General features: G+C 27.4%; 60 protein-coding genes and 2 other RNA genes (1 of these 62 running past the window's edge). 5 read left to right on the top strand and 57 right to left on the bottom strand.

Features of this window, described 5'->3' with window-relative positions:
- Positions 1-122, bottom strand: partial view of a cysteine desulfurase family protein gene (locus FYJ26_RS00310; protein ID WP_154538747.1) — the start only. 997 nt of this gene lie to the left of the window's left edge; the window shows 122 of its 1,119 coding nt (coding positions 1-122); it begins with the start codon at positions 120-122; the stop codon falls past the left edge of the window.
- Positions 123-194: 72 nt separating this feature from the next.
- Here FYJ26_RS00310 and FYJ26_RS00305 point away from each other — a divergent pair, with 72 nt between their 5' ends.
- Complete coding sequence (locus FYJ26_RS00305; protein ID WP_154538746.1) at positions 195-1,112, top strand: ribonuclease H-like domain-containing protein; 918 nt, start codon at positions 195-197, stop codon at positions 1,110-1,112.
- Here FYJ26_RS00305 and FYJ26_RS00300 read toward each other — a convergent pair.
- The 47 genes from FYJ26_RS00300 to FYJ26_RS00070 all read right to left on the bottom strand — a co-directional run bounded on the left by FYJ26_RS00300 (position 1,107) and on the right by FYJ26_RS00070 (position 41,618).
- Positions 1,107-1,790, bottom strand: a complete 684-nt coding sequence (locus tag FYJ26_RS00300) for a uracil-DNA glycosylase (protein ID WP_154538965.1) — start codon at positions 1,788-1,790, stop codon at positions 1,107-1,109. The two genes, FYJ26_RS00305 and FYJ26_RS00300, sit on opposite strands and share 6 nt — an antisense overlap.
- A complete protein-coding gene (gene lspA, locus FYJ26_RS00295; RefSeq protein ID WP_154538745.1) occupies positions 1,768-2,235 on the bottom strand; it encodes a signal peptidase II in 468 nt (155 codons plus the stop codon). Before lspA ends, FYJ26_RS00300 begins: the two co-directional genes overlap by 23 nt.
- Entirely contained in the window at positions 2,232-2,999 is a 768-nt protein-coding gene (locus tag FYJ26_RS00290) for a YlmH/Sll1252 family protein (RefSeq protein WP_154538744.1), read from the bottom strand. Before FYJ26_RS00290 ends, lspA begins: the two co-directional genes overlap by 4 nt.
- Before the next feature lie 30 nt (positions 3,000-3,029).
- On the bottom strand, positions 3,030-3,599 hold the full coding sequence (locus FYJ26_RS00285; protein ID WP_154538743.1) for a cell division protein SepF: 570 nt from the start codon (positions 3,597-3,599) through the stop codon (positions 3,030-3,032).
- Positions 3,592-4,263, bottom strand: coding sequence for a YggS family pyridoxal phosphate-dependent enzyme (locus FYJ26_RS00280; protein WP_154538742.1), 672 nt, complete (start codon positions 4,261-4,263; stop codon positions 3,592-3,594). The genes FYJ26_RS00285 and FYJ26_RS00280 overlap by 8 nt, the downstream gene beginning before the upstream one ends.
- An 8-nt stretch (positions 4,264-4,271) precedes the next feature.
- Positions 4,272-5,252, bottom strand: a complete 981-nt coding sequence (locus FYJ26_RS00275; RefSeq protein WP_154538741.1) for an NAD(P)H-dependent glycerol-3-phosphate dehydrogenase — start codon at positions 5,250-5,252, stop codon at positions 4,272-4,274.
- An 8-nt stretch (positions 5,253-5,260) separates the two neighbouring features.
- Positions 5,261-5,839 carry a glycerol-3-phosphate 1-O-acyltransferase PlsY gene (plsY, locus tag FYJ26_RS00270; protein ID WP_154538740.1) on the bottom strand — a complete coding sequence of 193 codons (579 nt, stop codon included), beginning with the start codon at positions 5,837-5,839 and terminating at the stop codon, positions 5,261-5,263.
- Positions 5,836-7,152 carry a ribosome biogenesis GTPase Der gene (gene der, locus FYJ26_RS00265; protein ID WP_154538739.1) on the bottom strand — a complete coding sequence of 439 codons (1,317 nt, stop codon included), beginning with the start codon at positions 7,150-7,152 and terminating at the stop codon, positions 5,836-5,838. The genes plsY and der overlap by 4 nt, the downstream gene beginning before the upstream one ends.
- 22 nt (positions 7,153-7,174) lie before the next feature.
- Positions 7,175-7,588: a SoxR reducing system RseC family protein gene (locus FYJ26_RS00260; protein ID WP_154538738.1), complete on the bottom strand. Its 414-nt coding sequence runs from the start codon at positions 7,586-7,588 to the stop codon at positions 7,175-7,177.
- A 10-nt stretch (positions 7,589-7,598) separates the two neighbouring features.
- Complete coding sequence (gene aspS, locus FYJ26_RS00255; RefSeq protein WP_154538737.1) at positions 7,599-9,356, bottom strand: aspartate--tRNA ligase; 1,758 nt, start codon at positions 9,354-9,356, stop codon at positions 7,599-7,601.
- 8 nt (positions 9,357-9,364) lie between these two features.
- Positions 9,365-9,970, bottom strand: a complete 606-nt coding sequence (locus tag FYJ26_RS00250) for an MBL fold metallo-hydrolase (RefSeq protein WP_154538736.1) — start codon at positions 9,968-9,970, stop codon at positions 9,365-9,367.
- A gap of 13 nt (positions 9,971-9,983) precedes the next feature.
- Entirely contained in the window at positions 9,984-10,433 is a 450-nt protein-coding gene (gene dtd, locus FYJ26_RS00245) for a D-aminoacyl-tRNA deacylase (protein ID WP_154538735.1), read from the bottom strand.
- Positions 10,433-12,610 carry a RelA/SpoT family protein gene (locus tag FYJ26_RS00240; RefSeq protein ID WP_154538734.1) on the bottom strand — a complete coding sequence of 726 codons (2,178 nt, stop codon included), beginning with the start codon at positions 12,608-12,610 and terminating at the stop codon, positions 10,433-10,435. Before FYJ26_RS00240 ends, dtd begins: the two co-directional genes overlap by 1 nt.
- 6 nt (positions 12,611-12,616) lie before the next feature.
- Positions 12,617-14,347 (bottom strand): single-stranded-DNA-specific exonuclease RecJ, encoded by a 1,731-nt coding sequence (gene recJ, locus FYJ26_RS00235; protein ID WP_154538733.1) that lies wholly within the window; start codon positions 14,345-14,347, stop codon positions 12,617-12,619.
- 59 nt (positions 14,348-14,406) lie between these two features.
- A complete protein-coding gene (yajC, locus tag FYJ26_RS00230; RefSeq protein ID WP_154538732.1) occupies positions 14,407-14,676 on the bottom strand; it encodes a preprotein translocase subunit YajC in 270 nt (89 codons plus the stop codon).
- Positions 14,666-15,790: a tRNA guanosine(34) transglycosylase Tgt gene (gene tgt / locus FYJ26_RS00225; RefSeq protein ID WP_154538731.1), complete on the bottom strand. Its 1,125-nt coding sequence runs from the start codon at positions 15,788-15,790 to the stop codon at positions 14,666-14,668. Before tgt ends, yajC begins: the two co-directional genes overlap by 11 nt.
- A gap of 8 nt (positions 15,791-15,798) precedes the next feature.
- A complete protein-coding gene (queA, locus tag FYJ26_RS00220; protein WP_154538730.1) occupies positions 15,799-16,821 on the bottom strand; it encodes a tRNA preQ1(34) S-adenosylmethionine ribosyltransferase-isomerase QueA in 1,023 nt (340 codons plus the stop codon).
- Positions 16,808-17,830, bottom strand: a complete 1,023-nt coding sequence (gene ruvB / locus FYJ26_RS00215; RefSeq protein WP_154538729.1) for a Holliday junction branch migration DNA helicase RuvB — start codon at positions 17,828-17,830, stop codon at positions 16,808-16,810. The genes queA and ruvB overlap by 14 nt, the downstream gene beginning before the upstream one ends.
- A 9-nt stretch (positions 17,831-17,839) precedes the next feature.
- Positions 17,840-18,430, bottom strand: a complete 591-nt coding sequence (ruvA, locus tag FYJ26_RS00210; RefSeq protein WP_154538728.1) for a Holliday junction branch migration protein RuvA — start codon at positions 18,428-18,430, stop codon at positions 17,840-17,842.
- Complete coding sequence (ruvC, locus tag FYJ26_RS00205; RefSeq protein WP_154538727.1) at positions 18,430-18,924, bottom strand: crossover junction endodeoxyribonuclease RuvC; 495 nt, start codon at positions 18,922-18,924, stop codon at positions 18,430-18,432. Before ruvC ends, ruvA begins: the two co-directional genes overlap by 1 nt.
- 39 nt (positions 18,925-18,963) lie before the next feature.
- Positions 18,964-19,713 (bottom strand): hypothetical protein, encoded by a 750-nt coding sequence (locus FYJ26_RS00200; RefSeq protein WP_229771181.1) that lies wholly within the window; start codon positions 19,711-19,713, stop codon positions 18,964-18,966.
- Between the two features lie 156 nt (positions 19,714-19,869).
- Positions 19,870-20,613 (bottom strand): HAD family hydrolase, encoded by a 744-nt coding sequence (locus FYJ26_RS00195; RefSeq protein ID WP_154538725.1) that lies wholly within the window; start codon positions 20,611-20,613, stop codon positions 19,870-19,872.
- 9 nt (positions 20,614-20,622) lie between these two features.
- Positions 20,623-20,949, bottom strand: coding sequence for a hypothetical protein (locus tag FYJ26_RS00190; protein ID WP_154538724.1), 327 nt, complete (start codon positions 20,947-20,949; stop codon positions 20,623-20,625).
- An 11-nt stretch (positions 20,950-20,960) separates the two neighbouring features.
- Positions 20,961-21,437, bottom strand: a complete 477-nt coding sequence (locus tag FYJ26_RS00185; protein ID WP_154538723.1) for a YfcE family phosphodiesterase — start codon at positions 21,435-21,437, stop codon at positions 20,961-20,963.
- A complete protein-coding gene (rdgB, locus tag FYJ26_RS00180; protein WP_154538722.1) occupies positions 21,418-22,011 on the bottom strand; it encodes an RdgB/HAM1 family non-canonical purine NTP pyrophosphatase in 594 nt (197 codons plus the stop codon). The genes FYJ26_RS00185 and rdgB overlap by 20 nt, the downstream gene beginning before the upstream one ends.
- Before the next feature lie 56 nt (positions 22,012-22,067).
- Positions 22,068-23,540 (bottom strand): hypothetical protein, encoded by a 1,473-nt coding sequence (locus FYJ26_RS00175; protein WP_154538721.1) that lies wholly within the window; start codon positions 23,538-23,540, stop codon positions 22,068-22,070.
- Between the two features lies 1 nt (position 23,541).
- Positions 23,542-24,990, bottom strand: coding sequence for a sensor histidine kinase (locus FYJ26_RS00170; RefSeq protein ID WP_154538720.1), 1,449 nt, complete (start codon positions 24,988-24,990; stop codon positions 23,542-23,544).
- On the bottom strand, positions 24,981-25,676 hold the full coding sequence (locus tag FYJ26_RS00165) for a response regulator (protein WP_154538719.1): 696 nt from the start codon (positions 25,674-25,676) through the stop codon (positions 24,981-24,983). Before FYJ26_RS00165 ends, FYJ26_RS00170 begins: the two co-directional genes overlap by 10 nt.
- Positions 25,669-26,568 (bottom strand): ROK family protein, encoded by a 900-nt coding sequence (locus FYJ26_RS00160; protein WP_154538718.1) that lies wholly within the window; start codon positions 26,566-26,568, stop codon positions 25,669-25,671. The genes FYJ26_RS00165 and FYJ26_RS00160 overlap by 8 nt, the downstream gene beginning before the upstream one ends.
- Positions 26,561-28,183, bottom strand: coding sequence for a nucleoside kinase (locus FYJ26_RS00155; RefSeq protein ID WP_154538717.1), 1,623 nt, complete (start codon positions 28,181-28,183; stop codon positions 26,561-26,563). Before FYJ26_RS00155 ends, FYJ26_RS00160 begins: the two co-directional genes overlap by 8 nt.
- Positions 28,164-29,144: an RluA family pseudouridine synthase gene (locus FYJ26_RS00150; protein WP_154538964.1), complete on the bottom strand. Its 981-nt coding sequence runs from the start codon at positions 29,142-29,144 to the stop codon at positions 28,164-28,166. Before FYJ26_RS00150 ends, FYJ26_RS00155 begins: the two co-directional genes overlap by 20 nt.
- A complete protein-coding gene (locus tag FYJ26_RS00145; protein WP_229771180.1) occupies positions 29,125-29,667 on the bottom strand; it encodes a DUF6648 family protein in 543 nt (180 codons plus the stop codon). The genes FYJ26_RS00150 and FYJ26_RS00145 overlap by 20 nt, the downstream gene beginning before the upstream one ends.
- 40 nt (positions 29,668-29,707) lie before the next feature.
- Complete coding sequence (locus FYJ26_RS00140) at positions 29,708-30,136, bottom strand: hypothetical protein (protein WP_154538715.1); 429 nt, start codon at positions 30,134-30,136, stop codon at positions 29,708-29,710.
- A gap of 2 nt (positions 30,137-30,138) precedes the next feature.
- On the bottom strand, positions 30,139-31,089 hold the full coding sequence (locus FYJ26_RS00135) for a TIGR01212 family radical SAM protein (protein WP_154538714.1): 951 nt from the start codon (positions 31,087-31,089) through the stop codon (positions 30,139-30,141).
- Positions 31,082-31,438, bottom strand: coding sequence for a DUF1292 domain-containing protein (locus tag FYJ26_RS00130; protein ID WP_154538713.1), 357 nt, complete (start codon positions 31,436-31,438; stop codon positions 31,082-31,084). Before FYJ26_RS00130 ends, FYJ26_RS00135 begins: the two co-directional genes overlap by 8 nt.
- A 2-nt stretch (positions 31,439-31,440) precedes the next feature.
- Positions 31,441-32,841 (bottom strand): zinc-binding metallopeptidase family protein, encoded by a 1,401-nt coding sequence (locus FYJ26_RS00125; RefSeq protein WP_154538712.1) that lies wholly within the window; start codon positions 32,839-32,841, stop codon positions 31,441-31,443.
- Between the two features lie 11 nt (positions 32,842-32,852).
- Positions 32,853-33,596 (bottom strand): peptidylprolyl isomerase, encoded by a 744-nt coding sequence (locus tag FYJ26_RS00120; protein WP_154538711.1) that lies wholly within the window; start codon positions 33,594-33,596, stop codon positions 32,853-32,855.
- A gap of 1 nt (position 33,597) precedes the next feature.
- A complete protein-coding gene (locus FYJ26_RS00115) occupies positions 33,598-34,449 on the bottom strand; it encodes a S1 RNA-binding domain-containing protein (protein ID WP_326831218.1) in 852 nt (283 codons plus the stop codon).
- Positions 34,418-35,206, bottom strand: coding sequence for a YitT family protein (locus FYJ26_RS00110; RefSeq protein WP_229771195.1), 789 nt, complete (start codon positions 35,204-35,206; stop codon positions 34,418-34,420). The genes FYJ26_RS00115 and FYJ26_RS00110 overlap by 32 nt, the downstream gene beginning before the upstream one ends.
- A gap of 179 nt (positions 35,207-35,385) precedes the next feature.
- Positions 35,386-36,288: a kanamycin kinase gene (locus FYJ26_RS00105; RefSeq protein ID WP_154538709.1), complete on the bottom strand. Its 903-nt coding sequence runs from the start codon at positions 36,286-36,288 to the stop codon at positions 35,386-35,388.
- 10 nt (positions 36,289-36,298) lie between these two features.
- A complete protein-coding gene (ptsP, locus tag FYJ26_RS00100; protein WP_154538708.1) occupies positions 36,299-38,008 on the bottom strand; it encodes a phosphoenolpyruvate--protein phosphotransferase in 1,710 nt (569 codons plus the stop codon).
- A 63-nt stretch (positions 38,009-38,071) separates the two neighbouring features.
- The gene (locus FYJ26_RS00095) at positions 38,072-38,332 is read right to left on the bottom strand and encodes an HPr family phosphocarrier protein (RefSeq protein WP_154538707.1); all 261 of its coding nucleotides are present in this window, start codon (positions 38,330-38,332) and stop codon (positions 38,072-38,074) included.
- A 56-nt stretch (positions 38,333-38,388) separates the two neighbouring features.
- A complete protein-coding gene (locus FYJ26_RS00090; RefSeq protein WP_154538706.1) occupies positions 38,389-39,396 on the bottom strand; it encodes a LacI family DNA-binding transcriptional regulator in 1,008 nt (335 codons plus the stop codon).
- A gap of 48 nt (positions 39,397-39,444) precedes the next feature.
- Positions 39,445-39,888, bottom strand: a complete 444-nt coding sequence (locus FYJ26_RS00085) for a hypothetical protein (RefSeq protein ID WP_154538705.1) — start codon at positions 39,886-39,888, stop codon at positions 39,445-39,447.
- Between the two features lie 10 nt (positions 39,889-39,898).
- Complete coding sequence (locus FYJ26_RS00080) at positions 39,899-40,477, bottom strand: YtxH domain-containing protein (protein ID WP_154538704.1); 579 nt, start codon at positions 40,475-40,477, stop codon at positions 39,899-39,901.
- Between the two features lie 75 nt (positions 40,478-40,552).
- Positions 40,553-40,721: non-coding RNA, 6S RNA (ssrS, locus tag FYJ26_RS00075), on the bottom strand.
- Between the two features lie 48 nt (positions 40,722-40,769).
- Positions 40,770-41,618 carry an RluA family pseudouridine synthase gene (locus FYJ26_RS00070; RefSeq protein ID WP_176269337.1) on the bottom strand — a complete coding sequence of 283 codons (849 nt, stop codon included), beginning with the start codon at positions 41,616-41,618 and terminating at the stop codon, positions 40,770-40,772.
- A gap of 57 nt (positions 41,619-41,675) precedes the next feature.
- Between FYJ26_RS00070 and FYJ26_RS00065 the strand changes: the two genes are divergently transcribed.
- A complete protein-coding gene (locus tag FYJ26_RS00065) occupies positions 41,676-42,461 on the top strand; it encodes an NAD(+)/NADH kinase (RefSeq protein WP_154538702.1) in 786 nt (261 codons plus the stop codon).
- Here FYJ26_RS00065 and FYJ26_RS00060 read toward each other — a convergent pair whose 3' ends face one another.
- The 9 genes from FYJ26_RS00060 to FYJ26_RS00020 form a co-directional block, all read right to left on the bottom strand.
- Positions 42,462-43,985: a peptidoglycan D,D-transpeptidase FtsI family protein gene (locus FYJ26_RS00060; protein WP_229771178.1), complete on the bottom strand. Its 1,524-nt coding sequence runs from the start codon at positions 43,983-43,985 to the stop codon at positions 42,462-42,464.
- Positions 43,948-45,240 carry an FtsW/RodA/SpoVE family cell cycle protein gene (locus FYJ26_RS00055; protein WP_154538700.1) on the bottom strand — a complete coding sequence of 431 codons (1,293 nt, stop codon included), beginning with the start codon at positions 45,238-45,240 and terminating at the stop codon, positions 43,948-43,950. Before FYJ26_RS00055 ends, FYJ26_RS00060 begins: the two co-directional genes overlap by 38 nt.
- On the bottom strand, positions 45,227-45,730 hold the full coding sequence (locus FYJ26_RS00050; RefSeq protein ID WP_154538699.1) for an FHA domain-containing protein: 504 nt from the start codon (positions 45,728-45,730) through the stop codon (positions 45,227-45,229). The genes FYJ26_RS00055 and FYJ26_RS00050 overlap by 14 nt, the downstream gene beginning before the upstream one ends.
- Positions 45,731-45,841: 111 nt before the next feature.
- Entirely contained in the window at positions 45,842-47,533 is a 1,692-nt protein-coding gene (locus FYJ26_RS00045) for a phospho-sugar mutase (protein ID WP_154538698.1), read from the bottom strand.
- Positions 47,523-49,406, bottom strand: coding sequence for a type I pullulanase (gene pulA / locus FYJ26_RS00040; protein WP_154538697.1), 1,884 nt, complete (start codon positions 49,404-49,406; stop codon positions 47,523-47,525). The genes FYJ26_RS00045 and pulA overlap by 11 nt, the downstream gene beginning before the upstream one ends.
- Before the next feature lie 20 nt (positions 49,407-49,426).
- Entirely contained in the window at positions 49,427-51,634 is a 2,208-nt protein-coding gene (locus FYJ26_RS00035) for a glycogen/starch/alpha-glucan phosphorylase (RefSeq protein WP_154538696.1), read from the bottom strand.
- A 1-nt stretch (position 51,635) separates the two neighbouring features.
- Entirely contained in the window at positions 51,636-53,066 is a 1,431-nt protein-coding gene (gene glgA, locus FYJ26_RS00030) for a glycogen synthase GlgA (RefSeq protein WP_154538695.1), read from the bottom strand.
- 10 nt (positions 53,067-53,076) lie between these two features.
- On the bottom strand, positions 53,077-54,189 hold the full coding sequence (glgD, locus tag FYJ26_RS00025; RefSeq protein WP_154538694.1) for a glucose-1-phosphate adenylyltransferase subunit GlgD: 1,113 nt from the start codon (positions 54,187-54,189) through the stop codon (positions 53,077-53,079).
- Position 54,190: 1 nt separating this feature from the next.
- Complete coding sequence (locus FYJ26_RS00020; RefSeq protein WP_154538693.1) at positions 54,191-55,324, bottom strand: glucose-1-phosphate adenylyltransferase; 1,134 nt, start codon at positions 55,322-55,324, stop codon at positions 54,191-54,193.
- A gap of 152 nt (positions 55,325-55,476) precedes the next feature.
- Between FYJ26_RS00020 and ssrA the strand changes: the two genes are divergently transcribed.
- From ssrA to FYJ26_RS00005, 3 genes are all read left to right on the top strand, one after another.
- Positions 55,477-55,833: a transfer-messenger RNA gene (ssrA, locus tag FYJ26_RS00015) on the top strand.
- A gap of 354 nt (positions 55,834-56,187) precedes the next feature.
- Positions 56,188-56,778 carry a helix-turn-helix domain-containing protein gene (locus FYJ26_RS00010; RefSeq protein WP_154538692.1) on the top strand — a complete coding sequence of 197 codons (591 nt, stop codon included), beginning with the start codon at positions 56,188-56,190 and terminating at the stop codon, positions 56,776-56,778.
- The gene (locus FYJ26_RS00005) at positions 56,742-57,554 is read left to right on the top strand and encodes an IS3 family transposase (protein ID WP_326831224.1); all 813 of its coding nucleotides are present in this window, start codon (positions 56,742-56,744) and stop codon (positions 57,552-57,554) included. Before FYJ26_RS00010 ends, FYJ26_RS00005 begins: the two co-directional genes overlap by 37 nt.
- Positions 57,555-57,671 lie beyond the last annotated feature (117 nt).

Below are 57,671 nucleotides of genomic sequence, written 5' to 3'. Positions count from 1 at the left end.
ACTTCCATTCCAAAACTATGTAAAGCAGATGGATTAGCAAAATAATTTCTTTCAAATTCTTTTTCAATATCTATTACTTCATCATACATTCTTGTTGTTGCTGCATTATCTAAATAAATCATATTATCACTCCTTTTAACTAGTTTATTATATAATTACAAGCATATAAAATCAAATATTGGTATAATGATTTTATGCTTAATGTTAGATATAGATATAAAAAGAAGAATATAGATAAAGATGAATTGATTTTAGATATAGAAACTACTGGACTTAATGCCCAATTCGAAAATTTGGTTGTCTTAGGTCTTATATATTTTGATAATAAAAGAAATGATTTTTATATAGATCAATATTTTGCAAAAACAGATAAGGAAGAGATTAAATTATTAAAAATTTATCTTAAAAAAGTAAAAAATAAAAAAGTGATAACTTATAATGGTGATATATTTGATATTCCCTTTCTAAATATAAGGCTTGAATACCATAATTTAAATCCTATATGGCCTAATTGCTTAGATCTATATAAACTAATTAAATCAAAACGTAAATTTCTTTCCTTGGATTCAATGAAGCTTATGGATATGGAAAAAAGAATTGGAATTTTTAGAAATGATCCATCTAGGTATAAGGTTATAAGTAAATTAAATAATGATCTAAAATCAAGGAATAAACCTTGGCCTATTTTAATCCATAATAAGAATGATCTGATCGCTACAGAATCTCTAGCTAATATTGGTGAGATAATAAATAAAAAACTTTCAATTAATATAAATGATTATATTATATATATAGATAATGCTAATATTGACAATAATGTGGCTAAAATCATTTTGAGATCTAATAAAACTTTTCTCAATTCCTATTTTTCATCAAGTAATTATATTTTAAAAACCAATTATAAAAAAATAGAATTAGATTTATTGGTTTTATATGGAAATATTTCAAAAAATGCACAAGGCTTTGTAACTATAAATAATTTTAATATAGAAAATAAAAATAGCTATAAAATAGATAAAAATCTTATTACTATAATGGAAGATGGTGTATATAACATAGCTAATATCTTAAATATAGTTAAATCGCTAATTATAGAGAACCTAGAATTATAATTCTAGGTTCTCTATTTGCCAATCAATTGGTTTTAAATTGTTTTCTTCTAAAAATTTATTTGTTCTTGAAAATGGTTTTGAACCAAAAAATCCTCTGTGTGCTGAAAAAGGTGATGGGTGAGGACTTTTTATTATTAAATGCATTGGATTTGTTAAATATACTTCTTTTGATTGAGCAAATTTACCCCATAAGATAAAAACCAATGGTTCATTTTTTTCATTTAATTTTTTTATTATATTATCAGTTAGTATAGACCATCCCAAATCCTTATGTGAATTAGCAAAACCAGCCCTAACAGTTAATACTGAATTTAATAATAAAACTCCTTGATCAGCCCACTTCTCTAAGTTTCCATGATTTGGTATATAAAGAGAAAGATCATCTGCTAACTCTTTATATATATTTAAAAGAGATGGTGGTATAGCTATACCTTTCCTAACAGAAAAAGAAAAACCATGAGCTTGACCTTTTCCATGATATGGGTCTTGACCTATTATAACAACTTTGCTATCCTCATATGATACCTTTTTTAAGGCATTAAATATATCATACATATTGGGATAAATGGTATAATTTTTGTATTCTTTTATAAGATTTTTTCTCAAATTTAAATAGTAATCCTTAGTCCATTCATCTTTCAATATTTCATCCCAATCATTTCCTAATACTACTGACATTTTTTTCACCATCCATTTCTCCAAAAATAATAAATACAATTAAAAGAAATGATCCCATTGTAACTAAAATATCAGCGATGTTAAATATTGGAAAATTAATAAATGAAAATTCAATAAAATCTACTACATATGAGTGTATCAATCTATCATAAAAATTTCCTATAGCTCCTGATATTATAAGTGATAAGGCAATATTTAATAATTTTGGATTTGTTTTTACATTTTTAATAAAATAATAAAGTAGATAAGTAACTACAACTAAGGTAAGAATTATAAAAAACATCCTCTTGTTTTGTAAAATACCAAAGGCAGCACCCTTATTTTCTAAATATATTAAATTTATAAGCTTAGTATAGACAGGATTTTCTATAAAAATATTTTTAGCATATACTTTAGTAATTCTGTCTAATAAAATTCCTAGTATTATAATTATTGTGTAAATCATTTGTACTTCCTATACTTTATTCGATAATTTCCCTTTTTACTTAATCCTTTAATTTCATCAAAGATAAATCTTCCATAAGACCTAATAGATATAAGACTACCCTCTTGAACTTCCTTTGATGGATTATCTATAGTTTGATAATCAATTTTAACTAACCTTCTGCTAATTATATTCTTAGCTTTAGCTCTTGAAAGATTAATTAGTTCGGAGATTATATTATCAAGTCTAAGCGAAGAAACAAATCCCATAAATTCATTATATTCAATATCTAAGTTTTGCATAGTATTATCTTCTTTAAATTTAAGATTTATACTTTCATCTTTTATTTTACTAAGATTAAATTTAACAAAATTTTTCTCTTTATTTAAAATTACAAATTCACAAATACCATATTCTATGAATATATCTCCTATATCATTTCTTTCAAGACCTAAATTCATAAGTGATCCTAAAACATCTGGATGTCTTATATCTTTGTGAGTAAATTCTAAGACACTGAAATAGTCCTTACTATTAAGATTTGAAGAGTAAGGATTTGCTATAAATATCTTTCTTTCACTTTTTATATTAGGAGAAAGAAATACTATATCAATACTATTTAATCGTGCTATATCTTTAATAATCTTAATTTCAAATGGATTCAAAAAAAAGCTAGAAACTTCTTTGTGTGTATAGAAAGATTTTTCTAAAACTGATATAGCTTTTTTTAAATTAGATTTAATATACTTATCTTCAACAAAATCTATATTATATTTTAATTTCATAATAAAAATTAAAGACCGACTTTAGCCGATCTATAATTGATTATAATTTCCTGTAGAAATTTGATCTTCAACATAATTATCTATATCAATCCCCTTAGGACATATTACAAATATACCTTTTGATACTTTTTCTACTTTACCATCTAGTGCATATACAGCCCCAGATACAAAGTCTAATATTTGTCTTTTTTTATCAACTTCTAGCATTTCTAAGTTAAGTACTACTACTTTTTTATCTAGTATATCATCAACTATTTTAGGACCATCTTCATCATAAGAAATTGGTTCTTGAATTGAAATTCTAAACCTAGAAGATGAACTTTGACTAAAGTTTTTATTAGAATCGTTCATACTAAGTATGTTATCTCCTCCCCTAGTTTTTCTTTGTTGATTATTTGAAGAGTAATTATTTGAATAAGAAGAATATACACTACTAGTATCACTTAGATTAGTACTTGTCTTATAGTCATATGTAGAACTAGGTGTATAAGTATTATCTATATTTTCTTCTTTTTTTTCTTCTTCTCTCATTTCATTATCATCTTCATAGTCATCGTATTCTTCATTAATACCTATAAAATCCTTAAATTTTTCAAACATTATTGTACATCCTTTTACCAAAAATTTTTGACCCTATTCTTACGATATTTGAACCTTCTTCAAGGGCTATCTTATAATCGTTAGTCATTCCCATTGAAAGATATATCATATCAATATTATTATAACTTAAATTGGATAATTTATCGAATGTTTTTTTAAGCTGTCTAAAACAGCTTCTAATTAGCTCTTTATTTTCTGTATCTGGAGCAATTGTCATTAAACCTTTTATATGAATAAAATCTAAATTTTTAGCCTCATTTATAAAGTTTTCAATTTCTTCTATATAAATACCAAACTTTGTCGCTTCTCTTGAAACATTTACTTGTATAAGGCAATCTTGGACTATGCCAAGATTTTTTGCTCTAGAATTAACCTTATCTAAAATTTTTAGTGAATCTATTGAGTGAATTAATTTAACCTTACCTACGATTTTATTTACTTTATTTGATTGTAGGTGACCGATTAAATGCCAATTTATATCCTTATTTAAAAGCTCTATTTTTCCAATAAGCTCTTGGACTTTATTTTCACCAAAATCTCTTAGACCACAGTCATAAGCTTCTTTGATTTTCTCTATGCCATGAGTTTTACTAACTGCTAAAAGCATAGCATCGTAATTTTTCAAATCATTTTCTATTGATTTTATATTATCCTTAATTGTCATAATACCACCTAATATTCACTTTTTTTATCCCTATTCATCAGATTTTTTACTGATATGCTAGGATCTTGACCTTCGTACAAAACTCTATAAATCTCAGTAGTTATTGGTAGATCCAAACCTTCCTTGTTTGATAGTTCATAAAGTGCCCTGGTAGTAGGTATTCCTTCTACAACCGTCTTTACTTCATTCATCGCTTCATCTAAGCTATAGCCTTTTCCGACTAAAATTCCACACCTATTATTTCTTGAATGATTACTTGTAGCAGTTACAATTAAATCACCAATACCACATAATCCATTAATAGTCTTACTAGAAGCTCCATGACTTATAGCGAATTTATTCATCTCAAAAATTCCTCTAGTCATTATAGCAGCCTTTGTATTATCGCCAAATTTTAATCCTGTTGCCATACCTATTCCAAAGGCTAAAACATTCTTAATAGCTCCACCAATTTCTACTCCTATCACATCATCCGAAGTATATACTCTTAAATAATCACAGGTAAATAAATCTTGTACATTTAAAGCGATTTTTTGATTTTTTGATGCACAAACCAAAGCTGTTGGCATTTTATCAATAACCTCTTCTGCATGAGATGGTCCACTTAATACCGCATACTGACACTTGCTATTTAATTCTTCAATAATTTCAGAAATTCTCTTATATGTTTTAATCTCTATCCCTTTAGAAAGATTTATTAATATTTTATTGCTTAGCTTTTCTTTAACCCCTTCTAAAACCTCTCTGATTGCTTGAGTTGGAATAGCATTAATTAAAATTTTATTTCTAAAAAGATCTTCAATATTATCAGTTGCCCTAATATTTTTGTTTAATAGTTTATTAGGAAAATATTTTTTATTAATATGCTTATTGTTTATATTGTTAACATCTTTTTCATTTCTAGCATACATTAAAACTTTGTTATTTTCAGCTAAAACACAAGCTATGGCACTAGCCCATGATCCTGCTCCTATTATTGAAATTTCCATATTTTTCCTCAAAACATTTTCTTTTCTTCATTATTTTTAATTCTTATTATATTACTCCTATGTTCTACTATTACAAATACTGCGACTATAAATATAACTATAGTAAAAGCGTGCATAGAATAGAAATAATAAGCTATAAAAGGTGCCAAAAATGCAGCTGTAAGAGATGCTTTTGATACTGTTCTTGTTATAAGAAAAACTACTACAAAAGCAAATAAAAGTATAAAAAATACTCTTAAATCATAAGCAAACAAAGCTCCTGCAGATGTTGCAACACCTTTTCCACCCTTAAATTTTAAAAATATTGAAAAAATATGACCAATTATAACAAATACTAGAGCAAGTAAAGCAAAACTATTCCCATAAAAGAACAAAGGAATGTACACAGCAACCAATCCCTTTGCTATATCTAAAAATAAGGTAAAGCATCCAGCCAAAGGACCAAAATTTCTAAATACATTTGTTGTTCCAGGATTTCCACTACCTAAGCTTCTTATATCTTTTTTAAAAAATATTTTTCCAATTATATATGAAAAAGGAATAGAGCCTATAAGATATGAAATTATAGCTATCAATATATATATCATTTTTCTTTCCTTTCTCTTACATCAAATATAAATGAAACTCCTTTTAGGCTATAATTTTGTCTAATTTGATTTTCCATATACCTAAGGTAAGAAAAATGCATAAGTTGCCTATCGTTAACATAAAGTAAGAATTTTGGTGGTGCCGTTTGAACTTGAGAGATGTAAAATATTTTCAACCTTTTTCCCTTATCTTGTGGTGTAGGATTCATCATAATTGCATCTTGTAATATTGTATTAAGTATTCCTGTTTTTATTCTTGTATGATAGTTATTGTCAACAATTTCAATCAAATTTAAAAGATCAGTGATCCTTTGTCCCTTTAATACCGATATAAATATTATAGGTGCATATAAAGCAAAAGATAATTTATTTCTTATATCCATTTCCATATTTTTCATGGTGTTAGTATCTTTTTTAACTATATCCCATTTATTTACAGCTATAATAATTGCCTTATTCCTATTGTGAGCATATCCCGCTATTTTAGCATCTTGTTCTGTAACACCTACTGTAGCATCTATCAAAAATAAACAAATTTCAGAACTATCAACAGCATCAAATGTTCTTTGGTTAGCATAATACTCTATATTATCGATTACCTTATTTTTCCTTCTAAGACCTGCGGTATCTATAAGGACATAATTTTTATTATTATATTGCCAATATGAATCAATAGCATCCCTAGTAGTTCCTGCAATATTTGTTACAATCATCCTGTCTTCATTAAGCAAATAGTTTACTAAAGATGATTTACCAGCATTAGGTTTACCTATAATAGCAATTCTTGTTGCGTCAAGATCTGTATCAAACTTTGAAAAATCTATAAAAGAAATTATCTTATCTAAAAGATCCCCTAAGTTTTTAGAACCTTCTGCAGAAATAGCTATAAGATCATCAAATCCAAATTTATAAAAATCATATAAGTGATCTGGAATTTTACCGCGATCTATTTTATTCGCAACAATTATTACCTTTTTATTATATTTTCTAATTTCATTTGCTATATCTGAATCATGAGGATTAATTCCTTCTCTTCCATCAACAACAAAAAGAATCAAATCTGATTCGAACAGAGCTTTTTCAACTTGTGATTTAACTTCTTGATTCATAATATCTTTATTTGATATATCAAGCCCACCTGTATCTGCAAGTATAAATTCATGACCAGTCCATTCTACTTTATCGTAGACCCTATCTCTTGTTACTCCGTTTACATCTTCAGTAATGGCCTTCCTTTTTCCAACTAATTTATTAAAAAGGGTAGATTTACCAACATTTGTTCTACCCACTAAGGTTACTATTGGTGCATTCATATTATCTCCATTTTATATCTAATTATATTTTTCTAATTTTAATTAAATTCTTATTCTTGTATCTTTTATCATAAACTCTTAAAATAATTAATGAAATTAGTAAGAATCCAACTATAAATAACAATGTTAGTAGATTTTCATCAAATCCTTTATTAGAAAATACAGTATTGGCTAAAATAGCTCCTATAGTCATCATTGAAACTGGAAACAAGTAAGTTAAATAACTTACTTTGTTTACAGTTTTTACATCACTATCAAGAAATACAAAATCTCCAGGATTTAGGTCATCATTAGTAAAAGTTGTGTAGTATGAAGGTTTAACTTCACAACCTCCACATGTCGAGCATGATCCACATCCTGAATCTCTTTGAATCATAACTTTAACATTACCATTATTATTTTCAACAACTATTCCTTTTTTACTAATAATTTCCATATAACCTCTTTCATTTTTTTATTTCTATATTTAATTCATTTAAGCTTTTATCATCTACAATACTTGGAGCATGTGTTAAAGGACATGTAGCAGACTGAGTTTTTGGAAATGCTATTATATCTTTAATATTATCTGTTTTTGCAAATAACATAACCATTCTATCAAGCCCATAAGCAAGTCCTGCATGTGGAGGTGTGCCATATTGTAGAGCTTCTATAAAAAATCCAAATTTTTCTTTAATGTCTTCATCTGACAACTTTAAAGCCTTAAATACTTTTTCTTGTAATTCTTGATTATTGATTCTAACAGAACCTCCACCCATTTCATCTCCATTAATTACTATATCATAAGCTTGGGTTCTTACTCTTTCAGGTTCTGTTAATAATAAATCTATATCTTCTTCATTAGGCATTGTAAAAGGATGATGTTGAGAAACATACCTATCTTCCTCTTCACTATATTCAAACATAGGAAAGTTTACTACCCAACAAAATGCATACTCTTTTTCGTATAAATTATTATCCTTTGCAACTTTTCTTCTTAAAGCACCGAGACCTTCAAGTACGTTTTTGTCTTTATCTGCAGCTATTAAAATTAAATCTCCATCTTTTATATCTAATTTCTCCTTCAGCTTTTTAACTATATCATTCGTTAAAAATTTCTTTATAGATGAATTAATATTATCGTCACTATTAAATTTAATATAACTTAATCCTTTTAGACCATAGTCTTTTACAAAGTCTGTTAGTTTATCTAGTTGTTTTCTAGAATAAGAATCAGATAAAGATGTAAAATTGATAGCTCTAACTGAATATCCTTCTTTTATATTATCTTTAAATACATTAAAATCGCTATCTTTAAATACTTCTGAAATATCATTAATTTTATAACCATATCTTAAATCAGGTTTATCTGAGCCATAAGAGTTCATCGCTTCACTATAATCCATTCTAGGAATAGGTAGCTGTAAGTTATAATCAGTAAATTGATCAAATAGTTTTTTGAGCAAGCCTTCATTTACACTTATTACATCATCTTGTGATGCAAAACTCATCTCTAAATCTAATTGTGTAAACTCTGGTTGCCTATTTGCTCTTAAATCTTCATCTCTAAAACATTTAACTATTTGGAAATATTTATCTAAAGAACCAATCATGAGCAATTGTTTCATTAATTGTGGAGATTGAGGCAGTGCATAAAATTTACCTTGATTAACTCTTGATGGTACTAAATAATCTCTTGCACCTTCTGGAGTAGGTTTAGTTAAAAATGGAGTTTCTACTTCTGTAAATCCCATATCATACATATATTCCCTCATACTTCTTACAATATCAGATCTTAGCTTAAGATTTCTTTGTACTGAAGGCTTTCTCATATCAAGATATCTATATTTTAATTTAAGATTCTCTGAAACATCATCATCATCTTTAATATAAATTGGAGGTGTTTTAGCCTTATCTAATATGTTTATTTTTTCTGCTACAATTTCTATATTTCCTGTTGGAATATCTGGATTTTTAGATTCTCTTTCACGAACTTTACCCTTAACTTCAAGGACATATTCTTGTGAAACATCTTTTAGAATTTGGTAATTATACTTATCTTCATCTCTAGTAACTATTTGTGTAATACCTGTCTTATCTCTAAGATCTATAAATACTAAAGAGCCAAGATTTCTTTTTTTGGCTACCCAACCCATTAAAACAACTTTTTCTCCAACATTTTCTATTCTTAATTGACCACACATATGGCTTCTTTTAAATTCCATATTACCTCCTAATTTAAAAATGGATTATTTCTTTTTTCATATCCGATTTTACTTTCTTCACCATGACCAGGATATATAATAACATCGTCATCATATATAAATAATTTATTAATAATAGATGAAATAAGATTATTGTAAGATCCACCTGGAAAATCACTTCTTCCTATTGATTGTTTAAAAAGAGTGTCTCCAGTGAAAATATTATTACCTAATTTATAAGACATGGAATCCAAGCTATGACCGGGTGTTTTTATTGCTCTAATATTATACTTTGAAAAAATCTCTCCGTCTTTAAGAAATCTATTTATTTCTATATCTAGGTCTCTAAATCCTCTTGACAGATTATAATCAGGGTCTTTAGCTATATCTTTACTATCCTCACTGGCATATACATCAACATTATACTTATTTTTGAAATATTTAAGACCTAATAAATGATCAAAATGAGTATGGGTTAATAAAATAAAGTCTATTTTTATATTATTAACTTCTATAAATTTTTCGATTTTACCTTTAGGGTATACTGGATCTATTAAAAAACCATTCTTCGACTCATCATATACAATATAGCAATTAGCCATCATTGGACCATCTTCAATTTTTTTGATATACATAAAATACCTTTCGCTAATATATTTTTTCACTATCTAATTGTATAGTTACGGGACCATCATTTATCAATGATACTTCCATATGTGATTGAAATCTACCAGTTTCAACCTTAAATCCGTCTATTTTTAATTCTTCTATTAGTATTTCATAATATTCTTTTGCCTTATCAGCACTAGACGAATTTATGAAAGAAGGTCTATTACCCTTACGAACATCTCCATATAATGTAAATTGACTAACTATTAAAATATCACCACCTACATCTTTAACAGATAGATTCATCTTACCTTCTTCATCTTCAAAAATCCTAAGTTTTTCTATTTTCTTTTTTATATAGTCTATGTCTTCTTTATTATCTCTATCAGTAACCGCAACAAAAACTAAAAAACCCTTGCTGATTTTTCCTACAAGTTCACCCGCTACTTCAACTTTTGCTTTTTTTACTTTCTGTACTATCGCTCTCATTAACTTTTCAACCTATAAATACTTTCTATTGTTTTAATTGTTTTAAGTTTCATAATCAATTCATTTAGTTTATCAGTGTTTGGAACTAAAACTGTTAGGTCAATTATTCCTTCATGTTTTTCATTACTTCTTACATTCATAGCTTCTATACTAACATTTTCAGTAGATATTAATTTTGTAATTTCAAAAATTATTCCAGTACCATCAATAGTAGTTATTTGGATCTTAACAGGAAATTCATCATCCTTTTTATTTTGCCAGTATACATCAATCAATCTCTCTGGAGTCTTAATATTTGTAATATTAGGACAAGTTCTTACATGCACACTTATGCCATTTCCTTTTGTTATAAAGCCAACTATCTTATCTCCTGGAACCGGATTGCAACATTTAGCAAACTTCACCTCAACTTCTTCATCTAAATCACTAACCCTAACTTCATTTGAAAAAGATTTTTTTGAAGAAGTCCTCTTAATATCTATTTTTGACTCGGTTTTAGGTATTTCATCTTTATGCTTTTTAATAAGTTTTTGTATTACTTGTTCAGTATTTGTCCTACCAAAGCCAATTGATGCATACATTTCGTCAGGAGTTGGAAAGCCTAAATCATTCGCAACTTCTTCAAGCCAAAAATCTTTGATATCTCTTTTGTAAATTTCGTTATTTTTTCTAAGCTCTCTAAATAAATTATCTTTACCTATTTCAATATTTTCTTCTTTACGATGTCTTTTAAAAAACTGTTTTATCTTACTTTTTGCTTGATTAGATTGGACTATGTTTAACCAGTCTCTAGAAGGTCCTTGAGAATTCTTACTAGTTAAAATCTCAACAACATCTCCAGTATTTAGTTTATGCGAAAAAGGAACAATTTTTCCATTAACTTTGGCTCCCACACACATATTTCCAACTTCTGTATGGATTCTATAAGCAAAATCAATAGCACAAGAGTTGACTGGTAATGAATAAATTTCTCCTTTTGGAGAGTAAATGTAGATTTCTTTCGAAAAAAAATCTCCCTTTAATGTATCTAAAAACTCCTTACTATCAACATCTTTACCACCTTCTTTTTGCCATTCCATAATTTGCCTTATGAATGTAAGCTTTTTATCAAATTCAGTTGATTTAGACTTATTTTCCTTATATTTCCAATGTGCAGCTATACCATACTCACATTCATAATGCATTTGTCTAGTTCTTATTTGAACTTCAAAAGGTTTCGAATCCTCACCAAAAACAGTTGTATGCAAAGACCTATAACCATTTGGCTTAGGTTGTCCTATATAATCTTTAATCCTATTTGGTATTGGACGCCAAATAGAGTGAACTTTTCCTAAAACTTCATAACATTCAGCAACAGTATCTACTAAGACTCTTACGGCAGTTAAATCATATATTTCATTAAATTCTATTTTATTACGAGTCATCTTTTTATATATAGAATAAAGTCCCTTGGGTCTTCCTGAAATTTCAAAATTTATATTTGATTCATCTAAAGATTTATCTAATGTCTGAATTATTTCATTAATATATTGTTCTCTCTCTCTTCTTTTAGTATGGACCATTTGAGCAAGCTCATAATATTCTTCTGGATTTTGATATCTAAAACATAAATCCTCAAGCTCCCATTTCATTGTATATATACCAAGCCTATGGGCCAGTGGAACATAAATTTCTAAAGTTTCCCTTGCAGTTTGTTTTTGCTTTTTCTCAGTCTTATATTCTAGTGTTCTCATATTATGTAGTCTATCAGCAAGTTTTATAAGGATAACCCTTATATCATTACTCATAGCTAGAACCATCTTTCTGATATTTTCTGCTTGTGTTTCTTCCTTAGTTTTATAGCTTAGATTTTTGAGCTTGGTTACTCCATCTACTAAAAATGTAATTTCTTCGCCAAACTTTTCTTTCATTTCATCTTCAGTTACTGTAGTATCTTCTAATACATCATGCATTAGTCCTGCACAAATAGTTTGATCATCAAGTTGCATATTTGAAATTGTTGTGGCAACAGCTATTGGATGGATAAAATAATCTTCTCCTGAATTTCTTTTTTGGCCCCTATGATAATATTCGGCAAAATCATATGCTCTTTTAATTAAATTTATATCTGCCTTTTTATTGTTTTTTAAAATAATCTCTTTAAATTTTATAAATTCTTTTTGAAAATCTTTTGCCATAGGTACCTACCTTATATCAATAAGCCTTAGTTGTAAGCTTTTTTTATTTCTAAATTCATTTATCTCTGGATAAAATACAGCGTCAATCTTTGAGCCAACTATATTTGAGCCAAATTTATCCACAAGATATTTATAATCTTCTACTGCACTAAATTTTATAGCATTTATATCTCTACCATTTTTACTTAGAATAAGCTTCAATATATCTTTATTTTTGCCAATTATATCTATTGATTTAATAGCTAAATCTTTGTCCGCAAATTTTGCTTTTGGATTATCTTTTCCATATGGTTCAAAATTATTTAAACTTTGGGCAAACTCCAATGATATTTTCTCTATAGGAATTCTAGCATCTATATTGATTATAGTTTCAAAATCGCATTCTTTTAATGGCGATTTATTATTAAGTTTTAACCTAAAATCATTTATTAAATCTTTCTTAATAGAAAGTCCACAAGCCATTGGATGACCTCCAAATGACTCTAACATACTACTTAAAACATATACTTGCTTATAAATATTATAAGCTTCAATACTTCTACCTGATCCCTTTAAAATTGACCTATCTTTACTTTCTGTAAAAACTATGGAAGGCTTGTTGTATTTTTCCTTAATCCTTCCAGCAATTATACCACAAATACTTTCTTCAATATTTGGAGTATGAACTATTATAATATCATCATTATATAATTTATAATCATTAATTATATCTAAAGTCTTTAGAAGACCTTCTTGTGTTAAATCTTTCCTCTCATTATTTAAGCTTACAAGTTTTCTAGCATATGTAATAATCTTTTCTGAATCTTGTTCTAACATTAAATCTACAGCAAGCTTTGCTGTAGAAAGTCTTCCACTTGCATTCATACATGGACCTATTACAAAACCTAGAGTATATGCAGTAACCTCTTTATTCCAAGAGTTTTCATCTAAAAGTGCTTTTATTGCTAATTTATAAGTATTATTAATCCTTTTTAAACCTTCTATAACAAAAATCCTATTTTCGTCTGTCAATGAAACTATATCACAAACTGTACCCATAGCTACATATTCCAACAAATCATATAGGTAATTTTCATCTGCATCAAGTCTCTTATATAGAGCCTGCATCAACTTAAAACTTATACCAGCCCCACATAAGTCATCAAAAGGATAAGTACTATCTAATCTTTTTGGATTAATTACTGCATTAGCGTCTGGCAAGATTTGTCTTAACCACTCACTATCACCTTCTTTTTTTACTTGATGATGGTCAGTTACAATAACATTTATGCCATTTTCTCTGAGTTTTTTTACTTGTTCTATTGCAGTAATACCATTATCGCAAGTAATAATTAGACTTACCCTTTCATCTATAGCCTCATCTATCATCCTGTCACTTATGCCATAACCATCCATTACCCTATCTGGTATATCATAGCTAATATCATCATAAAAATATAATAAACCATCTAGGAGGGTCATAACCGAACTAATTCCATCTTGATCATAATCACCAAATATTCTGATAGATTCACCCTTTTCCATAGTATCAACTATTAAATCAATTGCTTCTTTCATATCAGGTAATAAATAAGGGTCATGAAGTTTATCTAGGCTTGGATTTATAAAAGAATCCACAACTTTCGGATCTAAAATATCTCTATTGGCTAATATCAAAGCTTGAAGTTTACTTATATTTTTATTTTTTAGATTTTCTTTGTAATTGTTTTTTTTATTAAATATATACCACTTATTCATTATTACCTCTCTTGTTATTAAATTATACCATTTTTATAGTTAATATAAAGAAAGAGGCATTAAGCCTCAATTAAAGATTCTATGGAATTAAAATCTATAAGAATATATGAAATTTTATCGTCTTTTCCTGTTACTATCAAACACTCTGTGTTATCATATTCTATGACCTCACCAATAATCTTAGACTCTGTAATAACTCTTGAACCTATTTTTATATTTTTTTTGATAAACTTTTTATTTTCTTTACGCTTTTGATCTTCTCTAATGGTCGTGAAGTAAAATATCAAAGCTAAAATAATAAGTACTATATATTCTAATTTAGGAATCATAGCCGTATTTTGTATAAAACTCTTTTTTATATTCTAAGAACCTATCTTCCATAATTGCTTTCCTAATGTTTTCACACATTTTTAATAAAAAATATAGATTATGATAGGTTAGTAATCTTGCACCTAAAATTTCGTTTACATTAACTAAATGTCTAATATAAGCTCTTGAGTAATTCTTACATACATAACAATCACATTCATGGTCTAAAGGAGAAAAATCCTCTTTATATAATGCATTTCTTACAACAAGTCTTCCATGAGATGTTATAGCGGTTCCATTTCTTGCAATTCTAGTAGGTAGAACACAATCTGCCATATCTATACCGGTTTCAAATGACTCAAATAAAAAGTCTGGACTTCCAACACCCATATTATATCTAGGTTTATCTTCTGGTAAAAGTGGTGTAGTGTATCTAAGAAGTCTAATCATTTCTTCTTTTGGCTCTCCTACTGAAAGACCACCTATTGAATATCCATCAAAATCCATAGCACAGGTTTCTTCTACAGATATCTTTCTTAAATCTTCATACATACCACCTTGTATAATACCAAACAGAGACTGATCTTTGTGTGAATTAGACTTATGATAGTCTAAACCTCTTTTTGCCCACCTTATAGTTCTATATACAGATCTTTCTACATAATCATGATCAACTGGATATGGAATGCACTCATCAAAACTCATCATAATATCAGAATGAATATCATTTTGAATTTCTATTGATTTTTCTGGTGTAAATAAATGCTTAGATCCATCTATGTGAGACCTAAAAACAACTCCATCTTCAGATATATCTCTCATTTCTGATAAAGAAAAGACTTGAAATCCACCACTATCAGTAAGAATTGGACGATTCCAATTCATGAATTTATGAAGTCCACCAGCTTTTTTCATAATATCCATTCCTGGCTTTAGATAAAGATGGTATGTATTTCCTAAAATAATTTTAGCATCAATTTCCTTTAGTTCCTCTACAGTCATTGCCTTAACGCTTGCTTTGGTACCTACAGGCATAAAAATCGGCGTTGGAATATCTCCGTGTTCTGTGTGAATAATTCCTGTCCTTGCATTAGAGTACTTATCTTTTTTTATTAATTCATATTTTATCGGCATTTTTTCTCCTACTTTAAAAACATCGCATCTCCGAAACTGAAAAACCTATATTTTTTAGCTACAGCATCATTGTAAGCATCCAGTATTATATCTCTGCTTGCAAAAGCTGAAACTAGCATAATTAAAGTCGACTTAGGTAAATGAAAATTTGTTATCTGACAATCAATAACTTTAAAATCAAAACCTGGATAAATAAAAATATCTGTAAAATCAGAGTCTTCTTTTATACAATTGTTCTTTTTATATACTGATTCAAGTGTTCTTGTAGTTGTAGTTCCTGTTGATATTATCCTTTTATTGTTTTTTTTAGTTTTGTTAATCAAACAAGCTGTTTCTTTACTAATACTGTAATGTTCTGAATGCATTTTATGATTTTTTACATCATCTACTTTTACTGGCCTAAAAGTTCCAAGACCAACATTTAGGGTAATAAAGGCAATGTTAACACCCTTGTTTTTTATTTTTTCCAACAAATCTTTAGTAAAATGGAGTCCAGCTGTAGGAGCTGCTACAGAACCTGGTATTTTTGAATATACTGTTTGATATCTTTCTTTATCCTTTAATTTCTCTTTTATATATGGTGGTAAAGGCATATTTCCCAAACCATCTAGAATTTCTCTAAATATTCCACAATAATAAAATTCTACAATTCTATTACCGTCTTCTTTTATATCAATAACCTTTAATCTTAGTTTATCAGAGAAGATACACTCTGTTCCTATTTGCATTTTTTTACCAGGTCTTACTAAAACTTCCCAAAAATCATCTTTTATATTTTCTAGTAGAAAAACTTCAATCTTTTCTTCCTTATAAGGCCTATGCCCAAATAACCTTGCAGGAATAACTCTAGTATCATTCATTACAAGAAGGTCACCTTCATTTAGGTAATCTATAATATCATAAAAATGTTTATCTTCTCTTTTTCCTGTTTTTCTATCAACTACCATTAGTCTTGAATAATCTCTTTTTTCAGTTGGATGTTGAGCTATTAGTTCTTCAGGTAAATTGTAATCAAAATCATCTGTTTTCATTCTTATCCTCATATTTCAAATTATAGTGTCTATAAGCCTTTTTAGTAAGCATTCTACCCCTAGGAGTTCTTGTTAAAAATCCTATTTGAAGAAGATAAGGTTCATAAACATCTTCTATAGTGACATTTTCTATTCCTGTTGAAGCAGCTATTGTATCAATACCCACAGGTCCTCCAGAAAAATTTTCATACATTGTAAGTATAATTTTTTTATCCATACTATCAAGACCCATATTGTCAACTTCTAATAGCTCTAATCCTTCACAGGATGTCTCATAATCGATTATTTCATCTTTCTTGACTATTGCATAGTCTCTTACTCTTCTTAATAGTCTGTTGGCAATTCTAGGAGTTCCCCTACTCCTTCTTGCTATTTCATATGCTCCACTATCTTCTATAGATATATCTAATATACCAGCAGATCTTTTTACAATTCGAGTCAAATCTTCATTATTGTATAGATTTAACGATAAAAGAACACCAAACCTATCTCTTAAAGGCGCAGAAAGCATTCCTGCTCTTGTTGTCGCACCAACTAAAGTAAATTTCTCTAGATCAATCCTTATAGATTGGGCATTTGGTCCCTTACCTACTATAATATCCAAAGCAAAATCTTCCATAGCTGGATAAAGTATTTCTTCTACTGATCTATTTATCCTATGTATTTCATCAATAAATAAAACATCTCCCTTATCTAAATTTGTAAGAATACTTGCAAGATCCGATGGTCTTTCTATAGCAGGACCACTTGTAATTCTAATGTTTACACCTAATTCATTAGCTATTATATTAGAAAGAGTAGTTTTACCAAGTCCTGGGGGACCTTGTAACAAAACATGATCTAAAGATTCTCCTCTTTTCAGAGACGATTCTATAAATATTTTAAGTTTTTCCTTTGCTTTATCTTGTCCTATATAGTCTTTTAACCATTTAGGTCTAATAGATAGCTCCTTGTATGAATCATTCAACTGTTCATTACTGCCTACTATCCTATCATTATTATCATACATTAAATCACCCTAAATCATCTTTTTTAAGCTTTCCTTTATTATTTCTTCTAATGTAAGATCAGTATCCTTTAAGTCAAATAATACCTTATCTATACTATTTCTTTCATACCCAAGATTTAATAAAGCCTCTCTTGCTACATTAATCTCACTATTGGTTTTTGTAGTATTTATTTCATAATCATCAATATTGTTTATTGGCATCTTCTTAACCTTATCAACAAGCTCGAGTATAATTCTTGATGCTGTTTTTTTACCTATACCTTTAGCCTTAATTAGTGTATCTATATCGTTATTAATTATGGCAAATTTAATCTTATCTACATTTAAAGATGATAAAACTGCTATAGCATTTTTAGGTCCAATGGTTGATACACTAGTTAAAAGTTCAAACATTTCAAGCTCTTCTTTAGAAGAGAATCCAAATAAAGATATATCATCTTCTCTTACATTCATTTTAGTAAATATCTTATATTCACTGTTAATTTCAAGCTTACTAATAGTGTTTAATGAAGAATTTATCAAAAATCCAAGATTTTTATTTTCAATAATAAAACTATCTTCATTAATGTATTTTACCTCTCCAATTATATAACTTATCATTAATTCATCCTAAATTGTTCTTTAAATCTTTGACTAAATACTTGTGTTAGAGCAATTGCTAAAGCATCTGCAGCGTCATCTGGCTTTGGTATCTGACTCAAATTTAGCAAAGTAGTAACTGTCTTTTGCATCTGGGTTTTAGATGCTCTTCCAAATCCTGTAATAGCCTGTTTTATTTGAAGAGGAGTATATTCATAAATAGGCAAATTATAATTTTGTGCACATAAAATTTGAACTCCCCTAGCATGTCCAACAGTTATAGCAGTTTTTACATTTTGATTGAAAAATAACTCTTCAATTGCAAACTCATCTGGTTTAAATTCACAAATAATCTGCTCTAAATTATCATATAAATGTTTTAATCTTTCTGGTGTTTTACTTTTTGATGAAGTTGTAATAACTCCATTTTCTAAAACTCTTATTCTATTTCCTTTAGTTTCTAAAACACCATAACCCATGATTGCTATTCCTGGATCTATTCCTAATATAATCATTATCCACCTTCTTAACAATTAAAAAAGGGCTCCTGCCCTTTAATGATATCTATTTATTACTTCTTTGCAAAGCCCTTTCCAATAATACTCAGCATAAACTTCAACAGCTACATTGTATAAGTGATTTGTTAACTTATCATTAATTTCTTGTGCTTGTTTTAAAGTTATATCTTCAGTGTATATTAAATCCATATCAAATGCTAATTGCTTATTAGTGTTAACATCTATATTTAATACCTTAAATTTTAGATAAGTGTCAGAATATTTTTTCACATTTTTTCTAATATTTGCAATTAAATTCTTATCATTGAAAGTAATTTTTTTAAATTCATTTTTAATTAAAGAAATTTTTTCGTTTGTTTCAGTAAAAATCTCTTTTTCTTCAAATAAAAAAGATACCCCATAATATTCTATAGCAAGGTATTCTAACTTATCAATCAATTTCTTATTTTCAAAGGCCTTAAATTCACTTTTTAATGATAAAAGAAATTCAAACCTATTTAAATCATCACCTATTGTTTGATTTAAACTTCTTAAGACCTGATCAATATCTGATAAGTACCAAAAGTTTCTTTTAATATTTTTTAAAATGTATTTTCTTATTTGAAAATTAGACTTATCAAAATCAGAAAATTTGATATCATCGTATAAAGACATCAGTGTATTTAATGATGAGATGTCATCTTTTATTAAATAATTATATTCAAGTTTTTCAATTATTGGTTTTTTTTTCGCACTTGATGTCATTTGATATATCCCTCTTATTAGTCTGTAAATAAATTTTAACATAAAATCAAATAAAATTATTTATATATATTTGTTCATAAAATAAAATAGCTAAAAAATAAGTAAATATTATTCATAATGTAGTCATTATTGTATAATAAACTCAAAATTTAGCTAACAAAAAATTTGCAATTTAAAAATATTCATTTTTTATTTCAATTAAAATTTTTTAAATTCTACCATTAAATCTTTTAATGAGAATGTATAATTAACATCTTTTCTCTCAATATGGATTAAAGTTTTGTCTCTAATTTTATTTACCTCATTGAGATTGTGGATTAATTCATAACTTGGATTAATTGCATGAGCAAAGCCTACTTTTACAAACATTGAAAAATCACCATTTGTATCTCCATAAGCATGAGAATTATTAAGATCTATATCATACTTATCTTTTAAAAAATCTATTGATTTTTCCTTATTTTTTGAATCCCACATTGGATAAATTTCTCCTGTGAATTTTTTATCCTCATCAAAAATATATTTAGTTGCAATAGTATGATCAGCTCCATAAAGTTTTGCAAACTCTTTTACCAAAAAGTCAGGAGATCCTGATATAACAAAAACCTTATAGCCATTTTCTTTATGATATTTTATAGCATTTTTAGTAATTCTATAAATTTTACTTTTATTTATATCTATTGCTATCTTTGCATATTTGTCTATAGTTGATTTATCAAGACCTATTAAGTTTTTTTGATATAAAATTGATGCTTTATCTAGATAATCTTCATATGAGCCTTTCCTATCTTGATATTTTTGGTAAAGTGGTTTTATATATTCATACCAAGCCTTATTGTCTATGATATTGTTTTTTGTTAATAAGTAAAAATGCTCAATTAAAAGTGAATTTCTAAAAAGAGTACCATCGATATCAAAAAAAGCAGCTTTATTCTTTCCCATAACTTTTCCTTATTTATTATTATCTTTATATGTCAATTTTAGGCCATCAATTAAATTAATTATTACTGCTGTTATAATTCCAACTATAGAAGCTGTAGCTAATGATATAGATACAAAAGCAACATTAAGTCCTATATCCTTAGTAAAATTAATATATGAGAAAATAGCTAGCACTATAGAAACAATACCAAAAGCTATAGACGGATAAAATTTTGCACTTCTGCTTTCACTTGTTTTCGAAATAACAACTGTTATAGCTATAATTATCATTGTTAAAATTGGTAGAATTATTAAACTTGAAAAGTTATCTACCACTAAATTTATTAAACCTGTCATTTTATAAACCCTTAATTTATACAAATTTTCTTAATTTTAATATAATCATTTATCTCAATCATTGCCATACTCTTAATCATATCTCTAGGCAAGGATACTGAGCCTGGATTTAATAGAATTATATTAAAGTTTTCGTCATAATCTTCACAATAGGTGTGAGTATGGCCAAAAATCACCATCTCACACTCATTTTCTATCGCTTTATCTATTAATGAATTTTTAGAATAATACACATTTTCCTTATGTCCATGAACAAGTAATATCCTGTGATTATATATATTTATTATTCTTTGGTCAGGGCTAGTATTGTCCAAATAGTCGTTATTTCCCTTAACCCGAAGAGTTTTTATCCCTGATATACTTTTGATTTTCAATGCATCTTCACTAAAATCACCAGCATGTATTATGAGATTTACCTTGTTTGTATTTAAAAACTTAAGTACATCATCAACATATCCATGTGTATCACTAACTACTAATACTTTCATAATTATTTTTAATAAAATTTTTAAACTTATCCAAGGCTTTTGCCCTATGACTATATGAATTTTTTTCTTCTTCTTTCATTTCTCCAAAAGTTTTACTATTTACCCTAAATATTTGATCATAACCAAAATCCTTATCTCCATGTTCTCTATGACTTATTTCACCATTTATTCTTCCTTCAAAATAATAATCTTTGCCTCTAGAATCTATAAAACAAAGTACAGTCATAAAATATGCTTGTCTGTTGTCTTTATCTTTAAGTTCAGATAAAAGCTTATCTCTATTTTCTTTATAAGTTGGATTTTCATTTGCATACCTATGAGAATATACACCTGGTCTAAAATCAAGTGATTTTACAAATAGTCCTGTATCATCAGCGAGAGTTGGTAAATTTGTAATATCATATATAGCCTTCGCTTTTTTGTAGGCATTTTCTTTAAGTGTCTTTCCGTCTTCAACAACTTCAAAGCTATCAATATTTAAATCGCCAGGACTAAATATATTAATCTTGTCATCTAGAATTTTTTTTATTTCTCTTACCTTGTCTTTATTAGATGTTGCTAGAATAAGTTTCATATTTACCTCTTTATTAATATGTTATCAAATATCAATCTTTTAAGTCAATTAACTAATTAGTGTATTATAACATTGTTAGCATTGAATGAATCTTCCCATTTTTCAGCATATGATCCTAATCCTTGTTCAAACATTATTATTTGACTAGGATTTTGTAATTGAATAGAAAATTTGGGATTTGTGTCTATAAGACCATTTTTTATATGATAAAATAAAATCTCATCAGGACTTTGTACAACTACATATTGTCCGTTTACAAGTTCGAAATAGTCCTTGGCTTGGTAGTTTAAATTTTTGATTTGATCAACTGTTATTTCTTTATTATCTTGATCTATTAAATTCTCTCTTAAAGCAATATCAATAGGAAAAGATTTTTGTTCTATAGCTCCATCCCTTTCTAAATGATAAGATGACTGAAATTGCCATAAGCCAAGATTTCTTATCAAACCAAAATTAGTATAATCATAAGCCATTTTATCCTCATCTACAGAACCAAAATTACTATTAACTTGTTCATAAACAAGATTTTTAAACACCTGTTTGCTTTTTTCATCGCCAGCATACTCATTAATAGTCATAAATGTATTAGATTTTAATTCATCTGTCTTAACCATAGCATATTTATTAATTGGAGACTTATCTGAAACTAAATTATAATCAAATGATATATAATCTTCATTTACAAAATTAATCTTTAGGTCTAAATCTCTATTTATAAACTTGTATTTTTCTTGATTTTCTTTCTTACTTAATTCCTTTTCTAATTTTATAGGATAGGCTTTAAAGCTATCATATTTTTTACTTTGCGGATTCAACTCACATTTTAGTCTCCAAAATTCTTGTTTATTTGGAAAATAAATATGCTCTGCTTTTTCAACTCTAGCCATCCTGTTAGGGTCAATTCTTACGCAATAGGTATAGTAATAATAATTAGGAGATGATTCAGTATCTATTCTTTCTCTAACACCTATTAAAACACATATATCTCCTTCTACTTTTTTACCACTTTTTGTAGTGGTTCTTTCCTTAGATGCTCTTTTGGCATATTTTTCTACTATACTCCTGCTAACATTGTCATCAATTTTTTCAAAAACTATAATGGCATTATCTACTATCATAAAAATCTCTTGATTTGAAAGTTTTATAAAGTCCTTTGAATAAAGCTCACCTTGGCTTGCAGATAATACCTCTACATTATCTTTATCAAATATATTCTTATCTATACTTCTACTTTGTAAATATGAATTTAGGTCAACATATTTTGATGAAAACTTAGGAGGATATGCATAGTCATCATTTAATGCCACTAGGTCATTGTCAATATATAGAATATCTCCTTTTTTAATCTTATCCGAATTCTTGTTATTTGATGTACTCTTAATTTCCTTTACTTCCCAAGTTCCTTTAAGGATAGGATCTTCAATTTTAGGTGTTTCTATTAATTCAGTTACATCTTCTGGTCTTCCAAAGCTACAAGATGTTAATATAAAAATTAAAAACAATATAGAAATTTTCTTTATCTTATTCATATTAATCAATCCTTGGTAGTAATACTGTTACAGTAGTTCCTACAGTATATTTGCTCTTTATAATCAATTTTCCATCATGGGCTTTTATTATCTCTTCACATATTGAAAGTCCTAGTCCTGTTTGACTTTTTGAAGATGAGCCCTTATAAAATTTACTTGATACAAAAGCTATTTCATCTTCTTTTATACCTTCACCATTATCTTTAATATCAATACATACATTTGAATCTTCTTTTTTAATGATAACAGATATTTGTCCATCTTTTTCAGTAAATTTCATTGCATTATCAATAATATTTATAAAGACTTCTTTAAGCCTATTTTTATCTACGTGAGCAATTATTTCATCATACACAGATATAAAATCAAACTTAATTTTTTCATTTATAGACCTTGGATAAAGTTGAGTATATACCTCCTTGACAAGAGCCACTATATTTAAATCTTCTTTTTCATATTGGAAAGAACTTGATGATAGCCTTGAAAAATCCAGCAAATCTTCTACCATTAGTGATAGTCTTTCCCCTTCATTTTCTATAATAGTTAAGCCTTGATTAAGCATATCTTCATTACTTTGGATATCTTTAGATTGTAAAGTAATAGCCCAACCTTTTATTGATGTTAATGGTGTTCTGAGTTCATGTGATACTGAAGAAATAAATTCATTTTTCATATCTTCTCTTTTTATTATATTTTCACTCATAAAATTAAGAGTTTGACCTAATTCAGATATTTCATTTTTACCACTTTCATTGGCTTTCGCCTTAAAATCTCCTTGTGCTAATTTCTCTCCAACTACAGTTAATTTTTTTATTGGAACTGTCCATCTTTTAGATGCGTAATATGAAACTATAAGAGTTATTATTAAAGTTAATAGCCCAAAAAATAAATAAACTACCATTCGATTATTTACATTTTCTCTAACAATCTTAGTAGATGAAATTAATCTTAGTATACCTATTTGTTTTTCATTATCATTTAATGGATATGATAAGGCTATAACTTCTTCACCAGTTTTTGAATTTATAGTTTTTTGATATGAGTATTCTCCTTTATTCGCATTATTAACATCAGTCGAGTTGATTTTTTTCCCTATTTGACTTGACCCTAAAGAATCGAATAATACATTTGCTGAGTTATCTAATATTTGCACTTGACTTATATTATTTCTATAAAAAGAATTTTTATCTCCTATAATAATTTCAGATAAATCATATCTCGATAAATAATTTGAATAGAGAACTTGATTATATCTAGCTTGATTTAACATGGCTCCAACTAAGGCAGATTCATAATAGTTTTTTATAGATGAATATGAAAATATTTCAAAGCCTATAACAACAACTGTTACAAAAAGCATAATTATTTTCATAATACTAAAAATAATACTATTTAGATTTATATTAAAAATACCTAATTTTGATTTAGATTTCTTATTATCTAACTCCATCTATAACCCGTTCCCCATACAGTCTCAATATATTCTGGCTTGGCAGGATTTTCTTCAATCTTTGCCCTAATTCTTCTAATATTAACATCAACTATCTTAGTATCAGTGCTATAGTTATCTCCCCAAGTATCCTTCATAATCTCCATCCTACTCATAGCCTTACCCTTATTTAGAATGAAATTTTTAATTATTACAAACTCTGTAGGTGTAACATCAATCTCTTTATTGTTCTTATAAAAATTCCTAGAGTATAAATCTAGTTTAAATATCCCATCTACTAATATATCTTCATTTACTTTTTCTTTTTCATCATTTGTATAATTTACTCTTCTTACAAGTGACCTAACTCTTAAAATTAATTCCTGAGGATTGAAAGGCTTAATTATATAGTCATCACAACCTCTTTCAAGCCCTAGTATTTTATCTATATCTTGACTTTTTGCAGAAACCATTATTATTCCAGCTTTAGGATAATTCTTTCTTATACTTTCACATACTTCATAGCCACTTATACCTGGAAGCATTATATCTAAAATATAAACTTGAGGTTTTTCAATATCCGCAAGTTTAAGTGCCTCTTCTCCACTTCCAGCTTCAACTATATCAAATCCTGAATATTCAAGATTTATCTTCATAAACTGTCTTATATGATCTTCATCATCACAAATTAAGATTTTATCACTCATTTTCTAACCTTTCCATAGCAATTTTCCCAGCACCAATAATGCCAGCATCATTCAAAAACTTAGCAGGCTTTAGTTTTATTTTGCTAGCTAAATGGCAATGTTCATTAAATTTATAAATAAGCTTATCCCACCAAATTTTACTTGAATTAATAACTCCACCACCAATAATGATAATTTCTGGATCAAATATATTTCTAAGGCTAGTTAAATACCAAGATAAGTCATCAATAAATCTATTAACGACATTTTTTGCAATTTCGTCCTTTTCATATAGGTTGAAAATTTCTTCACCAGTTTTATCCTGTTGAGTTAATTGCTTATAATGTCTTCTAATTGCACTCCCAGAGCAATATGCCTCTGCACATCCACTTTGTCCACAAGTACAATACTCACCATTTGGATATAAAATTACATGACCTAATTCTGCACCTTGAAAATTTGCTCCTTCCAGAAGTCCCATCTTAGAGTTATAAACAGCTCCACCAAGTCCAGTTCCTAAAGTTATCATTACAACATCATCGTAGTTTTTAGCTGCTCCCAGCCATTTTTCACAAATCAAGGCAATATTTGCATCATTTTCTATAAAAGTTTTGATTCCAGATCTTTTTTCTATCTCTTTTTTTAAATTTAATCCAGTCCATCCATCAATATTTCCAGCAAAAGTTACAATTCCTTTTTCAGAATCTATGAAACCAGGAGTTCCAACTCCTATAGCTCTAATATCATCATCTTTTAACTCATTTATAATCTTTTCTATATTATATAATACTTTTTGAGCACCTTCTTTAGCACAGGTTTCTAATTTATATGTTTTAAGGATTTCTCCTCTTTCATTTATAACTGCACCATTTATCTTTGTGCCACCTATATCTAATCCAATTGTTTTAATCATTCTCATCTCCTATGAATTCTCTCAAAATTGAATCATCTGCAATAATCTTTGTATCTTCTATACTTTTGAAGTACGATAAGACCTTTCTAAGTTTTAGTGCCATATAATAATAATCACTGTCCTTTTTTATCTGATCAAGTGCATCTATTGCATAACTTTTTAGCGCATTAAACTCATATAACAATGATGAGTCAACATAAAAGTCTGCAGTATTTTGATATGGGAAAATATAGTTTTCTTCCCCTCTTCTTACATTAGACCAAACTTTAAGTGTTGCTTCAGTATCATAAGACCTAAATTTATTATCCCTTACTATTCTTCTTATTAGCCTATTTTCTGAGGATGAAATTCTAACATGAGGCTCAATATTTATTTGGCTAAGAACCGAAACATAGACTTTATATTTATTTTTTTCAGGTATTAATGATGTAAGACTTGGATTAAGGGCGTGAATTCCTTCAACTATTAAAACCGTCTTTTTGTCAAGTTTGATTTTTTTATCAGACATTTCCCTAATACCCTTAGTAAAATTATATGATGGCAGTTTCAATTCTTTACCTTCTATCAAATCTTGTAAGTCCCTATTAAAAGCCTTTAAATCAATTGCATTTAAACTCTCAAAATCCTTATTTCCATACTTATCCAAAGGTGTATTATCCCTGTCTAGAAAATAATCATCTGTAGAAATAACATAAGCATTTTTTCCATATACTGCCAATTGTATAGCTAGTTTTTTAGCAGTTGTAGTTTTTCCAGATGAAGAAGGACCTGCAAGCATTACTATGTTCATATCACTTCTAATTATATCATATGCACAATCTGCAAGTTGATTATTATAATAAGCTTCATTTACCTTTATCAAGGTAGATATTTTATTATCTATAACAAGTTTATTTAAATCGCTAGCATAATTAATATCAAGTAACTTTGTCCATTTTTTAGACTGTTCATAAACTCTTGTAAGTTTAACTTCTTCACTAAATTTATTTAAAATTCCATTAATCTTTTTAAAATTCAACATAATTCCTGGATAATATGATATAATTTCAAATTCTTCTATCCAAGATGTTTTAGCTAAAAGTAAGTTAGAAAAATTATAAAACCACCCATTGAATTCATATAAGTCTACTTTATTTTTATCAATAGATTTCATTAAATCTATTTTAGAATAATCTCCTTGCTTTCTAAAAATATCAATTGCTATTTCTTTTGTTACTGACTTTCTAACTATACTTATATCTTTATCAATATTATTTCTTATAATATTATATAATAATGAAATATATTCATGACTTATAGCTTTATCTTCTAACCTTACATAAAGACAATTACTCATAGAATATTCTACTACAACCGTTTGATTGTAAATACTTTTTAAAGCATCAATCAAAAGCATAGTTAATGTTGATTCATACACTGAATAAGCTAATGGCATATCCTTTTTTATTAATAAAATATCGTCATCTTGTCTTAACTTATAATTAAAATCAACAATTTTCTCATTTACTAAAGCTATAATATAATCTCTAAAACTTTTAGGAAATAACTCCTTAACTAATTCAAAAAGGTATATCTTGTTTGTATATATAGAATTATTATCTAGTATAACTTTCATTAAAAACTTTCTCCTTAAGTTTTAATAAATCCTTTGTTTGATTTGATTTAATCTCCTTATTGTTTAGATATGATAAAAACCCCTTGGTATTAAAGCTTAATTTATAAGCTAATAGAACTTGACTATCCAATCCATATTTCCTATAATCTATGCCTGATTTAAAGTACTTTCTATCACCTATTATAGGTGTATCATTTTTAAATAAAGAATATCTAATTTGATGAGTTCTACCTGTTATTAATTTACATTCAAGTAAGCTATATTTATCATTTATATCTAGAGGATGAAATTTAGTAATAATTCTCTTACCATCTTCATTTGACTTAACTATATTCTTATTTTCATTTTTTATAATATTTGTATCTATAGTAAAATCTTTGTCTACCTTTCCTTCAACAATAGTTAGGTAGTACTTATGTATTTGAGAATTTTTAATTGCTTTATTAAGCTCTCTTAAAGCCCTTGCATTTTTTGCACCTATTATAAGTCCTGCTGTATTTCTATCAAGCCTATTGACAATACTTGGTTTGAAGGTTAAATCTCTGCTGTCAACCTTATTTGTTTTATAAAGATATGAAGTCATTTGATCCACTATATTATTTCCATAGTCTTTTGGACTTGCAGCATGAGATAATACACCTTTTTTCTTATCTATAACAACAATATTGTCATCTTCATAAACTATATCTATATTAAAGTCACAATCCTTAAATTTTCTAGTATTTACCCACTTATTATAATCCTCATCCTTAATATACATCTTTACCAAATCACCCTCACAGATTAAATCATCTTTTTTTGCTCTTTTATCATTTATTTTAAAATTTTTTTTCCTTATATTTTTTTGGATTACCGATAAGGATGCATTCTTAAAATACTTTCTTAAAAATCTATCAAATCTTTGATTCGAATCATTTTTACCAATTTTAACTTCTATCATATCAATACGACTTATTAACATAGGAATCAATTTTAGACTCCTTAATTTCACTATCAAAACAGTTATTTTCAACTAATTTTCTAAGTAAACTTTTACTTTTTGAATGTAGAATAAGTTTATCATGATTTTTTAAAACTATTTCAAATATTTCACCCGTCAGTCTTTTTGACCTCAACTTAATATAATAGGCCTCTATACCACTATATTCTACAAGTTCAAGCAATCTTAAACTTGCTATATCTTTTAAATGGTAAAAGTTCTCTCTATTATTAATTAAATTTTTGTAATATTTTTTTTTCTTTGGATTGTTATGTATGTCAAAAGCCAAAGAATTAGATCTTTTTGCCATAATATTATAATATTGATAATTATAAATTGCCTCCATAACTGAAGAGATATTTGAAAATGGTTTTAAGTCAAGTTTCTTTAAATACTCATAATTTTTCTCTAAAAACTCATTTTTACCTATCCTTTTATTTGTTAGTAAGTCTATACTTTCCTTTCTCCAAGTGTTAAATGAAATTAATTTGTTTTTCTCTTCCATAATAATATCAAAAAACCGCCTCATTGAGACGGCTACTTAATTAATCTAGTAATTTAGTTTCGTGAACTTCTGCTTCGAGAGATTCAGGTATATCACTAGCCTTACAATCTAGTCCTAGATAAATATCGACGTTGCATTCATCTGATAACTTCTTTAAATCTTGTGAAATTTCTTCAATGTTATCTTTGTTAATATCTACAATATCATATATACCATCTATATATATCTTACCAATATCATAGTCTCTAGCTAAGATACCAGCAATAAAACCTCTAAATGATTCTATTGAATTAATAAAAAAGTCTGATGCATCAATAAGTCTTACAGAGTGATCTAATGAATAAATTTGATCATTATCACTATCTACAAAAACTATATTTTCATTTCCCTTTCCTTTTTCATCATTAGCTTGGTCTATTAACCATTTTGTTTTACCACTTCCTGATGGTCCTAATACTAAATAAATCATTTTTACTCTCCCTCTAATATATTATATTTCTTTTTTTGGCTCAAATCACCTTGTGAGAAACCATTTTCGTTCATATCAGCAATTATTTCATCTCTTATTACCCACCACGAACTATTCCAATTACAAAAAATTGTGTCTTCACTTGGTGCTCTTCCTACTAATCTTTGTATAGCAATATTTTTATTTAAATATCTTAAAAAGATAATAACATTATTCTTATAGTCTTCTTTTCTTGGCATTCTAAACTCATTGTTTTTATACATATTAGCTAATTTTGTATTCTTTACTATATATAAAGAATGTATTTTAACCTCATCAACAGCCAAAACATTTAATATACGTGCTGTTTCAATTATATCTATTTTCTCATCCCAAGGTAGGGATAATATTACATGAGTGCAAATATTAAAATTATATTTTTTTATTATATTGCAAGCTTTAATAAAATCAGCCAAATCTTCACACCTATTTAGGATTTTAAGACTTTTGTAATTTGCAGTTTGAAGACCAAGTTCTATTATTATATCTATTCCTGTATTTTTAGAAAAATCTTCTAAAAATTCTAGTTTTTTTTCTGTTATACAGTCACTTCTAGTAGAAATTGATATAGCTATAATATAATTCTTATTACAAGCACAAATAACTTCTTTAAATTTTTCATAGTCCATATATGTGTTTGAAAAATTTTGAAAATATGCAATGAACTTTTTTACTTTATATTTACTACCTATGTAATTCTTGTTGATTTCTAGCTGCTTTTCTACTGTAAAAAAGCTTGGTAAGTTTTCAAAACTTCCTCCAGACTCAGAACAGAATATACATCCTCCAAAACCAGCCTCTCCATCCCTGTTAGGACAGGTTAAAGACAACTTTATAGGTAGCTTATATACTTTTTGACCATATTTATTTTTATAATATTCTGAAATAGGATAATATGGTAGGATACTACTCATCCATATCCCTATCTTCTATATCTTCTATATACTCATTGATAATTCTATCTATCGAATCTTCATCCCAATAATGATTGAATAAATGATAAATTTCATCAAGCTTATCTTCATCTTCTAATGGATTTAATGTTATTTCACCACTTTCTTCATCTTCTAGTTTGTATTCTAATAAATACAATTCACTTGACTGACTATCAATCAAGGCTATATAATCTATTTCGTCAACAGAAAATATATCTAGAAGATAAGCTTCTATTGGATTATCATCAATATGAAGTTCTATAATAGCTTTTCCCTCATTTTTTTCAAATTCAACATTATGTCCATGAATTTCTAATTCTTTCGCCATATTTACTCCAAACTTTTTCTTAATTCTAACAATACTTCTTCAATTAAAGAATATGTTTTTAAAAGATCTTTATATTCAAATGTAGATTTTTCTATATCCACTTGTTTATATTTTACCCCAAGTGAAACCATATTAACATTAAATTTATGAAAAATTAAAATGCCATCTAAAGAATATTGTGTTTTAATTATCTTTAAACTTGTATTAAACAACTTCTCAAAGGCATTGGAAAATACATTTGTAAGCTTATTATTTTCATTTTGCCATGAAGGAATGGATAACCTTTCAACAATTTCTGCACCATTTATTTTTGCAGCTAATTTAATTTTTTCCATCATATCTTTTAAAGTATCTTCCGATAAAGACCTAAAGATTATAATAATATATAATTTATCATCAAAAGTCTTTGCTCTTGATAAAAGACAAGAAGATATTGCTAGTTTCGTATTACTATCTACTGAATAAATACCATTTATTGCAAGCTCTATAAAAGATGATATATGGTTATACGAATCTTCAGTCATTGGCGGATAAGAAATTTCTTCTATTTTTTCTATTTCAAATTTTAAATTTGGTTCTATCCTTAAATTTGCTCTTAAATATTCACTAGAATAAAGTTTAAATATATCTAAAAGATCATTTTCATATTTTTTATCAATAGCAATATCTACATAAGCATCTGTAGCAATTGAGTCATAAAGTCCCTTTCCATCAAAGCTAATCAAATCTATATCAACTTTGGATTTTAATTTTCTTAAGAAAGTATTAAGCATCTTAATTGCATTCTTTAGGATATTTTCTAGATTTAAAGTTGAGCTTTTTCCTAAAAGATTTTTTAAAGATATCCTATATACTAAATTATTATCCAAAAACTCTTTTTTATCAATATTTCTCCTAACAATAGGCAAATCTAAGGTAGAAAGGGTATAAGAAGCAAAACTTTCTGCAATGCAATCAGCTTCATTTAAGTTTAGATTTATTATATTGCTAGACCTAATATAAGACCTTAATGTCGTATAATCTCTATCATAATCATTAACATAATTATTTGTTAATAAAATATCAAAATTATTTATATCACTTTCTAGCAACATAATCAACAAAATCAATGATGACAGTTCAGCTACATCTAAATTAGTATTTACTACTATGTCATCATTTTCAACTACATCTATATATGAAAGTCTATTTATTTTATCACTGACATTTAAGTGAAGAACAGCCATTGCCTTGTCATTTTTGATGTAATAACAATCATTAATTAATAAAATTTTAAGACCCTTTTCCCTTGCTTTTGACAAGATGAACTTTATTAATGATTTCTCATCATCAATTACTTTTATATAATCGCCTAAGTCTTTGGCTATTGTTCTAAACTTATATTTATAATCTGAATTGTCCATAGCATTTGCTCTTAATAGTATTTTTTAACTTCTACTTTTTCTTTAATTTTCCCAACTTTTTCAAGATATTTTTCTTGTCTTTTAATCATTAGCAAAGTATCGTGTATTCTATCTTTAATCTCATCAAATTCTGGTAGAAATGATTCATGAACATGGTCTAGTTTAATAATGTGATAACCAAATTGGCTTTTTACAGGTTCAGATATTTCTCCTTCACTAAGTTTCTCTAAGGCATCTTCAAATTCTTTTACCATTGTTCCCTTTGGAAATTCACCCAAATCTCCACCCTTAGAACCCTTATCTATAGAATATTTATCTGCAGCATCTTCAAAAGATCTGCCTCCTTTAATTTCTTTTAAAATTTTATTAGCCATATTTTCATCTTCAACTAAAATATGACTAGCTTTATATGTCTTTGGTTTTTTTATTATTTCTTTATTGTTATCATAATATTCTCTTATTTCAACTTCATCAACTTTTATATCCTTAAATAGAAGATGCATAGCATAATTTTTAAGCATATTTGACTTTGTAATATCTAATTCTCTTAAAAACTCTTCATCTTCATCAAGTTTATTTTCTTTAGCATCAATATACATAAGTTCTTGATTAACCAATTCATCAGTAATTTGATTTATTCCTTGTGGATTTAGAAATTGATTTCCACCTTGCATTTTAGAAATAAAAGCTATTACGTCTTCTTGACTTATCTCTTTGTCATTTACACTTGCTAATATTTTTTTATTTTCTGTCATTTTATCTCCTCATTAACTCTATTTTATTAGAAAAAATTCTTATGTATTTTTCCTTATAAAGTCTACCTATAGCTCTTTTAAAGGAAGACTTTGAGAGTCCAAAAATCCTATATATTTTATCAGGGCTTGACTTATCTCCTAGATTTACTAAACCATCATTTTCATAAAGATAATCTAAAATTTTTTCACTATCTGAATCTATCTCTAGATAGGCTCTTTTTCTATTAGTAAGTTCTATTTTACCATCTTCTTTTACTTCTTTGACTCTTAGTTTTAGCAGTTCACCTTCTATATGAACTCCCTTAAGTTCATTTATTCTTAAAAGAGAATCATATTGATTATTTATAGCTACAAATGCTCCTATATGTTTATTAATAGAATATATCCTGCCTTCCACTATGTCATTTTCCTTAAAATTATGGTCAAGAGATAAAAACTCCCTAATCTTAGTAGTTAATATAAGCATATTATCCTTATCTAACATAACTCCAACTGGATAAGTCATATCTTTAAAAAGCTTGTAAGATTTTTGGTCCTTTGGCATTAATAATTTTATATTATTTCCAAACAAAAAATAGGCACCTTTTTTATCTATATCTATACATTTTAAACTATAGACTTTATGTTCTATGATACTTAAATTACAACTTGCCCTCAAAACATTATTAATGTCATAATATATATAAGCCTTTACTTTATCCCCTTTTTTATTATTGTACACTTGCTTGCTATCTATTAAAGCATCTCCAAAGCAAGTCTTAAGATATGCTTTATTTTTAGCAAATCTTTTTATAATTAAATTTTTAATTTTTTCACTCCTATCATTCAAATACATTGTATGTAAATCCTTCACCATAAACTTCTGATATAGTATGTGTAAATACAAATGCATTTTTATCAATATCTAATATATCATCTCTTATAGATGGAAATCTTCTAAATGGGACAACCGTAAGAATAATATCCCTTTTTTTATGAGAATAACCACCTTCAGATTTATATAAGGTAACACCTCTATCATATTTACTTAATAGCATCTTATTAATTTCTTCACTATAATCACTAATTACTGTGATAGCAATTTTTCTGCCTAAACCTTGAATGAAATAGTTAAATCCAACTGATTGTATTATAACTGTCATAACAGCATATAAAGCTTTTTCTATGCCAAATTCAGTAACTGCCATCATAACAACTAAAAAATCTATAGCAAACAAACATTTAGCTAAGGTTATTGAAAAATATTTATTTAAAACGGCAGCAATTATATCGGTTCCACCAGAAGAAGCATCATTGAAGAATATTCTACTTAAAGAATATGAAACTATTCCTGCACCGAAAAGCACATTTATAATAACATCATTGGTCAAAATAGTATCTGGAAATACTCTTTCAAAAAACATAATCCCTAATGAAACAATCGTTGCTGAAAGAATAGATTTTTTTCCAAAACTTTCCCCCATAAATACAAATGCTACAATAAATAAAATAATATTTAAAATTAAAGACCATTGTCCAACTGTTAAAAAACTAAACCATTTAGAAATTATTATAGAAATTCCAGTAACTCCACCAGAGGCTATACTATGTTGCACAAGAAAAAAATACATTCCAAATGAAAGCAATAATGAATTAAATATTATACTTATAATTTTATTAACTTTGTAATTCATTTTTCCCATCCTTATGTAAAATATCAATTAAATATTATCATATTATATATTATATTACAAAATAAACAATAATGAAAAAGGACTCTTGCTTTAAATATAGCAAAAATCCTTTAAATTTACACCCATGATGGTATTATAGTTGAAAAATTATCATACATTAAAATAATCTTCTCTATTTCCTCTTCGTTTAAGTAAGATTCTTTATTTTCTCTTATATTAACTAAGGATTCTAGTAAGTAATAAGCTTGGTATAGGCTTAATAGCCTAAAAAATTTCCTAGATACTTGTTCACCCTCATGGTAAGATTCTAAAACTCCTTTAGCAAAATCAGGACTCGTAATGGAAATCTTATTTATATTAACAAAATCCGATATTCCATCACCAACTTTCAAATCTTTAAGACCTCTTATGTCTATTTTATCATTATCATATATTCTTATATTTTTGTCATTTAAACCCTCATACAAAATATTTGATGAGGTATTTTTACATATATAAGAATTATTTTGTAGATAATCTATCAATATATAATCATTAACACCATTATTTTTGTTAAGTCCTTGCCTATATAAGAGCAAGTTTATCTTTGTTTCAATTTTTTTATGCCAATCGTAATCTAAATTGGAGTCAATTTTTTTCATATGGATTTTTTTTAAAATCTCTCCAAATTTAAGTCCAATATTATATACCTCTTTACTAGAATATTTACTTATATATTCTTTTAAAGATATTTCATTTCTAAATTCAAATACCTTGTATGACTTATCTAAGTCAGGCATAATTCCGATTTCATATAAGTCTAAAGGATTGACATCTATACTTCTAAGGTAATTATTAATTTCATTTTCTTTTTTTAAATTATCAAAATCTTCTATAGGATACAATCCAACCACATAGGTAATACCATTAAAATCAAATTTTAATTTATTTGATGAAATTTTGCTAAGCTTTTTTATATTATTTATGTCATTTTTAAAAATGTTAGTTCTTTTAATTATATCAAAAGCATTTTTATCCATATTATTACCATCAATTATGATTATCTACTGCCTCTTCTACTTTATTTACATCTTCTAAATCAAGTATTTTTTCAGCAAATTTCTTTTCTTCCTCATAAGAAGAATTTAAAATAATATCTTTGACTTGTGGCAACTTTGATGCTGAACCAGAAAATTCATCCAATCCTAGACCTAATAATAATTTAGTAGCTCTTGTATCTGAAGCAAATTGTCCACACATGCCTGTCCATTTACCTTCCTTATGACTTTCATCAATTACATGCTTAATTGACCTAATTACAGCAGGATTAAAGTTGTTGTACAAATCAGAAATATTTTCATTACCTCTATCACAGGCTAATGTATATTGTGTAAGATCGTTAGTTCCTATTGAAAAAAAGTCTGAATATTTAATAAGTTTATCTGCCATAATTACAGATGCAGAAGTTTCAACCATTATACCTAAATCTACATCCTTATTATAAGCAATACCTTCATTGTCTAAGTCTTTTTTAATATCTTCTAGTATATTACGAGTTTTCTTTATTTCATCAACAGATATTACATATGGAAGCATTATCTTTAAATTACCAAAAGCAGAAGCCCTTAATAATGCTCTTAATTGATCTCTAAATATATCTTCGTGATCTAAACAAAATCTTATTGCTCTATAACCTAAAAATGGGTTTTCTTCTTTAGGAAAATCATAATAATCAAGTCCCTTATCACCACCAATATCGAGCGTTCTTACAACTAAAGGTTTTTCACCAAGCATTTGTGTAGCCTCTTTATATACTTCAAATTGTTCTTCTTCAGTTGGAAAATGATCATTCTCCATATATAAAAACTCTGTTCTAAATAAATCTACACCATCACATCCATAGTCAATCGCAACTTTTAAATCTTCAATATTACCAATATTTGCTGAAACTTCACATGTTCTACCATCCTTAGTTTTTGCTTCTAAGTTTTTGACTTTTTCAAGTCTTTGTCTTTCAACTCTTTGCTCTTCAATAATTTTTGAATATTCTTCAATCTCAGCTTTACTTGGATTTATAATAAGCTCTCCATTATTACCATCAATTATAGCCATTTCTCCACCCTTAACTTTTGAAGAAATTCCTGTCATTCCAACTATAGCAGGAATATCTAAGTTTTGAGCTATAATTGAAACGTGAGATGTTTTACCACCTAAATCAGTAGCAAAACCCAAAACTTTGGCTTTGTTCATATTTGATGTATCTGATGGTGTTAGTTCCTTTGATATAATTATGAAATCCTCATCTAGTTTGGATAAATCTTTTGGTACAACACCCTTTATTTTACATAAAACTTGGAAACCGATGTCTTTATAATCGTCAGCTCTCTCTTTAAGGTATTCATCATCTAAAGAACTCATAACTTCAATCATTTGATCAACTGTTTCACTTGTAGCAAGTTCGGCATTCTTGTTATCATTAGAAATACTTTCTTTTATAGAGTCTAGAAAATAAGGATCTTGCAATAATTCCTTATGTGCTCTAACAATATTTAGCATTTCTTCATTCTCTTCACTAATTTCTTTTTTTTCAAGATTTTTAAAATATGAGCTTATAGCATCTTCAACCCTTTTTATTTCTTTATCTTTTTCTTTGTCTTCAATTAAAGATTTGTCAATGATTAATTCTTCCTTTGTAAAAAGAAATAGTTTTCCTATTGCGACACCGTTAGATGCTATAATGCCTTTATATCTTTCACTCATACACTAATATCCTTTCTGAAATTGTAAAAATATAGAGGTACTATTAAGTACCCCTAATATTAATTACTCTGATAAATTATCTATAAAATCAGTTAATTTGTCTGCAAATTCTTCTTCGTCTTCACCTTCAACAATGATACCAATTTCTGTACCTTTTGAAATTCCTAGACTCATAACATTAAATATACTCTTAGCATTTGCTTCTTTTCCATCTTTTACTAACTTAACATCTCCTGGATAATTTTTTACAAATTGCACCAAAGAAGCTGCTGGTCTTGCATGTAGACCTGTTTCATTAGTAACAACAATTTTTCTTTCTGCCATAATTGCCTCCTAAAATTTTATAATATTATTTTAACATTTAAATAAGTTACTTTCAACTATCGACTTTTTGTACTATCGCGAGATATAAGTTGTGCATCAAGAATCCAATTATTTTCTAGAATATCTTCCTCTCCCCTAATTCTTTTAATTAGAGCCCTTATACAAATGGCTCCAATATCATAATTAGGAATAGATACAGTTGTAAGTTTTGGTCTGTAGACTCTAGAAATTTCTGAATCACCAAATCCAACTACAGAAAAATCATCTGGCACTTTGATGCCATTATCATAGCAATAAGCTATAAATCCAACTGCAACTTGATCGTTTATAAAGCTTATAGCACTTAAATTTTTGCTTTTAACTTGTGAAATAACCTCTTCACCTATATTATACCCATCATCACTTGAATTTCCACGAGCTTCTATAATTATAGGTTCGAGATTTTTCTTCTCCATAAACTTTTTATAGCCTTCTATTTTTATATCAGAAAGATAGTCATGATCTTTCTTGGTTACATATGCAATATTTTCATGTCCTAATGAATTTAAATATTCAATTAACTTATACTGTTCATTGAGATAATCTATTTTTACAGTATTTAATTTCTTAAAGTCATGGAACTTATCAAGTAAAATGAAAGGAGTTTTATTATCTCTTAATTTTACTAGAACTTCTGCTGAAATATTTTCACTTATTACTACAATTCCTTCAACTTGTTTTGTAGACAAGAATTCTATAGCATTTTCAAGTGCGTTATCATCACCATATGTAGATGATAATATAATATCATACTTATACAAGTGACCTATTTCCTCAACACCTCTAATCAATTGATCCATATATTCGATACCAATATCCTCTACAATTACTCCAATTAAATTAGACTTTTTCATTACTAGACTTCTTGCAAGTTCATTAGGTTTAAAATCTAGCTTGTTTATTGCATCTAGTACTTTTCTTCTTGCTTCAGGGCTTACTGGCTTTGAATCATTCATTACCCTAGAAACAGTAGAAATTGACACTCCAGCAAGTTTTGCAACATCTTTAATAGTAGGTTGTGCCATATAATCTCCCTTCATTTTTAATATAATAAAAGGTCATCTATTGATGACCTATCTTCCTGCTATAACATTTCTAACTATATCAACTACATCCATAATTAATGAGGCATAGTCATTTATTGACGCTATTCCTTCTCCAAAGGTATCTGTAGTATCGACCACACTTTCTCCAAAATAATTAACTGTATCTTTAACATCAACAGTTATATCGCTTACATTAGAGATAGCTAAATTAGCGTTAGAGATAGCCATCTTTAGATTAGGATCAGATACTAGTCCATTTACATTATCTACTAAAGTATTAGCTTGATCAACTAAAGTTGGTAATTTATCTATAACGTTGTCTAGGTTATCTTTATTTTTATCTACTATTTTTTGTATAGACTTTACTAAATTAATTGCATTTTTCAAAAATAAAGCAAGAAATATAATAGCAATAATGCCTACTAGTAATAAGATAATATCAGCCATTAATCTTATATTTATTGTAACCATTAATTACTCCTTACTTATTTCTTTTTTTATCTTCAGCTCTTCTTACTTCCCCAGCTTTTTTTTCTGTTTCTTTAACTACATCTTTGCTTTCTTCTATACCTTCTTTAACTTCTTCAGATGCTTCCTTTGCCCCTTTTTTGGCAGCATCCTTAACATTTTTCGCATCTTCCTTAATTACCTTAACTTCGTCTTTTACATCTTTGGTATTTTCTTTAACAATTTCTTTAAAATTTTCAGTAGTCTTTTTAACTGTATCAATACCTTCTTCTATACCTTCTTGTATAGGTTGTAATTCAGTATATGCCCTATCTTTAAAATCTATATAAGATTCTTTAGCATTTTCTACCATATCACTTGTGGAATCTTTTACAGTATTTACAGTAGAATCTATTGAATTTTTGATATCTTCTCTTAGTTTTTTACCTGATTTTGGAGCAAGTAATAATCCAGCTGCAACTCCTGCTAATGCACCAACTATTGCACCTTGAGTTCTCATTCTGCTATCATGGTTTCTTACTTTCCATATCTCATATTTAAGTTCTCTTTGTTTTTTTTGTGCTTTACTTTCAATATAATCAGCTATACTCATAGTATACTCTCCTTTAAATTATTTATTGTCTTATTTAAGTTAATACCCAACTTTAAGAAAAAAATAACATAAAATAAAAAATCCAAGGTGGTCCTTATATTTAATACCTTCGCGTATGTGAAGGTGGGTTTGCTATTTGAAATCTCTGACTTCCACTCAAAGGAGGCTTGCCATCAAAGTCAAAACTCCGCAATCCCTTATAAATGTTGTAGGTTTAAATTTGGACCTTGCTCCTTGGAATATATTTATTATATATCATGAAAAGCATAATTGCAAATATGTTTTTAAAGTACTAAATCCCTAAATTTAAGTATTTATCGAATTGTGGTCTTGATAGTATCGTTATCTTTTTATTATCTCTAAAACATGAAAATTCAAGTTTATAACTATGTAAAAGAAATCTATCTAGCTTATATTTGCTTCCATATAACTTATCTCCTAAAATAGGGTGACCTATACTTGATAAAGATAACCTTATTTGGTGAGTTTTACCAGTTAATAATTTAGATTCTACAAGTGAAAAATTGTTATATATTTTCATGCTCTTAAAATAAGTTCTTATCTCTTTTCCCTCAGGGTATAATTCCATTTTTTTTAAATTACTATTGTAATTTATATTTAATTTCAACTCTCTATCTATATTAAGTTTTCCATCAACCAATGAAATATAAAATTTATTAACATTGTTTTTTTCAATCTCACCTTGATAAAATGCTTGAGCATATTTATTTTTTGCAATTAGCATTATCCCCGAAGTATTCATATCTAGTCTGTTTATAAGTCTTATCTTTGACCTTATATTATTTTCTTTAAAATAATAAGCTATATAATTAGATAAACTTTCTTGATTTTTAGAATTTACAGTTAGGTTAGCCTCTTTATTTACAGCAATTATATCCTTATCTTCATATAATATATCTAATTTTTTGTAAATTGTTTTATAATCTAAATTTTCATCTTCAATTGAAATCTTAACAAGATTACCTTTATTTAGATTAATATTTCTTTCGGTTTTATTTCCATCTATAGTCAATAATCCATTATTTATTAATTTCTTATATGATCTTTTTGAAATAGACTTTTCTAATAAAAATTTTTTTAAGGAAATTTCCTTATCCACTTTAAATTTAATAGATTCCACAATGTGTCCTTTCATTAGTGTGTTATAATAATTATATATTAAGAAAGGTAAGTTACAATGACTAAAATTATTAACATTTTTAAAAATAAATCTAGATATAGTAAAAGTATATATAATAAAACTAAAGAAATATTAAAAGATTATGGTTATGAAGTATCGAATTCTTATAATTCTGATGCTTGTCTAAATTTAGTAATAGGTGGAGATGGCACATTTTTAAATGCTGTTAAAAACTCAAAATTTTCTACTATTCCTTTTATTGGTATAAATACTGGACATTTAGGATTTTACCAAGAAGTAGCAGCTGAAAATATCGAAGACTTTGTTAAAAGCTTTCACGAGAATAATTACAAAATAGAAAATTTGCCAATATTGGAATCAAGAGTAGGTAAGTCTGTATATTATTCTGTTAATGAAGTGGTAGTTAAAAGCAACAAAAATCAATTAATAAGATTAAGACTATTTATTGATGGTAATTTTATTGAAAATTTCTCAGGAGATGGCTTAATTATATCAACCCCACACGGTTCGACTGCTTATAACTTATCTGCAAATGGTGCTATATTACATCAATCTTTAGACGGTTTTCAACTTACTCCAATAGCTCCTGTTTTTTCATCTTTAAATAGGTCCTTAAAGGCTCCTATAGTATTACCTAAAAATGCAGAAGTTGAGATTAATGTAAGCAAAAGGGATAGTCACCATACTGTTTTCATATTTGATGGAAAAGAATTTAAAAGCAAAAGTTTTAAAATCAGAACAAAAATTGCTGATAAACAACTAAAAAAGCTTATTTTAAATAAAAATCACTATTGGACTAATATTAAAAATAAGCTATTATAATTAATCTAAATTTACATTATTTACTATAGAATTTACTAATTGCCCTGCTAAAGGAGCAGCTATTTCTCCACCTGTTGAACTTGTATTTTCTAATACAACTGCAAAGGCGATTTTTGGATCATAGGCTGGTGCAAAACCTACAAACCATGCATCAGTCGCTCCATCATCTCTATCTGCGGTTCCTGTTTTTCCAGCTATTTGTACAGATTGTATATAAGCTCCGGTACCTGTTCCTCTGTTTACAACATCTACCATATAGTCTCTTATAGTATTTGCGTTCTCCTCGCTAGTTGCTTGTGATAAAACTTCACTTTCACTTTTCTTTATTTCTTTACCATCCTTATCAACCACATTGTTAACAAGTCTAGGCTGCATCATCTTTCCATTATTTGCTATAGCAGATGCTATCATAGCCATATGCAAAGGTGTTACTTGAGTTTTTCCATATCCAAATCCTGTCATAGCTAAATCAACTTGGTTTAGTTCTTCATAAGGAATCTTTGAATTGATTTTTTCAAGATCAAACTTATAATCCCTATTAAACATATATCTTTCAGTAACTTCCTTATAAAAGTTTTTACCAAGCTCATCTGTCTTTGATGCAAAATAAGTATTTACAGAGTTTAAAAATGCACTTCTTAAGTTTATACTTCCATAGGAATATCCACCATAGTTTTTAATATCATAGCCTTGTATAGTTACCTTACCTGTATCATTAAAACTCGTGTCAATCTGACTATCCAAAATAGCATCAGCAGTTACTATCTTCATAGTTGAGCCTGGTCGATATATCCCTTGACTTGTTCTATTTAATAAAGGAGCGTTATTCGATTGTACTAGGTTTTCCCAGTCACCTTCTATAGTATTTGGATTATAAGATGGTTTTGATACCAAAGCTAAAACTTCTCCATTTCTTGGATCCATAACAACTATAGAACCAATATTATTTCCTAAAACTTCATAAGATATTTCTTGTATTCTTTGATCAATAGTTAAGTTTAAATTATTTCCAATACCAGATTGTTCGACCATGTCCCTAATTTTAGATGTAGCCTGATCAGATATATTTAATAATTCTTTGTTATAGGTTTTTTCAAGACCGCTTTTGCCATACTTTACAGAATTATAACCTGTAAATGTAGAATTTACAAATGGATTTGTATATATTCTCTGACTATTACCTTTTTCATCCCTTTCACTATAAACTAAAAGCTCACCATTTCTATCATAAATATTTCCTCTTTTAATCACATTTTCATTAATCCAAAGTCTTTTATTATGACTGTTATCAGCTACTGTTTGTGATCTAAATAGTTGAAAATAAACAAGATAAAGTACTATGGTTAAGAATAAGAATATAAATAAAATCATAACATATATTAATCTTTTATTCATAGTAGATTTTTCTAAAAAGTGATTTTCACTGTCTTCTTTTAGTCTTTGAGATTTTTCCATTTCCAAAATTTTTTTAAATAGGGATTTTTCTCTATCTTTGCTTTTTTTGTTTTTGTTTTTCTTTTTCATCATTATCACCATTTTCCATTTTTTGACCAGAAAATTGCAAACAAGCTAGAAGTATAAATCCTGCAATCATAGATGAGCCACCAGCAGATATAAATGGAAGTGTAACCCCTGTTAAAGGTATTAACTTTAATACTCCTCCCAATATTATGAAGGTCTGAAGAGCAAATAAACTTCCTATGCAAAAGGCAAGTATAGAAAAAAATTTATCTTCTTGTTGTAAGGATATTTTTATAGCCCTATATACTAAGATTAAAAATAATAATACCACAGCAATTCCCATAAATATTCCATACTCTTCACAAATTGCAGGAAATATAAAATCACTTTCTGCAACTGGTATATAATCCGGCCTACCAAGTCCAATTCCTGTACCAAATAGTCCACCGCTTGCAAGAGCAAATAGAGATTGGGTTATCTGATATCCCTTATCATCAATCACAGACCATGGATCTATCCATGTTTCTACCCTCACTTTTATATGTGAGAATAGAAAATATGCAAGAATTGAGCCAAGAACTATAAATATTATATTAAGAAGTATAAGTTTTCTATCCCTTTCATAAACAAATTGGGCTAAAATCATAGTTGCAAAAAATATTATTGCTGTTCCTAACTCTCTTTGTATAAAAAACATTAGAATAAATACATATATCCCTATATTTAAGTAATACTTTCCAAAAGCCATCTTCCTAAATTTATTATAGTTGGTATAGTAACTTGCAACAAAAAATACAAATGGAATCTTTATAAATTCTGAAGGTTGTAAGGAAAAGGGTCCTATATTAATCCAATTTTTTGCTCCACCAGAAGCAAAACCAAATATTAAAGTTGCAATAAATAAGAATATAGATATTAAAAAGTAAAATAGTATATGCTTATCCCAATTTCTCTTACTTTTTAATATAAAATAAGTAATAAAGAAAACAAATATGCCTATTATATAAAAAATCAGCTGTCTTTGCCCTATAGCAGGATTTAACCTATATATTATTGCAACTCCAATTGCAAAAAGCATATTTACAATTAATAGTAAAATATTATCAGTCTTAGTAATTTTTTTTACTAGAACTGATGAAGCCATAGTCAATATTAAAATAGACAGATAGGCATAAAAATCCTTATTGCTTATATTTTCTATATTATAGATCATAGAAAGACTAAGGGCTAAAAACTCAAATATAAATAAAAGAACTAAAGCATTCGTCTTATATTTTTTTTGTAGGATAATATTTTTATTTTCCTCAATCATTCTCATCACCATTAATAAATAAAAATTTCAATTCTCCAAATTTAATAATATCTTTACTTTTTAGCTCAATTGCATCAAAAATTCTTTCATCATTTAAATATGTTCCATTTGATGAGTTTAGATCCTCTAAAAAGTAAATTCCCTTATCTAATATAATCCTAGCATGAAAATTTGATAAAAATTGGTCTTTAATACATATAGTATTTCTATCATCTCTACCAATACTATTATCTTCACCTATGTAGTAGTATTCTTGTATTTTAAACTTATATTCATCATTTTTGCTAATTAGTTTAAGATAGGTATCAGATATTTTCTCTTTTCTAATAACGTATCTTACGTCATAATATATTATCTTTATTATGGAGTATATAAAATACAATACTATTACAACAAAAACATATTTTAAAATTGTTGACAATAGTTGATAAAGTGTCATATTTCCAAAAACATGGATCGAAAATACTCTATCTATAAAGTTAAAAAATAGATCCATAAAATCCTCCTTGAATTTCACTTTATTCATTTTATCAGATATTTCAAATACTTTAAAATAAACTTGTGAAAAACATATAAGTTAAAAAGGGCTAGTAACCTAGCCCTAGTCTTATTCTACTTTGTTAATTATTTTGTTAACCTCATCTTTTATCTTATCTTTTTTGCTTATTGCCTTATCTTTTGTTTCATCTATTACGTTTAAATATAATTTGATTTTTGGCTCAGTTCCTGAAGGTCTTAGAACAAACCAAGAGTCATCTTCAAGATAATATTTTAATACATTTGATTTTGATAAACCAGTTTTGTCATTTTGATAGTCTATAATGTTTTTAACTTTTAAATTACAAACTTCCTTAATAGGATTAGTTCTAATACTTTCCATTATTCTTTTTATCTTATTTGCTCCATCAAGTCCCTCAAGAACAATTGATTGAACTTCATTTGCATAGAAACCAAATTTTTCATATATTTCTTCTAATACATCTAGTAAGGATTTGCCTTTTTTCTTATAGTAGGCTGTCATTTCACTTATAAGCATAGCTGAATTTACAGCATCCTTATCTCTTACAAAATCTTTGTAGTTATAACCTATACTTTCTTCAAATCCGAATATAAAGGTTCCCTTACCGTTTCTTTCAAACTCATTTGCTATTTCATATATATTTTTAAATCCAGTTAAAACTTCATACACATCTACACCAAAGCTATTAGCTATAGGATTAACTAAATCTGTTGATACTATTGTTTTCACTATAGCTCCATCACTAGGTAATTCACTATTTTCTTTAAGTGCTGTAAGGATATAATTTGCTAAAAGAGAACCTATTTTATTACCTGTTAGAAATTCATACTCTCCCTTATTATTTCTTACTTCAACGGCACATCTATCTGAATCAGGATCTGTTGCTAAAAGTAATTCTGCTTCTTTTTTCTTACCCAACTCTTCAGAAAGTCTAAAAGCTTTAGGATCTTCTGGATTTGGATATCCAACTGTTGTAAAGTCAGGATCAGGATTTTCTTGTTCTTCTACTATATAAATATTTTTAAATCCTCTTTTTTCTAAAATTTTTCTAACTAATTTGTTTCCACATCCATTTAGTGGCGTATAAACTATTTTAACATTTTTATCTATATCTTCATTTATTGTACAATCTAGAACTTCTTTTATATAATCTTCAATAACCTTAGGGTCGACATACTTTATTATACCTTTTTCTACTCCATCATTAAATTCGATTCTTTTAATCTTAGAATAGTCATCATATTCTTTCATGTAATCTTGAATTTTTACAGCTGTAGCTTCTAATATTTGACTTCCATCAGAACCATAAGCCTTATATCCATTATACTCTCTTGGATTATGACTTGCTGTAATCATTACACCAGCATAAGAATTTAACTTTCTAATTGTATAAGAGCATACTGGAGTTGGTTGAATTTCATCATATATATATACTTTTATTCCATTAGCAGCAAAAACTCCAGCTGCAATTTTTGCAAAGTCCTCTGATTTATGTCTTACATCATAGCAGATTGTTACTCCCCTATCTCTTGCTTCATCTCCTCCTTCATTGATGGTATCAGCAAAAGCTTGACTTGCTTTAGCAACAGTATAATCATTCATCCTATTTGTGCCTACACCTAGTTTTCCTCTAAGACCTGCTGTACCAAAGGCTAATTCTTGATAAAACCTATCTTCGATTTCTTCTTCGTTATCTCTAATTAATCTAAGCTCTTCTCTTGTAGCTTCATCAAAAAAATCATTGTTTAGCCATTTTTCATAAGTTTCTTTATAGTTCATTTCCTTCTCCTCCAATATAAACATTTACTGATATTTTTTCAAAATTCTCAATATTTGATACATTAATCTTATTATTAATTTTACCCATTTTTGAAAAAACTTTTCTCACAATATCGTCTTTAGAAAAAATATTATCTCTTAAAGTTTTATTAAGTTTTACTTCACTGCTTGAAGCATTGAATACAACATAAATTCTTTTATTCTTATCTTCAATAGTATATGAAATTAAATTATCATCAAGTCCTTCTATAAATTTAAGTTTACTTTTTATTAATGAGCTTTTATAAATATTAAACACATTTAGTTCTTTTCTTAATTCTATCAATGATTTCACATAAGTATAAGTTGATAAATTATGTATCTTATCTTTCCAATCTATTCCGTTTATACTTAATCCTGCATTATAAGAATTTCTATTATTTTGTTTTGAATTATTAAATTCATTTCCTTCATATATAAATGGTGTTCCAAAAGATAGAAATATAAGCGCAAATCCGAGCCTAGATATTTCTTCTATATTTTTCTCACTTGTTAAAGATATTCTTAATTTATCATAGTATATAAGATTATCATGACAATTAAAGTAATTTATTACCTCTCTTGCATCATCTGCAAAACCCATTCTTTTACAATCATAATCAATGCTTCCAGCAATACCTATTTCTATTTGTGTTTTTAAAGAAAAATCTCCCTGTATATATCCTTTGGAATAACCATCATTATTACCTTTTATAGCATCTCTAAATCTATTGTTAAATACTGCAAATCCATTTGACCTTTGCCTACCTATCAAAATTTGCTTGTCTAATGCTAGGGATGAAGTACCTCCCATCCAAGGCTCACCATATATAATTATATTGGGATTGATTTCCTTAAGTTCTTTCAAGGCAATTTTAATGGTATCTATATCAATTAAAGCCATTAAGTCAAATCTAAATCCATCAATTTTATATTCTTTAGCCCAAAATTTTAAACAGTCAATTATAAGCTTTCTAACAAAAGGTTTTTCACTTGCAAGCTCATTACCAACACCTGAACCATTAGAATAAGTCCCATCTGGATTTTTCCTATAATAATATCCTGGAGCCAAGATTTCAAAATTGGAATCTTTAGTTTTGAAAGTATGATTAAAGACAACATCCATAACAACCCTAATTTTTTCTTTATGAATTGAGTCAACCATAGTTTTAAATTCCTCTATTCTAGCTTTAGGATTATATGGATTTGTAGAGTATGAACCCTCTATATTAAAATATAGCTCTGGATCATATCCCCAATTATAATTATCTTCATCAAAAAATTTATAATCCTCTTCAAATGTTGATATAAAATCATATACCGGTAAAAGCTGAACATGACTTATTCCTAATTCCTTAATATGGCCAAGTCCTGTTTTTACCCCTTCATAATATGAATTACTTTGACTTAAACCTAAAAACTTCCCTCTATATTCTACTGAAGAATTCTTATTAGCGGTAAAATCTTTAACATTAAGTTCATAAATAATAATATCATTTAGGTCAGATAGGCCATAATTAGATTTATACCTAGAATTAATCTCTTCCATATCAACAACTGCAGACATTATACTATTTATGGAAGAAGCTTTTGAATAAGGGTCAGTGACTTCATATTTATTTTCAACCAAGTATGAATAAAAATATCCATCCAAATCTCCATAATACCTATACTCAAAAACTCCATTTTTATTTTTCTTCATTGGATAAGAATTTTTTCTTACTTTCCTATAATCATCACATAAAAGTAAATTTATTTTATCTCTATTAGGTGAAAAAACCCTAAAGTCTGTATATTCTTTTTTATATATTGCTCCTAATTCTATATCCTTTATCTCTTCGTAACTAATACTCATAATCTCCTATTTCCCTGATTTCAGAATTTTTTATCCAGACTAAAATTATTTGCCCATATAATATTTCTTATTTCATTATTTATCCAAAGTTCTTTATCCAAGTAATCCTTAGACATCTTAAATCTTAATTTAGTGAGTTTATCTAAATCTTTAAATATAAAAAATGAGTCATTATATTTTATTAAATAATCATATATTATCTTAAAATTATATGGTAGTCTATAATAATCTTCATTAATTAGATTATCAACAATATATCTGATTATATCATCTTTATAGTAAAAGTCACGCGCATTATAATTTTTTTTCACATCATTAATTTCTATAAATTCATTACCAAACTTATAGATAGAGTTTTCTTTGGTAATGTTTTCTAATATCCCACCTTTAGTTGAACAAATATTGGAAAAATTGTGGGCTGAATTTAACATATTGAAACTTTCATTATCAAAATTTACCAAAGTTAAATTACTATATATATCACATGCAGGGTAAAGAATTTTCGATTTCTCAACATTTATATCCTCTATAAATATTATTTTTAGTTTATTTTTTATAAGAACATCAGAATCAATCATATGTTTTAAGGCAAGAATAAACTTAATAACTTCTTTCGCCATAAAATAGCCATCATTAGCAAAACCTGAAAAAATATAGCTTGTTGGAGAAAAGTTTATATTTGAATTATCTTTAAGTTTATAATAAATTGAAGCTATACTTAAGGCATTTAGAAGTTGTCTTTTTGCTTCATGAAAAACACTCAATTGCATATCAAATATAGAGTACGGGTTTATCCTATCATTTTCCAACCCCAATTTTTTAATTAAATTTTTTTTGTTTAATAGTTTACTCTCATCTAAATCATCAAATATTGTCTTATCCTCAAAATCATCTAATGCAAAACTTTCAATGTTATAAATATTATGATTAGATAAAACTTTATTAAAATATTCATTATTCGTATATGAATATAACTCCTTATCTATACCAAAATTTATATATGAAGAATTCTTACTACTATCTTCACTATTTTCTTGATATACCTTAGATAAATAGTAAAAATTTTTAGTAAAATACATATTAATCTTTTTATAGGATAAACTATTGTTTTCGAAAATTGAATCATTGTATTTATTTTTACAATATTCATTTAAAATATATAGAAACTCATAAAAATTACTATCTATTTTTTTTACCATATCCATTGAATAATATTCTTTTGACTCTGGAGTAAGTAATATAGCTATATGAGTAAATACTTTTCTTGCTAAATTTACGCTTTCTTCAAGTTCTATTCCATAACCTTGATAAAGGCTTCTAATAAACTCTATTATAGCTTGAGTAGGATGAATATCAGCAAGTATAATATTAACTTTTTCCCCTATAAACTTAATATCAGCTTCTTTTTTAAAATATCTCCTAAATATATCTTGTATACAACTAACACAATAAAAATATTCTTGTCTTAGCCTATAAAATTTTCCTTCATAATTAGAATTATCCAAATATAAAAATTGGGTTAGGGAGTTATCCTTTGCATAATCGCTATATACACTTTCTAAATCTCCGCTAGATAAGTTCATGTAATTAATTTTATTGATTGACTCAGATTTCCATAATCTCAAAGTATTAATAAATTTATTATTTCTATTTATTACTGGCATATCATAGGCTACAGATTTAAGATCTCTGTTTTCTATATTTAATATATAGGAGAAAGATTTTTTGTGTTCCCATTTGTTGCCCCTATATAGCCAATTATTAGGATTTACAAATTGTTTTCCTTCTCTAATTTCTTGTTTCATGCTGCCACTCTCATATCTAAGAGCATAAGCCATGGCCTTAATCTTCTTTTTTGAGAATTCTTTAATTAAATACCAAGCTGCTGTTCCAATATCTCCATTACCAAGACTGGGCTCTTTCTCATAATTTATTAAATCTTCGTATGAGAAATCAATATCTTTAATGAAATCATCTAATTGGTCTTTCAAATCCAATGATAAAACAACTTCTTCAAGAAATTTGCTAGGATTATATTCGAAAGACAAAAGATAGGTATCAATATCATTATTAATTTTATTAGACTCTACCCACCTAATCCCCAAATCTTGCATTAGGGCATTAACTAAAGCATCATAAACTTCTCCAATCCTTGCCTCTTTTAAATCTTTAGCATAAAAAGAATACAAAAAACTTTGTATTCTTTTTAATATGATATTATCTTTCATTTTAAGCCTTTATTTTTTTATATAATTCTATATATTTTTTAGATGATTCTTCCCAATCATTTTTTTCAGCCATGGCATTACTTATTAATTTATTAAAAGCTTTTTTATCATTTTTATATAAATCTAAAGCAGCCTTTGTTGCAAATAATAGCTCATGAGCATTTATATTTTCAAATGAAAATCCTGTTCCTTCCCCTGTATATTTATTATAAGGAGTAACTGTATCTTTCAATCCACCTGCTTCTCTTACTATAGGTAATGATCCATATCTCATTGCTATCAATTGGCTTATACCACAAGGTTCAGATATTGATGGCATCATATACAAATCACTTGCCGCATATAATTTATGACTTTCCTTGCTGTCATAGTAAATTCTTGCAGCAACCTTTTTTGGATATTTCCATTCAAAATACTTAAACATTTCTTCATACGTATAATCCCCTGTACCTAGAACAACAAGTTGGATGTCTTCTTGTAAAAGTTCATCTAAAATATACCTAATCAAATCAAAACCCTTCATAGATGTAAGTCTTGAACAAATTCCAATCATAGGTATATCTTTATTGACAGGAAGTCCATATTCTTTCTGAAGTTTTGTTTTATTAATTGTTTTTTTATCTATAGATTTAATATCATAGTTTTGATCTATATTATTATCTGTTTTTGGATTCCATATATCATAATCTATACCATTAACTATGCCAGAAAGTTTGTCTTGGTATTCCCTTATTACACCATCCAAACCTTCTCCATAAAATGGATATTTTATTTCTTCTGCATAATTTTCGCTTACTGTATTAAAAGCTGTAGAATGAACTATTCCACCTTTCATTAGATTTATAGCATCAAAATATTTTAAATCATGCTCATTGAAATAATAGCCATCTAGACCTGTTAATGTTAAATATCCAGAATCAAATACGCCTTGGTATTTTAGATTATGAATTGTAAATAGACATCTTATATCTTTATAAAATTCATCACCCTTCTTAAAATCATTTACATAAATATTTACAAGAGCTGTATGCCAATCGTTAGCATGAATTATGTCTGGCTTAAAATCAATTATTTTTGGAAGCTGAGTAAGAGCTTTAGAAAGATAAATAAATCTTTCAGCATCATCATCGTAGCCATAAGGATTTGGTCTATCGAAATACTCTAAATTGTCAATAAAGTAAAAAATAACACCATTCCATTTCAAGCTATATACACCTGCATATTGATGTTTCCAGTCTAGATCAACATAGAATTCTTTAATTTTTTTCATTTTTTTTCTATACACTTGACTTATTGTTGAATATAGCGGCATAGCCACTCTAATATCAATACCTTTTTTTGCTAATTCTTTAGGAAGTGAACCAGCTACATCAGCAAGCCCACCTGTCTTTATAAAAGGATCAGCTTCACTGGTCAAAAACAATACTTTCATATTAAACTCCTTAATTTACATGCTCCCCTTTTTCAGTAAGGAAAGGATGAGTCCTATTTCCAAATAGTTTTATATCGTTATGAATTTTTGTATCCTTATCAGTTATAACATGGTTTAGTATAACTCCTTCACCAATTTCAGAATTTTGGAAAATAATGGAATTTTTAATTACCGCACCTTTTTTTACAGTAACTCCTCTAAAAATTATAGAATTTTCAATCTCTCCTTCTATGAGTGCACCGTTAGCTACCAAAGAATTTCTTACTTTAGAACCTTTTAAGTATTCGGTTGATGGCTCATCTTTACTTTTTGTATACACCATTCCTTGCTTATAGAAAACTTCATCAAAGTAATCTCTATCAAGTAAAGCTAAACTAGTTTCAAAATAGGTTAAGGTATCCATTATTACCTTAAGGCTTTCTTTAGATTTATAAAGACCTATGGATTTATCTTTTGGATACTTAAATAAGGCATCTAAAATTGTAGTTGCATTGTTCTTCTCGATTGAATATCTTAATAAATCAATAAATAAATCTTTTTTGATTAGTAAAGAACCAGTAAATAGATTTATTTCTTCTTCAAGACCTAAATTTATACCAACACTTTTAGGTTTTTCTCCTTCAGTATTTATAATTCTTCTATTTAGATAATAACCATACTCATCATTCTTCTTTTGTGTGAAAATAAGAGCATCTCTACTTTCCTCAAGCATTTGCTGATACGCATCTGATATATCTACCTTGGTAATATACATTGGATTTGTGATATAAATATATTCTCTCTTTGTATCTATAAAATGCTTCATTGTATTATAATAAGTTTCTATTTCATTGCTTGCTCTTGACTTATTATAGATAGGTGGTGATATTGTAAGACCACCGCTTCTTCTATTTAATTCCCAATTTCTACCATCCCCTACATGATCAAGAGTTGATCTTAAAGGCTCTCCTCCATACAAAATTACACTTGATATATTATGATTAGTGATATTAGATAGGGTAAAATCAATCACTCTATACCTACATCCAAAAGGCAACATATAATCAGGTCTGTACTTACACAATGTATCGTAATTCTTCTCATCAAATTCTGAGCTATAAATTAAAGCAAGTATATTTTGCATTCTATTCCTCCTCTATACCATCTTTACTAACTAGGTAAACTGAAGTAGTATTTTTATCACCTATATTTTCAGTAATTTCCATATTTTCTGTTATTACAGCATTGTAAACTTTAATTCCTTCTTTTATAGTTGCTCCTGATAAGATTACAGAATTATTAACACTTGCATTTTCCTCTATTCTTACATTAGAAAATAATACTGAATTATTTACTTCACCATCTATAATACATCCCTCATTAATTAAAGCATCATTTAAAACACCATTTCTACCTATTCTATGAGGAGGAAGATTTAATGCAGTTGTATATATCTTCCAAGAATTATCTTGTATATTAAGTGGGTTTTTTGGATCTATCAAATCAAGATTTGCTTGCCAATATGATTTAACAGTTCCAACGTCTTTCCAATAACCATCAAATTTATAAACAAATAAATTCCTATGATTACTCAATAAATATGGAATTATATCTTTACCGAAGTCATTTGAAGATTCCTTATTTTTATGATCTTCGACTAGAGCTTGTCTTAAAATTTTCCAATTGAATATATATATACCCATAGACGCAAGGTTAGACTTTGGATTTTCAGGTTTTTCTTCAAATTCAATTATCCTTCCTTCATCATCTGTATTCATAATTCCAAATCTAGATGCCTCATCCCAATCTACTTCCATTACTGCTATTGTTGCATCTGCTCCCTTTTCTAGATGCTTATCTAATAGCTTAGTATAATCCATTTTATATATATGATCTCCTGAAAGAATTAGTACATATTCTGGATTTATACTATCTAAGTAATTAATATTTACAAAAATTGCTCCAGCTGTTCCTTCAAACCACTTTCCACCTTCTTCAGTGTAATATGGTGTAAGAATCCTTAGTCCTCCAAAGTTTCTATCATAATCCCATGCAGCACCTATACCCAAATGCTTGTTTAATAATTGAGGTTTATATTGGGTAAGAACACCAATATCTCTAATTTCTGAATTTGTAGCATTTGATAAAGCGAAATCTATAATTTTATATTTTCCACCAAAGGGTACGACTGGCTTTGCCATATCTTTTGTTAAAGCTTTTAACCTGGTACCTTGACCTCCTGCAAGAAGCATAGCAGCTATTTTATTTGAGTTTCTCATATTTCCTCCTATCTATAATAGAATAATAAATTTTATTACTTAATAATATGATACCCAAATTTATAAAAAATAATTAATAATATAAAACCTTTTCTCAAATGTTTTTTTGACAATTATTTCTATATTGGTATAATAATCATTACATTATATAAGGGGGTGTTTTGGTTTCGACGTGCTTGTTAAGACTTAAGTTGCAGGTCGTTTATCAATTCGTAAAATTGAAAATTAAATATAAATGCAAACAACAATAGCGAAAGACAATTCGCACTAGCTGCCTAGTTTTAGGCAAGCAGCAAATAAATAGCTTGGTCACAGGAGCTTTTATTTGTTTCATACTTTATGTGGCAACTAATATACAAAGCTTTGAGTATATTAGTATTTATGAAGCTAGTCTAGTAAGTTATTTGTAAGTATATGAGTACTAGATGAAAAATAAATACTTACTAAACTTGTAGATACTTTTGTTAAAGCTTGTACGGACACGAGTTCGAATCTCGTCATCTCCACCAAACTTATTTTAGACCTTGATTTTTCAAGGTTTTATTTTTATAAGTGGCAACATTTTGGCAACAAAAATCAAAAAAATAAAAAAACACTATAAAAAACTGTAATTTGATAAAAATCTGTTTTATAGTGCCTAATTAGAGTATATAAGAAAACTATATTGATAATAAAATAAAATCGCTTAAAGCTCAATATAGAACCTTAAAAAATCTTATATTTTTATAATTTTAATTAAATACAGATATTTTTATAATAATCTTTGAAATAATTTGATAGAGTCCGTATAATTGTGTAAAAAGAAAAAGGTCATTTTGATATGTACCCTCTTTACTGGACAAACCAATAAGGAGGGTATTTTTATGAAATATAGCTATGAGTTTAAAAAGAACTGTATAGAATTATACAAACAAGGTAAATGGGCTGATACACCTAGAGGTATCAACAAATATTACTTCCGTAACTACATAAGAAGATGGAATAATTTAGTAGAAACACATGGAATTGAGATATTAAAGCATAAATCTCATAACAATAGTTTTTCAGTAGAGGATAAATATAATAGTGTATTAGAAGTTGTTAAAGGAAAATCTACTTATCAAGTTTCTATTGAATTAGGAATCAGTGAAGGTAATATTCAAAACTGGATTAACAATTACAAAATTTACGGATATAATGGTCTTGTAAATAAAAAGAAAGGTCGTAAATCTAAAAATACAACTATGAAAAAAACAAATATCCATAAACCAAAAAAACTTAATGAATCTGAACGAGAAGAGCTAATAAGACTTAGAGCTGAAAATGAATATATAAAGGCTGAAAATGAATATATAAAGGCTGAAAACGAAATAATAAAAAAAGAAATCGCCTTGAGAGAAAAGAATTACGCTGCACAACTCAAGGCGAAAAAGCAGCGATTGTCAAAAAACTCAAAGAAAAAGGCTACAGACTAAAATATCTTTTAATAGCTATCGATTTGCCGAAGTCAACATACTACTTTGAAATTAATAAAGTTGATGTGGTTAAGATTAGAAATAAAAATATAGAAAATAAAATATCTGAGATATTCAACAATCATAAAGGAAGATATGGTGTAAGAAGAGTATATAGAGAATTATTGAATCAAGGATATAAAATAAATCATAAAAAAGTTCAGAGAATAATGCATGAATTAAAACTATTTGGTAAAAGGCCTAGAGAAAAATATCATTCATACAAATGGAAAGTAGGAAAGATTGCTGACAATATAATAGACAGAAATTTTAAAGCTGATAAGCCATTACAAAAATGGAGTACTGATATATCTCAATTTAACTTTTCATGGGGTAAATGCTACATCTCTCCGATACTTGACATGTATACAAATGAAATAATTTCTTATGACTTATCATTAAGTCCTAATTTAAAGCAAATATCTAATATGTTAATGAAAGCATTTAACAAATTTCCAAAACTAAACAGCTTAATATTACATTCAGATCAAGGTTGGCAATACCAACATAAATATTATATAAATGAACTTAAGAAACATGGTATAGTTCAATCAATGTCAAGAAAAGGTAATTGTTATGATAACTCAATTATGGAAACATTTTTTAGAAGATTAAAGAATGAAGTTTATTATGGTTACGAAAAGAGCTATAGCTCTTTTGAAGAATTTTCGAAAGCAATAGAAAAATATATTTATTATTACAATAACGAGAGAATTCAGGAAGAAAAGGGTCTGTAAATAGTTTTGTGTATCAACCTAAATCCTGATCAATGGGTAAGGGTTGATGGGTCTGTAAATAGTTTTGTGTATCAACCTAAATCCTGATCAATGGGTAAGGGTTGATACAATTTTTTA

The sequence above is a fragment of the Anaerococcus porci genome, from assembly GCF_009696575.1.
Taxonomy (GTDB): domain Bacteria; phylum Bacillota; class Clostridia; order Tissierellales; family Peptoniphilaceae; genus Anaerococcus; species Anaerococcus porci.
This window is presented reverse-complemented; position numbering and strand designations above follow the sequence as displayed.

Excerpts from the sequence above, each read along its gene's own strand:
- FYJ26_RS00110 (WP_229771195.1), bottom strand. The coding sequence starts at position 35,206 with ATGTATTTTTTTCTTGTGCAACATAGTATAGCCTCTGGTGGAGTTACT.
- FYJ26_RS00095 (WP_154538707.1), bottom strand. The coding sequence starts at position 38,332 with ATGGCAGAAAGAAAAATTGTTGTTACTAATGAAACAGGTCTACATGCA.
- rdgB (WP_154538722.1), bottom strand. The coding sequence starts at position 22,011 with ATGAAACTTATTCTAGCAACATCTAATAAAGACAAGGTAAGAGAAATA.
- FYJ26_RS00080 (WP_154538704.1), bottom strand. The coding sequence starts at position 40,477 with ATGAGTATAGCTGATTATATTGAAAGTAAAGCACAAAAAAAACAAAGA.
- FYJ26_RS00240 (WP_154538734.1), bottom strand. The coding sequence starts at position 12,610 with ATGGCAAAAGATTTTCAAAAAGAATTTATAAAATTTAAAGAGATTATT.
- FYJ26_RS00250 (WP_154538736.1), bottom strand. The coding sequence starts at position 9,970 with ATGTATATCAAAAAAATTGAAGATGGTCCAATGATGGCTAATTGCTAT.
- glgD (WP_154538694.1), bottom strand. The coding sequence starts at position 54,189 with ATGCAAAATATACTTGCTTTAATTTATAGCTCAGAATTTGATGAGAAG.
- dtd (WP_154538735.1), bottom strand. The coding sequence starts at position 10,433 with ATGAGAGCGATAGTACAGAAAGTAAAAAAAGCAAAAGTTGAAGTAGCG.
- FYJ26_RS00275 (WP_154538741.1), bottom strand. The coding sequence starts at position 5,252 with ATGGAAATTTCAATAATAGGAGCAGGATCATGGGCTAGTGCCATAGCT.
- FYJ26_RS00185 (WP_154538723.1), bottom strand. The coding sequence starts at position 21,437 with ATGAAAGTATTAGTAGTTAGTGATACACATGGATATGTTGATGATGTA.
- FYJ26_RS00050 (WP_154538699.1), bottom strand. The coding sequence starts at position 45,730 with ATGGATCTATTTTTTAACTTTATAGATAGAGTATTTTCGATCCATGTT.
- FYJ26_RS00125 (WP_154538712.1), bottom strand. The coding sequence starts at position 32,841 with ATGGACAATTCAGATTATAAATATAAGTTTAGAACAATAGCCAAAGAC.
- FYJ26_RS00055 (WP_154538700.1), bottom strand. The coding sequence starts at position 45,240 with ATGAGAATGATTGAGGAAAATAAAAATATTATCCTACAAAAAAAATAT.
- der (WP_154538739.1), bottom strand. The coding sequence starts at position 7,152 with ATGAATGCACCAATAGTAACCTTAGTGGGTAGAACAAATGTTGGTAAA.
- FYJ26_RS00060 (WP_229771178.1), bottom strand. The coding sequence starts at position 43,985 with ATGAAAAAGAAAAACAAAAACAAAAAAAGCAAAGATAGAGAAAAATCC.
- plsY (WP_154538740.1), bottom strand. The coding sequence starts at position 5,839 with ATGATATATATATTGATAGCTATAATTTCATATCTTATAGGCTCTATT.
- recJ (WP_154538733.1), bottom strand. The coding sequence starts at position 14,347 with ATGAATAAGTGGTATATATTTAATAAAAAAAACAATTACAAAGAAAAT.
- ruvC (WP_154538727.1), bottom strand. The coding sequence starts at position 18,924 with ATGATTATATTAGGAATAGATCCAGGAATAGCAATCATGGGTTATGGT.
- FYJ26_RS00260 (WP_154538738.1), bottom strand. The coding sequence starts at position 7,588 with ATGGAAATTATTAGTAAAAAAGGAATAGTTGTTGAAAATAATAATGGT.
- FYJ26_RS00175 (WP_154538721.1), bottom strand. The coding sequence starts at position 23,540 with ATGAATAAGATAAAGAAAATTTCTATATTGTTTTTAATTTTTATATTA.
- FYJ26_RS00090 (WP_154538706.1), bottom strand. The coding sequence starts at position 39,396 with ATGGCACAACCTACTATTAAAGATGTTGCAAAACTTGCTGGAGTGTCA.
- FYJ26_RS00035 (WP_154538696.1), bottom strand. The coding sequence starts at position 51,634 with ATGAAAGATAATATCATATTAAAAAGAATACAAAGTTTTTTGTATTCT.
- FYJ26_RS00010 (WP_154538692.1), top strand. The coding sequence starts at position 56,188 with ATGAAATATAGCTATGAGTTTAAAAAGAACTGTATAGAATTATACAAA.
- FYJ26_RS00305 (WP_154538746.1), top strand. The coding sequence starts at position 195 with ATGCTTAATGTTAGATATAGATATAAAAAGAAGAATATAGATAAAGAT.
- FYJ26_RS00150 (WP_154538964.1), bottom strand. The coding sequence starts at position 29,144 with ATGTTAATAAGTCGTATTGATATGATAGAAGTTAAAATTGGTAAAAAT.
- FYJ26_RS00135 (WP_154538714.1), bottom strand. The coding sequence starts at position 31,089 with ATGAGTAGTATCCTACCATATTATCCTATTTCAGAATATTATAAAAAT.
- FYJ26_RS00200 (WP_229771181.1), bottom strand. The coding sequence starts at position 19,713 with ATGTTAAAATTTATTTACAGACTAATAAGAGGGATATATCAAATGACA.
- pulA (WP_154538697.1), bottom strand. The coding sequence starts at position 49,406 with ATGAGTATTAGTTACGAAGAGATAAAGGATATAGAATTAGGAGCAATA.
- glgA (WP_154538695.1), bottom strand. The coding sequence starts at position 53,066 with ATGAAAGTATTGTTTTTGACCAGTGAAGCTGATCCTTTTATAAAGACA.
- ptsP (WP_154538708.1), bottom strand. The coding sequence starts at position 38,008 with ATGAGTGAAAGATATAAAGGCATTATAGCATCTAACGGTGTCGCAATA.
- FYJ26_RS00190 (WP_154538724.1), bottom strand. The coding sequence starts at position 20,949 with ATGACAGGTTTAATAAATTTAGTGGTAGATAACTTTTCAAGTTTAATA.
- ruvB (WP_154538729.1), bottom strand. The coding sequence starts at position 17,830 with ATGTATGATAATAATGATAGGATAGTAGGCAGTAATGAACAGTTGAAT.
- FYJ26_RS00285 (WP_154538743.1), bottom strand. The coding sequence starts at position 3,599 with ATGTTTGAAAAATTTAAGGATTTTATAGGTATTAATGAAGAATACGAT.
- FYJ26_RS00195 (WP_154538725.1), bottom strand. The coding sequence starts at position 20,613 with ATGGGAAAGAATAAAGCTGCTTTTTTTGATATCGATGGTACTCTTTTT.
- FYJ26_RS00290 (WP_154538744.1), bottom strand. The coding sequence starts at position 2,999 with ATGAAATTAAAATATAATATAGATTTTGTTGAAGATAAGTATATTAAA.
- yajC (WP_154538732.1), bottom strand. The coding sequence starts at position 14,676 with ATGATTCCTAAATTAGAATATATAGTACTTATTATTTTAGCTTTGATA.
- ruvA (WP_154538728.1), bottom strand. The coding sequence starts at position 18,430 with ATGATAAGTTATATAATTGGAGAGGTAAAATACATTAATGAAGATAGT.
- FYJ26_RS00140 (WP_154538715.1), bottom strand. The coding sequence starts at position 30,136 with ATGATTTATTTAGTATTAGGACCATCAGGAAGTGGTAAAACAAAATGG.
- FYJ26_RS00165 (WP_154538719.1), bottom strand. The coding sequence starts at position 25,676 with ATGAGTGATAAAATCTTAATTTGTGATGATGAAGATCATATAAGACAG.
- FYJ26_RS00145 (WP_229771180.1), bottom strand. The coding sequence starts at position 29,667 with ATGGAAGAGAAAAACAAATTAATTTCATTTAACACTTGGAGAAAGGAA.
- tgt (WP_154538731.1), bottom strand. The coding sequence starts at position 15,790 with ATGCCGATAAAATATGAATTAATAAAAAAAGATAAGTACTCTAATGCA.
- FYJ26_RS00155 (WP_154538717.1), bottom strand. The coding sequence starts at position 28,183 with ATGAAAGTTATACTAGATAATAATTCTATATATACAAACAAGATATAC.
- aspS (WP_154538737.1), bottom strand. The coding sequence starts at position 9,356 with ATGGAATTTAAAAGAAGCCATATGTGTGGTCAATTAAGAATAGAAAAT.
- FYJ26_RS00020 (WP_154538693.1), bottom strand. The coding sequence starts at position 55,324 with ATGAGAAACTCAAATAAAATAGCTGCTATGCTTCTTGCAGGAGGTCAA.
- lspA (WP_154538745.1), bottom strand. The coding sequence starts at position 2,235 with ATGATTTACACAATAATTATAATACTAGGAATTTTATTAGACAGAATT.
- FYJ26_RS00085 (WP_154538705.1), bottom strand. The coding sequence starts at position 39,888 with ATGGTTACAATAAATATAAGATTAATGGCTGATATTATCTTATTACTA.
- queA (WP_154538730.1), bottom strand. The coding sequence starts at position 16,821 with ATGAAAACAGATGATTTTGATTACAATTTACCTGAAGAACTAATAGCT.
- FYJ26_RS00130 (WP_154538713.1), bottom strand. The coding sequence starts at position 31,438 with ATGGCGAAAGAATTAGAAATTCATGGACATAATGTTGAATTTGAAAAA.
- FYJ26_RS00280 (WP_154538742.1), bottom strand. The coding sequence starts at position 4,263 with ATGACAATTAAGGATAATATAAAATCAATAGAAAATGATTTGAAAAAT.
- FYJ26_RS00065 (WP_154538702.1), top strand. The coding sequence starts at position 41,676 with ATGACTAAAATTATTAACATTTTTAAAAATAAATCTAGATATAGTAAA.
- FYJ26_RS00120 (WP_154538711.1), bottom strand. The coding sequence starts at position 33,596 with ATGACAGAAAATAAAAAAATATTAGCAAGTGTAAATGACAAAGAGATA.
- FYJ26_RS00300 (WP_154538965.1), bottom strand. The coding sequence starts at position 1,790 with ATGTCAGTAGTATTAGGAAATGATTGGGATGAAATATTGAAAGATGAA.
- FYJ26_RS00105 (WP_154538709.1), bottom strand. The coding sequence starts at position 36,288 with ATGGATAAAAATGCTTTTGATATAATTAAAAGAACTAACATTTTTAAA.
- FYJ26_RS00045 (WP_154538698.1), bottom strand. The coding sequence starts at position 47,533 with ATGAACTATAAAGAAACTTATGAAAAATGGCTAAACAATGATTTTTTT.
- FYJ26_RS00170 (WP_154538720.1), bottom strand. The coding sequence starts at position 24,990 with ATGGAGTTAGATAATAAGAAATCTAAATCAAAATTAGGTATTTTTAAT.
- FYJ26_RS00160 (WP_154538718.1), bottom strand. The coding sequence starts at position 26,568 with ATGATTAAAACAATTGGATTAGATATAGGTGGCACAAAGATAAATGGT.